The organism is Ureibacillus manganicus DSM 26584, assembly GCF_000772945.1.
GTDB classification, from domain to species: domain Bacteria; phylum Bacillota; class Bacilli; order Bacillales_A; family Planococcaceae; genus Ureibacillus; species Ureibacillus manganicus.
Genome location: NZ_JPVN01000020.1, coordinates 1 through 57671 on the forward strand (window position 1 = coordinate 1; position 57671 = coordinate 57671).

61 protein-coding genes, 1 other RNA gene and 1 other annotated feature (1 of these 63 running past the window's edge) are annotated in these 57671 nt (G+C 35.1%); of the genes, 43 read left to right on the forward strand and 19 right to left on the reverse strand.

What is annotated here, in order from left to right:
- Window positions 1-432 precede the first annotated feature (432 nt).
- From CD29_RS14685 to CD29_RS14735, 12 genes are all read left to right on the forward strand, one after another.
- Entirely contained in the window at window positions 433-1722 is a 1290-nt protein-coding gene (locus CD29_RS14685) for an arsenic transporter (RefSeq protein WP_036188454.1), read from the forward strand.
- Between the two features lie 15 nt (window positions 1723-1737).
- On the forward strand, window positions 1738-2154 hold the full coding sequence (arsC, locus tag CD29_RS14690; RefSeq protein WP_036188455.1) for an arsenate reductase (thioredoxin): 417 nt from the start codon (window positions 1738-1740) through the stop codon (window positions 2152-2154).
- Between the two features lie 83 nt (window positions 2155-2237).
- A complete protein-coding gene (locus tag CD29_RS14695; RefSeq protein ID WP_036188456.1) occupies window positions 2238-2540 on the forward strand; it encodes an ArsR/SmtB family transcription factor in 303 nt (100 codons plus the stop codon).
- A gap of 18 nt (window positions 2541-2558) precedes the next feature.
- The gene (locus tag CD29_RS14700; RefSeq protein WP_036188457.1) at window positions 2559-2768 is read left to right on the forward strand and encodes a hypothetical protein; all 210 of its coding nucleotides are present in this window, start codon (window positions 2559-2561) and stop codon (window positions 2766-2768) included.
- A gap of 63 nt (window positions 2769-2831) precedes the next feature.
- Window positions 2832-4133 carry an NAD(P)-binding domain-containing protein gene (locus CD29_RS14705; RefSeq protein ID WP_036188458.1) on the forward strand — a complete coding sequence of 434 codons (1302 nt, stop codon included), beginning with the start codon at window positions 2832-2834 and terminating at the stop codon, window positions 4131-4133.
- 24 nt (window positions 4134-4157) lie between these two features.
- Window positions 4158-4643: a GNAT family N-acetyltransferase gene (locus CD29_RS14710; RefSeq protein ID WP_036188459.1), complete on the forward strand. Its 486-nt coding sequence runs from the start codon at window positions 4158-4160 to the stop codon at window positions 4641-4643.
- Between the two features lie 87 nt (window positions 4644-4730).
- Window positions 4731-5267, forward strand: a complete 537-nt coding sequence (locus tag CD29_RS14715; RefSeq protein WP_036188461.1) for a DUF5412 family protein — start codon at window positions 4731-4733, stop codon at window positions 5265-5267.
- Between the two features lie 88 nt (window positions 5268-5355).
- Window positions 5356-5562, forward strand: a complete 207-nt coding sequence (locus CD29_RS14720; protein WP_036188463.1) for a hypothetical protein — start codon at window positions 5356-5358, stop codon at window positions 5560-5562.
- 180 nt (window positions 5563-5742) lie between these two features.
- Window positions 5743-6531: a DUF2935 domain-containing protein gene (locus CD29_RS14725; RefSeq protein WP_036188465.1), complete on the forward strand. Its 789-nt coding sequence runs from the start codon at window positions 5743-5745 to the stop codon at window positions 6529-6531.
- Window positions 6532-6793: 262 nt separating this feature from the next.
- A complete protein-coding gene (locus CD29_RS20510) occupies window positions 6794-6961 on the forward strand; it encodes a hypothetical protein (RefSeq protein WP_169716193.1) in 168 nt (55 codons plus the stop codon).
- Between the two features lie 156 nt (window positions 6962-7117).
- A complete protein-coding gene (locus CD29_RS14730) occupies window positions 7118-7318 on the forward strand; it encodes a cold-shock protein (protein ID WP_036188467.1) in 201 nt (66 codons plus the stop codon).
- A 105-nt stretch (window positions 7319-7423) separates the two neighbouring features.
- A complete protein-coding gene (locus tag CD29_RS14735) occupies window positions 7424-8788 on the forward strand; it encodes an amino acid permease (protein WP_036188469.1) in 1365 nt (454 codons plus the stop codon).
- Window positions 8789-8790: 2 nt separating this feature from the next.
- On the opposite strand, the gene CD29_RS14740 is transcribed toward CD29_RS14735, so the two are convergent.
- On the reverse strand, window positions 8791-9417 hold the full coding sequence (locus tag CD29_RS14740) for a LysE family transporter (RefSeq protein WP_036188471.1): 627 nt from the start codon (window positions 9415-9417) through the stop codon (window positions 8791-8793).
- Window positions 9418-9521: 104 nt separating this feature from the next.
- On the opposite strand from CD29_RS14740, the gene CD29_RS14745 reads away from it, so the two are divergent.
- A complete protein-coding gene (locus CD29_RS14745; RefSeq protein ID WP_036188473.1) occupies window positions 9522-9863 on the forward strand; it encodes a hypothetical protein in 342 nt (113 codons plus the stop codon).
- A 70-nt stretch (window positions 9864-9933) separates the two neighbouring features.
- Here CD29_RS14745 and ffs read toward each other — a convergent pair.
- Together ffs and CD29_RS14750 are read right to left on the reverse strand one after the other, a co-directional pair.
- Window positions 9934-10199: signal recognition particle sRNA large type (gene ffs / locus CD29_RS20045), an RNA gene on the reverse strand.
- A gap of 57 nt (window positions 10200-10256) precedes the next feature.
- A complete protein-coding gene (locus tag CD29_RS14750) occupies window positions 10257-10919 on the reverse strand; it encodes a hypothetical protein (protein WP_052124188.1) in 663 nt (220 codons plus the stop codon).
- Window positions 10920-11258: 339 nt separating this feature from the next.
- Here CD29_RS14750 and CD29_RS14755 point away from each other — a divergent pair, with 339 nt between their 5' ends.
- Window positions 11259-11717: an SRPBCC domain-containing protein gene (locus CD29_RS14755; RefSeq protein WP_036188475.1), complete on the forward strand. Its 459-nt coding sequence runs from the start codon at window positions 11259-11261 to the stop codon at window positions 11715-11717.
- Window positions 11718-11748: 31 nt separating this feature from the next.
- Here CD29_RS14755 and CD29_RS14760 read toward each other — a convergent pair whose 3' ends face one another.
- Together CD29_RS14760 and CD29_RS14765 are read right to left on the reverse strand one after the other, a co-directional pair.
- A complete protein-coding gene (locus tag CD29_RS14760; RefSeq protein ID WP_036188477.1) occupies window positions 11749-12303 on the reverse strand; it encodes a hypothetical protein in 555 nt (184 codons plus the stop codon).
- Window positions 12293-13252 (reverse strand): hypothetical protein, encoded by a 960-nt coding sequence (locus CD29_RS14765; protein ID WP_036188479.1) that lies wholly within the window; start codon window positions 13250-13252, stop codon window positions 12293-12295. The genes CD29_RS14760 and CD29_RS14765 overlap by 11 nt, the downstream gene beginning before the upstream one ends.
- 196 nt (window positions 13253-13448) lie before the next feature.
- Here CD29_RS14765 and CD29_RS14770 point away from each other — a divergent pair, with 196 nt between their 5' ends.
- Window positions 13449-13925 (forward strand): DUF4306 domain-containing protein, encoded by a 477-nt coding sequence (locus CD29_RS14770; RefSeq protein WP_036188481.1) that lies wholly within the window; start codon window positions 13449-13451, stop codon window positions 13923-13925.
- Between the two features lie 66 nt (window positions 13926-13991).
- Here CD29_RS14770 and CD29_RS14775 read toward each other — a convergent pair whose 3' ends face one another.
- The gene (locus tag CD29_RS14775; RefSeq protein ID WP_036188484.1) at window positions 13992-14750 is read right to left on the reverse strand and encodes a 3-hydroxybutyrate dehydrogenase; all 759 of its coding nucleotides are present in this window, start codon (window positions 14748-14750) and stop codon (window positions 13992-13994) included.
- An 80-nt stretch (window positions 14751-14830) separates the two neighbouring features.
- Window positions 14831-16141, reverse strand: coding sequence for a GntP family permease (locus CD29_RS14780; RefSeq protein WP_036188486.1), 1311 nt, complete (start codon window positions 16139-16141; stop codon window positions 14831-14833).
- Between the two features lie 264 nt (window positions 16142-16405).
- Between CD29_RS14780 and CD29_RS14785 the strand changes: the two genes are divergently transcribed.
- On the forward strand, window positions 16406-17320 hold the full coding sequence (locus CD29_RS14785; RefSeq protein WP_036188489.1) for a LysR family transcriptional regulator: 915 nt from the start codon (window positions 16406-16408) through the stop codon (window positions 17318-17320).
- Between the two features lie 60 nt (window positions 17321-17380).
- On the opposite strand, the gene pabB is transcribed toward CD29_RS14785, so the two are convergent.
- A complete protein-coding gene (pabB, locus tag CD29_RS14790) occupies window positions 17381-19138 on the reverse strand; it encodes an aminodeoxychorismate synthase component I (protein ID WP_036188491.1) in 1758 nt (585 codons plus the stop codon).
- Window positions 19139-19891: 753 nt separating this feature from the next.
- Window positions 19892-22987 (reverse strand): isoleucine--tRNA ligase, encoded by a 3096-nt coding sequence (ileS, locus tag CD29_RS14795; protein WP_036188494.1) that lies wholly within the window; start codon window positions 22985-22987, stop codon window positions 19892-19894.
- Between the two features lie 82 nt (window positions 22988-23069).
- Window positions 23070-23307 (reverse strand) — a binding site (T-box leader).
- Window positions 23308-23481: 174 nt separating this feature from the next.
- Between ileS and CD29_RS14800 the strand changes: the two genes are divergently transcribed.
- The 8 genes from CD29_RS14800 (at window position 23482) to CD29_RS14835 (ending at window position 29317) form a co-directional block, all read left to right on the forward strand.
- Window positions 23482-24006, forward strand: coding sequence for a GNAT family N-acetyltransferase (locus CD29_RS14800; protein ID WP_036188497.1), 525 nt, complete (start codon window positions 23482-23484; stop codon window positions 24004-24006).
- A 48-nt stretch (window positions 24007-24054) separates the two neighbouring features.
- Window positions 24055-24528, forward strand: a complete 474-nt coding sequence (locus CD29_RS14805; RefSeq protein WP_036188500.1) for a GNAT family N-acetyltransferase — start codon at window positions 24055-24057, stop codon at window positions 24526-24528.
- Between the two features lie 250 nt (window positions 24529-24778).
- Window positions 24779-26041 (forward strand): MFS transporter, encoded by a 1263-nt coding sequence (locus tag CD29_RS14810; protein WP_036188503.1) that lies wholly within the window; start codon window positions 24779-24781, stop codon window positions 26039-26041.
- Between the two features lie 101 nt (window positions 26042-26142).
- The gene (locus tag CD29_RS14815; protein ID WP_036188505.1) at window positions 26143-26910 is read left to right on the forward strand and encodes an aminoglycoside phosphotransferase family protein; all 768 of its coding nucleotides are present in this window, start codon (window positions 26143-26145) and stop codon (window positions 26908-26910) included.
- Between the two features lie 23 nt (window positions 26911-26933).
- Window positions 26934-27308 (forward strand): hypothetical protein, encoded by a 375-nt coding sequence (locus tag CD29_RS14820; RefSeq protein WP_036188507.1) that lies wholly within the window; start codon window positions 26934-26936, stop codon window positions 27306-27308.
- Between the two features lie 83 nt (window positions 27309-27391).
- The gene (locus CD29_RS14825; protein WP_036188508.1) at window positions 27392-27916 is read left to right on the forward strand and encodes a GNAT family N-acetyltransferase; all 525 of its coding nucleotides are present in this window, start codon (window positions 27392-27394) and stop codon (window positions 27914-27916) included.
- Between the two features lie 37 nt (window positions 27917-27953).
- Complete coding sequence (locus CD29_RS14830) at window positions 27954-28490, forward strand: AAA family ATPase (protein ID WP_081976281.1); 537 nt, start codon at window positions 27954-27956, stop codon at window positions 28488-28490.
- A 200-nt stretch (window positions 28491-28690) separates the two neighbouring features.
- Window positions 28691-29317, forward strand: coding sequence for an HAD hydrolase-like protein (locus CD29_RS14835; protein ID WP_036188511.1), 627 nt, complete (start codon window positions 28691-28693; stop codon window positions 29315-29317).
- Window positions 29318-29852: 535 nt separating this feature from the next.
- Here CD29_RS14835 and CD29_RS14840 read toward each other — a convergent pair.
- Window positions 29853-30215 (reverse strand): VOC family protein, encoded by a 363-nt coding sequence (locus tag CD29_RS14840; RefSeq protein ID WP_036188513.1) that lies wholly within the window; start codon window positions 30213-30215, stop codon window positions 29853-29855.
- Between the two features lie 138 nt (window positions 30216-30353).
- Here CD29_RS14840 and CD29_RS14845 point away from each other — a divergent pair, with 138 nt between their 5' ends.
- On the forward strand, window positions 30354-30749 hold the full coding sequence (locus tag CD29_RS14845; protein WP_036188516.1) for a VOC family protein: 396 nt from the start codon (window positions 30354-30356) through the stop codon (window positions 30747-30749).
- 140 nt (window positions 30750-30889) lie between these two features.
- On the forward strand, window positions 30890-31531 hold the full coding sequence (locus CD29_RS14850; RefSeq protein WP_235801850.1) for a phosphatase PAP2 family protein: 642 nt from the start codon (window positions 30890-30892) through the stop codon (window positions 31529-31531).
- A 38-nt stretch (window positions 31532-31569) separates the two neighbouring features.
- Here CD29_RS14850 and CD29_RS14855 read toward each other — a convergent pair whose 3' ends face one another.
- On the reverse strand, window positions 31570-31815 hold the full coding sequence (locus tag CD29_RS14855) for a YkuS family protein (RefSeq protein ID WP_036188521.1): 246 nt from the start codon (window positions 31813-31815) through the stop codon (window positions 31570-31572).
- Window positions 31816-32020: 205 nt separating this feature from the next.
- Here CD29_RS14855 and CD29_RS14860 point away from each other — a divergent pair, with 205 nt between their 5' ends.
- Window positions 32021-32386 carry a VOC family protein gene (locus tag CD29_RS14860; protein ID WP_036188592.1) on the forward strand — a complete coding sequence of 122 codons (366 nt, stop codon included), beginning with the start codon at window positions 32021-32023 and terminating at the stop codon, window positions 32384-32386.
- Window positions 32387-32444: 58 nt separating this feature from the next.
- On the opposite strand, the gene CD29_RS14865 is transcribed toward CD29_RS14860, so the two are convergent.
- The gene (locus CD29_RS14865) at window positions 32445-32813 is read right to left on the reverse strand and encodes a PilZ domain-containing protein (RefSeq protein ID WP_036188524.1); all 369 of its coding nucleotides are present in this window, start codon (window positions 32811-32813) and stop codon (window positions 32445-32447) included.
- Window positions 32814-32870: 57 nt separating this feature from the next.
- Window positions 32871-33878, reverse strand: a complete 1008-nt coding sequence (locus tag CD29_RS14870; RefSeq protein WP_036188527.1) for a nucleoid-associated protein — start codon at window positions 33876-33878, stop codon at window positions 32871-32873.
- Between the two features lie 212 nt (window positions 33879-34090).
- Here CD29_RS14870 and CD29_RS14875 point away from each other — a divergent pair, with 212 nt between their 5' ends.
- The 3 genes from CD29_RS14875 to CD29_RS14885 all read left to right on the forward strand — a co-directional run bounded on the left by CD29_RS14875 (window position 34091) and on the right by CD29_RS14885 (window position 37611).
- Window positions 34091-34798 carry a DNA alkylation repair protein gene (locus tag CD29_RS14875; RefSeq protein ID WP_036188529.1) on the forward strand — a complete coding sequence of 236 codons (708 nt, stop codon included), beginning with the start codon at window positions 34091-34093 and terminating at the stop codon, window positions 34796-34798.
- Between the two features lie 319 nt (window positions 34799-35117).
- Window positions 35118-37106, forward strand: coding sequence for a diguanylate cyclase domain-containing protein (locus CD29_RS19735; RefSeq protein ID WP_052124190.1), 1989 nt, complete (start codon window positions 35118-35120; stop codon window positions 37104-37106).
- Between the two features lie 148 nt (window positions 37107-37254).
- On the forward strand, window positions 37255-37611 hold the full coding sequence (locus CD29_RS14885; protein ID WP_036188532.1) for a hypothetical protein: 357 nt from the start codon (window positions 37255-37257) through the stop codon (window positions 37609-37611).
- Window positions 37612-37753: 142 nt separating this feature from the next.
- On the opposite strand, the gene CD29_RS14890 is transcribed toward CD29_RS14885, so the two are convergent.
- From CD29_RS14890 to CD29_RS14905, 4 genes are read right to left on the reverse strand one after another with little or no spacing between them, the layout of a single operon-like run.
- A complete protein-coding gene (locus tag CD29_RS14890) occupies window positions 37754-38530 on the reverse strand; it encodes an IucA/IucC family C-terminal-domain containing protein (protein ID WP_036188535.1) in 777 nt (258 codons plus the stop codon).
- Complete coding sequence (locus tag CD29_RS14895) at window positions 38508-39335, reverse strand: ABC transporter ATP-binding protein (protein WP_036188538.1); 828 nt, start codon at window positions 39333-39335, stop codon at window positions 38508-38510. Before CD29_RS14895 ends, CD29_RS14890 begins: the two co-directional genes overlap by 23 nt.
- A gap of 16 nt (window positions 39336-39351) precedes the next feature.
- Window positions 39352-40407 (reverse strand): FecCD family ABC transporter permease, encoded by a 1056-nt coding sequence (locus tag CD29_RS14900; RefSeq protein WP_036188541.1) that lies wholly within the window; start codon window positions 40405-40407, stop codon window positions 39352-39354.
- Window positions 40404-41408 (reverse strand): FecCD family ABC transporter permease, encoded by a 1005-nt coding sequence (locus CD29_RS14905; RefSeq protein WP_036188544.1) that lies wholly within the window; start codon window positions 41406-41408, stop codon window positions 40404-40406. The genes CD29_RS14900 and CD29_RS14905 overlap by 4 nt, the downstream gene beginning before the upstream one ends.
- A 155-nt stretch (window positions 41409-41563) precedes the next feature.
- Here CD29_RS14905 and CD29_RS14910 point away from each other — a divergent pair, with 155 nt between their 5' ends.
- Window positions 41564-42553, forward strand: coding sequence for an ABC transporter substrate-binding protein (locus CD29_RS14910; RefSeq protein WP_036188547.1), 990 nt, complete (start codon window positions 41564-41566; stop codon window positions 42551-42553).
- A 257-nt stretch (window positions 42554-42810) separates the two neighbouring features.
- Window positions 42811-43503 carry an AIM24 family protein gene (locus tag CD29_RS14915; RefSeq protein WP_036188550.1) on the forward strand — a complete coding sequence of 231 codons (693 nt, stop codon included), beginning with the start codon at window positions 42811-42813 and terminating at the stop codon, window positions 43501-43503.
- Window positions 43504-43547: 44 nt separating this feature from the next.
- On the opposite strand, the gene CD29_RS14920 is transcribed toward CD29_RS14915, so the two are convergent.
- Window positions 43548-45356, reverse strand: coding sequence for a S9 family peptidase (locus CD29_RS14920; protein WP_036188555.1), 1809 nt, complete (start codon window positions 45354-45356; stop codon window positions 43548-43550).
- A 197-nt stretch (window positions 45357-45553) separates the two neighbouring features.
- Between CD29_RS14920 and CD29_RS14925 the strand changes: the two genes are divergently transcribed.
- From CD29_RS14925 to CD29_RS14960, 8 genes are all read left to right on the forward strand, one after another.
- Window positions 45554-46039 (forward strand): tetratricopeptide repeat protein, encoded by a 486-nt coding sequence (locus tag CD29_RS14925; RefSeq protein WP_036188559.1) that lies wholly within the window; start codon window positions 45554-45556, stop codon window positions 46037-46039.
- 27 nt (window positions 46040-46066) lie between these two features.
- Window positions 46067-46564 (forward strand): GNAT family N-acetyltransferase, encoded by a 498-nt coding sequence (locus CD29_RS14930; RefSeq protein ID WP_036188562.1) that lies wholly within the window; start codon window positions 46067-46069, stop codon window positions 46562-46564.
- Window positions 46565-46702: 138 nt separating this feature from the next.
- The gene (locus tag CD29_RS14935) at window positions 46703-47770 is read left to right on the forward strand and encodes an alpha/beta fold hydrolase (protein WP_036188565.1); all 1068 of its coding nucleotides are present in this window, start codon (window positions 46703-46705) and stop codon (window positions 47768-47770) included.
- Window positions 47771-48074: 304 nt separating this feature from the next.
- Entirely contained in the window at window positions 48075-48287 is a 213-nt protein-coding gene (locus CD29_RS14940) for a helix-hairpin-helix domain-containing protein (RefSeq protein ID WP_036188568.1), read from the forward strand.
- A 707-nt stretch (window positions 48288-48994) separates the two neighbouring features.
- Complete coding sequence (argS, locus tag CD29_RS14945) at window positions 48995-50683, forward strand: arginine--tRNA ligase (RefSeq protein ID WP_036188570.1); 1689 nt, start codon at window positions 48995-48997, stop codon at window positions 50681-50683.
- 287 nt (window positions 50684-50970) lie between these two features.
- Complete coding sequence (locus CD29_RS14950) at window positions 50971-51426, forward strand: NUDIX hydrolase (protein WP_036188572.1); 456 nt, start codon at window positions 50971-50973, stop codon at window positions 51424-51426.
- Window positions 51423-51875 (forward strand): GNAT family N-acetyltransferase, encoded by a 453-nt coding sequence (locus tag CD29_RS14955; protein WP_036188574.1) that lies wholly within the window; start codon window positions 51423-51425, stop codon window positions 51873-51875. The genes CD29_RS14950 and CD29_RS14955 overlap by 4 nt, the downstream gene beginning before the upstream one ends.
- Window positions 51876-51943: 68 nt before the next feature.
- Window positions 51944-52708, forward strand: a complete 765-nt coding sequence (locus CD29_RS14960; RefSeq protein WP_036188576.1) for a GNAT family N-acetyltransferase — start codon at window positions 51944-51946, stop codon at window positions 52706-52708.
- 1297 nt (window positions 52709-54005) lie between these two features.
- On the opposite strand, the gene trhO is transcribed toward CD29_RS14960, so the two are convergent.
- Window positions 54006-54959: an oxygen-dependent tRNA uridine(34) hydroxylase TrhO gene (gene trhO / locus CD29_RS14965; RefSeq protein ID WP_036188578.1), complete on the reverse strand. Its 954-nt coding sequence runs from the start codon at window positions 54957-54959 to the stop codon at window positions 54006-54008.
- 275 nt (window positions 54960-55234) lie between these two features.
- On the opposite strand from trhO, the gene CD29_RS14970 reads away from it, so the two are divergent.
- From CD29_RS14970 to CD29_RS14980, 3 genes are all read left to right on the forward strand, one after another.
- A complete protein-coding gene (locus tag CD29_RS14970) occupies window positions 55235-55579 on the forward strand; it encodes a VOC family protein (RefSeq protein WP_036188580.1) in 345 nt (114 codons plus the stop codon).
- Between the two features lie 28 nt (window positions 55580-55607).
- The gene (locus CD29_RS14975) at window positions 55608-55988 is read left to right on the forward strand and encodes a VOC family protein (protein ID WP_235801851.1); all 381 of its coding nucleotides are present in this window, start codon (window positions 55608-55610) and stop codon (window positions 55986-55988) included.
- Between the two features lie 271 nt (window positions 55989-56259).
- Window positions 56260-57671, forward strand: partial view of a sensor domain-containing protein gene (locus CD29_RS14980; protein WP_081976283.1) — the 5' portion only. The gene runs 706 nt beyond the window's last position; only the first 1412 of its 2118 coding nucleotides appear in the window; the start codon lies at window positions 56260-56262; its stop codon lies off the right edge, out of view.

The window sequence follows — 57671 nt, forward strand, 5'->3', positions numbered from 1 at the left end:
ATGAATGAGAAAAAGTCTTCATAAGGCCGATGAAGACCTTTTGTGATCGAAAATGGGTGAGAAAAAGTCTTCATAAGACCGGTGAGAACCTTTTGTGATCGGAAATAAGTAAGAAAAGGTCTTCATAAAACCGATGAAGACCTTTTGTGGTGGGAAAAGAATTCAAAAAAGTCGTCATAAAACCAATGAAGACCTTTTGTTCATGAACTTGTTTGAAATGGCCTCCATAAATGTAATGAAAAACAATGAATCGAAAAGAGTTCATAATTCAATAATATTTTTATCAATAGCCTCAACCTAAAATACTTCTGAAACCCCATGTAAAAAAGATTGAAATCAGCATTAAATTAGAATACTATAATAACATTGAATATAAGTATATTGTAATATATGAATATTCAAGGAGTCTGTCATGAGGAAAGGATTATTGAAATGGCAATTTTAGCAACATTGATTTTTTTAATTACATTACTATTTGTTATTTGGCAGCCAAGAGGTTTGAATATTGGTTGGACTGCTTGTGGAGGAGCTATTCTTGCATTACTTGTTGGAGTAGTTGATTTTCAAGATGTATCCGAAGTTGTTGGGATAACTTGGAATGCAACTTTAGCGTTTGTGGCAATCATTTTAATCTCCTTAATTCTTGATCAAATAGGATTATTTGAATGGGCTGCTCTACATATGGCAAGAGCGGCAAAAGGCAACGGAGTTAAAATGTTTGTCTACGTTAGTATACTAGGAGCGATTGTATCAGCACTATTTGCCAACGATGGCGCTGCATTGATTTTAACACCGATTGTACTTGCAATGGTGAGACATTTAGATTTTAAAGAGGCGATGATTTTCCCCTTCATAATGGCTAGTGGATTTATTGCCGATACAACATCATTACCACTTGTAATTAGCAATTTGGTTAATATTGTGTCTGCTGATTTCTTTAATATTGGCTTTGCAGAGTACGCAGCACGAATGTTCCTACCTAATATATTCTCGCTAATAGCAACGATTACGGTTTTGTTAATTTATTTTAGAAAGAGTATACCAAGAAATTATGACCTTTCAAAATTAAGGAACCCAAAAGATGCAATTAAAGATATGTCGATGTTCAAATTATCGTGGCTTGTATTATCCATATTAGTCATTGGTTATTTCACAAGTGGATATTTACATATTCCAGTTTCCTTCGTAGCTGGGCTTATTGCAATATTTTTTGTACTAATGGCAAGAAGGAGTTCAGTTGTGAATACAAAAGACGTTATTAAAGGCGCACCTTGGAACATTGTCTTTTTCTCTATTGGAATGTATGTAGTTGTTTACGGATTAGGGAATGCTTGGTTAACAGGATCTCTTGCAAGTATCATTCAATTCTTTGCAGACCAAGGATTGTTTATTGCAACTATAGCGATGGGTTTTATTGCAGCAATTTTATCTTCTGTCATGAACAATATGCCAACAGTAATGATTGATGCACTAGCAATTGCAGAGACAAGCACTACTGGCGCTGTAAGAGAAGCACTCATTTATGCGAATGTAATAGGCTCGGACTTAGGGCCAAAAATTACACCGATTGGATCCCTTGCAACATTAGTATGGCTTCATGTGCTATCTCAAAAGGGTATTAAAATCTCTTGGGGAACTTATTTTAAAACGGGAATTGTATTAACGATTCCAATTCTATTTATTACATTAGTTGGTCTATATCTAACATTGCTAATTATATAAAAGGAGCTAATTCAAATGACGAAAAAAATAATTTACTTTTTATGTACAGGTAACTCGTGTAGAAGCCAAATGGCAGAAGGCTGGGCAAAGAAGTTACTTCCTGATTGGGAAGTAAAAAGTGCTGGGATTGAAGCACATGGACTAAATCCAAATGCAGTGAAAGCAATGAAAGAACTGGATATTGATATTTCAAATCAAACATCAGACATCATTGACATAGAAACGGTGAACAATGCAGATTTAGTCATTACATTATGTGGTGATGCAGCTGATAAATGTCCTGTTACTCCTCCACATGTTCGACGAGAGCATTGGGGCTTTGACGATCCTGCCAAAGCAGAAGGAACTGATGAAGAAAAGTGGACTGTTTTCCAACGTGTTCGGGATGAAATAGGTGTGCGCATTCAAAAGTTTGCTGAAATTGGTGAATAAACTTTAAAAATTAAATGGTTGCAAATTGGAAATAATAATATTAATATATAAGCATATACTTATATATAACGGGGTGACAAGGAATGGACATTCAATTTTTGGAAAAGCAGTTAAAAGCGGTATCAGATGCAAATCGTCTCACTTTACTTAGTTGTTTGAAGTCAGGTGAAACTTGTGTTTGTGACTTAGTGGATGTCATTGGCCTTTCTCAGCCAGCAGTTAGTCAACAGTTAAAAAAGCTTGAAGAAGCAGGCATAGTAACTGCTCGCAAAGTAGGAACATGGAAACACTACAGAATTGTTGAAGAACAATCACCTGCAATTAGAGCAATTATAGATCAATTAGAAACAAAATCACCAAATCAGTGTACTACATGTCAATCTTAACTATGTGGGAGAGATTTTATGCTTGTTCATCATTCAGGTAACAAAAGTAAAGAATTCTTTTACTCGTATATGAAGCTAATTTTGTTATCGAGAACTTTTTCATACGCTGAACTGCAAAACTTTGTTGAAAATCATTTCTTTAAAGGTAATTTAGAAGAATATGGTACACATACAAAAGAACAATACAAACAAGCATTACAACTAATTCAACAAGAAATAAATAGGTAGCACTATGCTACTTATTTATTTAAAAAGTATATAAGCAAATGATTATATATGGGGGTAATTAAAATGAAGATGACTTTTAATATTTTGAATCAATCTTGTTGCAAATCTGATCCTATGCTACCAATTGCAATTATAGGGGCGGGACCAGTGGGGCTTGCTGCGGCTGCACATCTCACAGCAAGAAATATACCATTTATCCTTTTAGAAAAGGGAAACGAAGTAGGTGCAAATATCAAAACTTGGGGGCATGTAAAGCTGTTTTCACCTTGGAAATATAACATGGATCAAGTTGCAAAAAATTTGCTACTACAAACAGATTGGCAATTACCGAACGAGGAAATCATTCCAACTGGCCAAGAAATGATTGATCAATACTTAAAACCATTATCTGATTTAGATAAAATTAAGCCATCTTTATATATAAATCATCAAGTCATTTCTATTAGTCGCAAATTGAACGATAAATTGAAATCCAAAAATAGAAACACGCAACCATTTATTATTTATGTTGAAAGTGATGGTAGGTTAAAAACATTTGAAGCCCGTGCAGTTCTTGATGCGACAGGTACTTGGGGTAATCCAAATCCTGCACAAGGAAATGGCGTGTGGCTTCCATTAGAAAAATCATTGAAAGAGCATATTGACTATCACATTCCTAATTGCCATGCCAATCCAACAGTCTATGCGAACAAAAAAATAGCTGTAATAGGTGGAGGACACTCTGCCATCAATTCACTATTAAATTTGGTGAAATTGAAAAAAGAAGCTCCATCAACAAAAATTACTTGGATTTTAAGAAAGGAAAACATTGAACTTGCTTATGGTGGTGAACAGAATGATGAGCTAGCTGAAAGAGGTGCACTTGGTTCCAAAATTCGCCAACTTGTTGAAGATGAAATAATTAAGGTGATCACACCTTTCTTTATTACATCAATAAACGATGGAGAAAAAATCTCTATTATAGGTACGAGTAGAAATGAAGAAATAATATTAGAAGGATTTGACCGATTAATCGTAAATACAGGTAGCAGACCAGACTTTTCGATGAATAGTGAACTTCGTTTAAGTATTGATTCTACAACTGAAAGTGTTACAGCATTAGCTCCATTAATTGACCCAAATGTCCATAGTTGTGGAACAGTTAGACCACACGGAGAGCTGGAATTACGTCAACCTGAGGAAAGTTTCTATGTAGTCGGAGCAAAAAGTTATGGTCGTGCTCCTACTTTCTTAATGGCAACAGGATACGAACAAGTTCGTTCCATCACTTCTTATTTAGCGGGTGATTTAGTAAGTGCAAAACGTGTGGAATTAAATTTACCTGAGACAGGTGTATGTAATAGTAGGATAAATGAATGTTGTTAGTAGACTTTAAGTGGGGGATTTCATATGATAGTTCGTCAGTTAATGGAAACGGATCTAGATCAGGTGCTCAAAATATATGGTGAGGGATTAGCTACAAAATGTGCAACTTTTGAAACGAATATTCCATCCAAAGAAGTATGGCATAAGAAGTATCATCCAACATTACGTTTTGCAGCGGAAATTGAGGGGAAAGTAGTTGGATGGATAACACTTTCTCAAGTATCTAGCAGAGAAGTGTATCGCGGTGTAGGTGAAATTAGTGTATATATTAGTGAATTAGCGCGGGGAAAAGGTGTAGGAACATTATTAATGGAAAAAATGATTCAAGAAAGTGAAAAAGAAGGATTTTGGACACTTGAATCATCTATATTTGCTATCAATAGTGCAAGTATTGCACTTCATGAAAAAGTAGGTTTTCGTATAGTTGGCACTCGAGAAAAAATCGCAATGCGAGATGGTAAATGGCACAATACAACAATCATGGAAAGAAGAAGTAAAGTGCTTGTTTAAACTACTAATGTGCAACCAATTCCAATAATTTCCGTCTGTAATTCGGAAGTGTCCTCAGGTAACGAAAAACTGTACGGAGGTTATTGAATGGTGAAAAGCTATAATTTATGGTCGTTCTTATTGATTCTACTTTGTTTCTTTTTTTCGGGCTATTGGATTTACTCAAATATAAACAATACTTGGCAGATCACACCTCCAGTTTACGTGCTACTTATACTAAGTATTGCTGCCTTTATCTTAGCTATATGTGGATTTAAAAATACTTATAGTGTATGGTCAGCAATTCGAAATTGGATAGCTGTAATACTTTCACTATTGGTTACACTGTTCTTATCTTTTGTCTTTTTACTTTGGATATTTTTCTCTGGACTTGGGGCTAATGAGCATATAAAAACAGTCCAGTCACCAGATGGCCATTACACGATTGATTTTTATCGTTGGGATGCAGGAGCAGCAGGTACTTTTGGGATACGTGGGGAGTTGAATGGTCCTCTTTGGTTTAAAAAACGAATTTACCTTGAAAGACGTATCGAGACTGTGGAAGTTGAATGGATTAATGATAATAAAATATCTATTAATAATCACGTCTTAGACATGGATGTAGAAGAAACATATGGGTATTAGTGTTGTTCAGATATAAAAATTGTTAAAAACCTTTTCATAGTAGGTTTACAATACTGTAATATGAATTATAATACTATTGGTGATAATGATGAAAATATCTGATAAAGAACTTGCGACTCTTTATATAAAATATAAAAAAGATAAAAAAATTTATAAACAGAGACAAAAAGAACGAGGCTCACTTGTTGATCTAAATCATTATCTTGAGGTTAAGAAAAGTTTATCGATTTTAAAAATGGAAATGAGTCATCGTGGGTTAACTAAAAAGAAAGCTAAAAAAATAAGTAAGTGCTAAAATCCTATTTCTTAACGAAGTAGGATTTTTTATTTGAGTATAAATAACGAAATTGGTTCAAATTAGGCTAAATGTATGAAATCACACGATTTTAGTCAACCATGAAAATTTTCCCAAAATAAATAGGACAAATTAGCCCCCTCATATACATGTAGAGAATACAAAATTAGGAGGGAGTTTATGATTAATCCTATTGTTGCGCGGTCGCTAAATGAAATTCAATTCTGGGCAAGAATTATGAAGGAACATTCTTTATTTTTAAAATTAGGGTTCACATATGATCAAAAGAATTTAGTTGTTGAAGCACAGCAATTTTACGATTTGTTTGAAAGGATAGAGGAAAAGCTAAGTCGATTTTCAGTAAACTCTGATTTACGTGCAGTTCAAGCATTTAATAACGAGGTATACCAAGCTGCAGTTCACATTTGGGCATTTAAAAGGAGAATATTGGACTTAACTTTACGTTGTGAAATCCTGACTAATAATTATCCGTTATTAGTGGACCATACTAGCCGAGAAGCTGCTTATTTTGCAAGAAGATTAAAGGAACTTAATGAAGGTGTATTAGCACCGAAACCTGATGATATTATTAAAGAAAATGTATTTTTCCTAAAAATCATGGCAGACCATGCTAAGTTTATTGGCCACCTGTTAGACCCTTCAGAACGGAAATTAGTAGATCAAGCAAGGGATTTTAGTCATGACTTTGACCAATTGTTATTCCAGGCACAAGATTTAGATCACATGCGACCACAATCTGAAACAAGACCACTATTAGACCAAATGTTAGATCAAAATAGAGTATCTACGAAATCTTTAAGGGACTTTAAGAAACAGGCAAGAGAGCTAATCGAGGAATGTCGTATTAAGAGTAATATTCATCCACTTCTTGCAGACCATACATTTAGAGAAGCAGAGAGATTCTTAGAAATCATTGATATGTATGAAGCGCATTTGAATGCACAATGACTAATTAAGAATAGTGGTGACTAAAAGCGTTAATTCTCATTCAATTAAGAATTAATGCTTTTTAGTGTTTAATCAGTGTTTAACAAGCCTATATTAAGAGGGAAAGTACGCGTACCACCTCATATTATAGGAAAGGTAAGGGAATTGCTGAACGTATTTGTAGCTATTGTGTAATTTCTGTAAGAGTAGCAATAATTCCATAATCCATGCGACGGATAAAAAACCACCTCTGACTCAAAATAAGGGTGATGGAGGTGATAGTATGGGTAGCAACAAACATAAAAACAACAAAACACAAAATAAAACAAAACAACAAAATCAAAACCAAAATGCAAACAGACAGCGTGCTAACCGTGAGGAGTTCGCTGAGGAAGTAAACGTTAAACGCAATAATAACAATCAAAACAACAATGACTGTGAAGATTGTTAACACGTTAGACAGTTACGCTTAGAAAGTAACATAAATTAATTACTTACCTCAGTCAGAACCCTAATAGAGAACACTTTTAAAAAAGTGTCTATTAGGGTTTTAACTTATCATTAACTGTTCATGAGTGAATTATTACAACGGAAGGGGTCATTAATAATGGAACATGGCAAGGTAAAATGGTTTAACTCAGAAAAGGGGTTCGGATTTATTGAACGTGAAGATGGCGAGGATGTATTCGTGCATTTCTCAAGTATCGGAGGTGAAGGATTCAAATCATTAGAAGAAGGGCAAAGTGTTACGTTTGAAGTAGAAGACGGACAACGTGGTCCACAAGCTAAAAACGTTCAAAAAGCATAACTTTAAATAGACCCAATTTGGGTCTATTTTTAATGCAACTCACTCTCTGTATAAACTTATATTTCACGCCAATAATAAGTAGGAAATTAAGGGAGGGAGTACTTGATGGAAATCCCAGCACGTGTTGGAGGGAAAAGTGAGAAGGGCGGGGAAGGTAAGTTAAAGTGGTGGCAACTTTCCCTAATAGGTGTAGGTTGTACGATTGGTACGGGTTATTTTCTCGGCTCAGGAATTGGAATTTTTAAAACGGGCCCTTCCTTTATCATTGCGTTCATACTAGCAGGACTAACTGCTATGATTGTCTCTGAAATTCTAGGGAAAATGTTTATTCAAGACCCTCAAGAAGGATCTTTCCGAACGTATGCTAAAAAAGCATATGGACGATGGGCAGGATTTAGTAGCGGTTGGGTCTACTGGTTTTCAGAAATGTTAATTGCAGGTAGTCAATTGACAGCTCTTTCGATACTAACTCGTTTTTGGTTTCCTTATATACCGCTATGGGTTTTAGCATCTATTTATGCAACTTTAGGAATTATCGTCGTATTAATTGGAACAAAAGGATTTGAACGAGTAGAAAACATCTTTGCTGTCATGAAAGTGGCCGCTATTTTTATGTTTATCATATTAGCGATTCTCATTCTTTTTGGAAACTTTGGCGGTAGTGTCAGTGACTTTACATTACCAAATTCAATGGATTCATTGTTTGCCAATGGAGTCATTGGTTTATGGACATCACTTATTTTTGGATTTTATGCATTTGGTGGTATAGAAATTATGGGGATATTATCAATGAGACTTCAAAATAAAAATGAAGTCATCAAATCCACTACGGTTATGTTAATAATATTAACTTCAATTTATTTAATCTCCATCTTTTTAGCATCAGGGTTTGCTGCTTTTGACCAGTTTAATGCACAAGAAAGTCCTTTTGTTATTGCACTTGCAAAATATAACTTAGCATTTTTCCCACATGTATTTATAGGCGGGATTATTATTGCTGGATTTTCCACAATGGCGGCTTCTTTATTTGCAGTTACAAGTATGTTATTGACGATGGCAGAGGACGGAGATGCACCTAAAGTCTTTGCGAAAAAAGGGAAATTAAAGGTACCTCCGTTTGCTTTAGCATTAACGATTTCAGTATTAATTCTGTCGATAATTATTTCAAGATTAGTACCAGATCGAGTATACGAATATATAACTACAGCAGCTGGTTTAATGTTAATTTATAATTGGTTTTTCATTCTTGTTTCATTCCCAAAACTTTTAAAAGCTACGAAGTTTGATCATGTGAAAAGGTTTTTAGCAATGTTTTTAATTCTACTAGCCGTTAGTGGTACGATTCTTGATGACACGAACCGAATTGGGTTTTTCGTAAGTATATTATTTATAGTTCTTGTCCTGATTGTGATTTTATTTATGCGTAAAGGGAAGAAAAAGAATCAAAACGTGTACCCTCGTGGTATTTAGTTTTAGAAAAATAATAAATTTACTGCTTGTACGCCGAAATATAAACCAAATCCGATAAGAGAAATCCCAGATACGATGGAGATAGCACCTAACATTTTTGTTTTAAGTAGTTTTCTAAAACTGCTCGCAATAGTTGCCATCGTAATGTCCCAGATAAATAAACCAACGAAGATCGCTAAGCTATATAAAATAACATGATTCATATCATACGTAGAAACCGTTTCAACGAGAACTGATCCATAAATTCCAAGCCAAAAGAGAATGGATAATGGGTTCGTAATTGAAAGTATAAATCCGTATATAAAGGATTTTTTTAACGTTCTTCCTTTAATATATTTCAAATCTACTTGTTTTTTTGCACTAATTATACTGTCGATGCCAGTATAGATAAGTACGAAGCAACCAAATGACCATAATAAGGTTTGCATAAACGGTGTTTCAAGAAATTGTGACACACCTAAATAGACAATTACCATATAGAAAGCATCGGCTAGCATTGCACCTAATCCAAGAATCCAAGCATGAAAAAACCCTCCATAGATTCCTTTAGTTAACTGTGCAGCGTTAATAGGACCAATTGGAGCTGCTAGAGAAATACCAAGAAAGACGTAACCAAAAAAAGCACTCATCATCTAAACTCCTTTAGTAACAAAAAAATCGTTTTTACCATCCTATTCAATGCTTGACCAACGTAGGACAACTTATGAAATAAAAATGATAAGGAGTCAAACTAATGCCTGTATATGTATATCAAACCTTTGAAATAAAACAAGAAAAATTTAAAGAGGCCATCGAAAATTTACAAGAGATGAAAAAATATCGTAACGAGCAATATGACCACACCGTTGAGGTATTTATTCCTATTGCTGGTCAAGACTATACGTACTCAATCCTTGCTACATATGAAAGTTTAGCCGAAATGGAAATTCAAAACAGAAAAATGTTTGACGATGACAACTACTTAAAACTTGTTGGATATTTGTTCTTAGAGCATGTTGTGCAAGGGACTATGAATACGCAAATTTATAGAGGAATCAATAAAAAAATCGCTAGTAAAGAAGATAAAGCGAATTAATAAAAAAAGACAGAACCAGGGATAAGTTGGTTTTGTCTTTTTTAGTGATATCAATTTATGTATTACAAGTCCGAGCACCTTCTTTGGCAGCAGCACATAGGCGTTACTTTTGTCGCCAACTCAAGCGAGGCTACCCCACGGCACATGAGTGAACCCACTTAATGCTGCTTCCTTCCGGATCTGACATGGTTCATGGGTACTCATTGCGCGGGACCCAGCCGTCAACGCTACGTGCAAAAGGCAAACCCTACAATACGGACAGCCTAGGAAAGGACTTCATTCTCGCTAGAGCGGATTGCAAGTTACAGGGCACCGCTACCTCCCCAACTAGCCCGGACAAGATATTACTATTATATAATATAATTTTGATAAAAACAATATTTTTTTGATATTTTATTGATTGGTAAATTGATTCTGAACTTGAAATTGCCTTGTGTTTATTAAAGCGAAAATTAAAATAAATTCTAGAGTATTCATGACAGGGACGCCCGTCAACCAGCCTGAAAGGAAACTACCTATAATCATGAAAAGTGTTCCAAGTAGTAACCAGGAAAAGTGAAAATTCTTGAGTAAAATAAAACCTACCAGAGCCAAAACAATAGTAATAAGAATTACCATGATAGGGTGTTGTGACTGAACTGCTTCGTATGTTAATATTCCGTATTCCCATTTTGGTTGAAGTCCAAGTTTTAACAAACTGGTAACTAGTTCGTAGAAAATTAAACCGATACTGATTAGGTATGCTAGTACCTTCCAAAATATCCGTTTTGCCCAAGATACGCCTAAGCAATAACAAACATTCCATGCAAAGAGGATGAGAGTAGGTGTGAAAAGAGCGTGTAACCAGTAGCGAGGAATACTTAAATTTTCTAAAAAGCTTCCTTCACCAATAAATTCACCTAATGCAATGATGAAATTATCATAAACTAGCCCCAAAATAACAATCAAAAGAACATTAGACAAATTGAATAAACCGTCATATTTACTTAATCGTATTCCCCAGATTAATATGCAAATGTAAGCGAGCCCCAGTAAGAAGTAAATAAACGTATTCATAGGACAACCTCCTCTTACTATTGTTTCCCACTATGAAATAGTTACTCTTTGTTGAGTAAGGATCATTGTGAGGAGGTTATTATTAGGAGCTTGGCGAATAAATATATCAATTTGGCGAATATATACAACATAGAATAAAGACTCTTTTTTAGTGACCGTATTTAACATACGGCATACCCAGAATTATGTGCAGTATGCACTTAATATTAAATATGTCGTATACGGATTTTGTCAGCGAAGGGAACTGATAAAGAAAGTAGCCTTTATTTTTGAAATAGATAGAAATATTAATAAACCGTACTTCACAAAATTACTAATTTTAAAATAGGGAGGATATACATGAACTACTCGACTTTTAATTATGTAACATACATTGGAACTACCCAAGATAAACTATGGGAAGCTTTAACGAGTAATGAATTTACCGAGAATTATTGGTTTGGAAGAAAAATTCAATCCGATTGGAAAATAGGTTCACCTGTTACTTTCCACGATGAAAATGACAACTTAACAGATCAAGGGGTTTTATTTAGCTATGAACGGAACCAATTTTTATCCTATACATTTCTTTGGGTAGAAGATAAAACTGAGCGTGAACAATCACCAAAAGTAACATTTACTCTACAACCAATGGAGCAGACAGTAAAGTTATCACTTAAGCATGAATACCTCCTCCCAAATGACTTTTGCGATGAAAACTCAGGTTTCCAAGGGATTAATAATGGCTGGCCTGCTATACTTAGTAATTTGAAAACTTTGTTAGAAACAGGGGAAACATTACCTGCCATCACGATATAAAAAAGAGCGAAACTGAAAGCATTATTACTTATCAGTTTCGCTCTATTTTTAATTTTCTAGCTTCATCTACAAGCATTAAAAATACACAGTGAATGATTAATGCAGCAACAAGAAATGCAAAAGAAATATAGTCATCGATTCGAAGGTTAATTGCAAAACTACTACTCAAATGAATAATAAACATAATGACAAAATAGGTAATCCCGATTGTTTTCGACCAATTGACCATTGTTTGTTTACCACATTTACTTGCAATCGCAATTATTAGTTGGAATATAAAATAAATAAGTAAAAAGTTTGCAAAGCTTATTATTGTGTAATACCAATCAATTGCTGAATAGATGAATCCAGTAGGTGGTTGGGGTGGTTGTTTTATAAACAAAGAAGGTGCTGAAATAATGACTAGAATCATTGCAAGAAATTCTGACTTTTTAGCAATTGGAAATTCCCTTACCAATAACTTAATACCTGAGTAAATAAGGTAATAGCCAATCGGATCTGCAAACACATCAACGATGACATAAACATCAATCCAAATCAGTAAAAAGCCCCAAAACAACTTCTGAAAAGCTTTGTCATTTTTCATTTGAAGAACCCCCTTGATATTCTGCGAGTATTTCATTTACATCTTGCTGTGTAAGATAGGCACGATCCTCAGTTAGAATTCTGTATTCAAATGACTTACCTTCATCCGTAGTTCCATTTATCTTTACATCAAAATCGTAGTAATTTTTATTATTTGGGTTGTAACGAATATAAAGTTTGAACCAATCGGAAGTATCTATATGAAATGGATATAAATTTTCACCTAATATATAGACCACTTCGTTATCACTGACTTCAATGTCAAACTTCTCATGATACCAGAGAGGGAGGTTGGAAGGCGCATTTGTATCATCTAGCTTAATTGTATTATTGGAATTCAGCTTTACTCTTAAAAGAACATCTCTAGAGACTTTCTCTCCAAATGGGATAGTAATGGATTCAATGTTTAACGGTTTAGTAAACATTGTATAGTATCCATCATTGTCATTCTTAATCCGAGAGTTAAATCTGGAAACAATAGAGCTTGTATCAGTGCGCTCATGGTACACTTTTACTTCACCAATATTAGTATCAATCGTTTGGCCATTTGTAAAAGTAACTTGCATTTCATTAAATGTCCAAACATCATTAGTAGAAAATTTTTGCGCACTTTCTTGTTCAGGGAGACTAAAGGTAACCCTTTGTAAATAATGATGTGTAAATTCTTGCTCATAGTTTGGACTGTAGTTTTGATTTGACCACATTTGGTGACCATGATTATTGGAAGGGTAAACCGTAACCCCATCTATCAACACGTGACTCACTTCAACTGGTTCAGATTTATTTGATAAATAATAAAATCTAAGATAGTACCCCTCCTGAGCATATGTCTCATAGTAGTGTTCTAAAAAAATAGGGTGCTCAAGTTGTTTGGATTGAAAGTATAAATAATTCCCAAACATGCTCAAAATAACTATGAAAAATGCTATCCAAATATATCGATCCTTCATAAGTAGACACTCATTTCTTCAAATTTTTGGTTAATTCCTTTGTTATAGCATATTAGAATACGTTAAGCGAAAATAGGGGGGATAATAAAAATGCTGCAAAGGTCCTAAAGGAATTAAGCAGTATTTGTTAGGAGGAACATATTTGATAAAGGTGCGTTATTCATTATAGATATTACAAAGCGAAGGAAGCGATCTTTTGTTTAAATATATTCTTCAATTTCTAATTGGCGGAGTTGTGTTATTATTTTCGACACTTGCGGCTTGGTACGAAGGAAGTGCGATTATTGAGAAGAGTTTGGAATGGAATTATTCGACTCCATTTACACACTTTTTAGGTATAGAAATAACAACAGGAAAAGAAATAGTTGTGATTGATTACTTCGTATATGCATTAAAATTCCAACCATTCTTTCCGATGTTAATGTTGTTAAGCTTGTTTTATATAATTGGAATTACGCTAGTTTTAGTTGGAAAAAAGAATATACACTTTGGCATGAAATTAGCCTTTCTATGTGGAATAGTATTCTTGTGCACAAGTACTCTGTTTTATAAATCAACAACTGATGGTGGAAGAATATTCTTTTATCTGTTGCTCACATCTTCGATTCTAACAACCCTCATTTCTGGATTCCTATACACCCAACAAAGGTATAAAGAACAAATAGTAGAATAAATTGATTGGTTAGAGAACATAAAAACGCTTGGAGAAATGAACTCCAAGCATTTTTTGAACCTATTATTAAATACCACCAGTAACTGGGATTGATTCACCAGTGATTGCAGCTGCTCCTTCAGAAGCTAAGAATACAGCAGTTTTACCAATTTCAGATGGCTCAAGTAAACGTTTGATCCATTGTTTACCTAAGATGTGGTGATTTAATGCTTCTTCTACAGAAGTACCATCTTTCTCAGCTAATACTGGTAGTTGTTTTTCAATTAGTTCAGTACGTACTGGACCTGGTTCGATACAGTTAACTGTAATACCGTTTGTAGCATTTTCTAAAGCGACTACTTTAGAGAATCCAGTTTGTCCTGCTTTAGCAGCACAGTAAGCTGATTTGTAAGCATCAGGAACACGGCCATGAGCAGATACGATGTTGATAATACGACCATAATTTTGAGCTTGCATTGATTTTAATGAGTGTTTAGTCATTAAGAATGTACCTTTTAAGATAACATCGTTTAACAGATCCCATTTTTCAACTGGGAAGTCTTCTGTTCTTGAAATGAATTGTAAACCTGCGTTGTTTACAACTACGTCTACAGAACCGCGTTCAGCGATTACAGCGTCGATTGCAGTTTTAACTGAAGTTTCATCAGTTACGTTTACTTTGTAACCTTTTGCGTTTCCTAATTTTTCAGCAGCAGCGATTGCAGCTTCTTCATTTAGGTCAAAAATAGCTACGAAGTCACCATTTGCAATGAATTCTTGTGAGATTGCATATCCAATACCTTGAGCTCCACCAGTGACAAGAACTGTACGATTAGTTGTTTTCATAATATATAACCTCCAAAAGTAATTAATGTAATTTTGATTTTATTATTATTGGAGAAGAACTCTCATCTTCTCCAATTCTTTTAATATAAGAAAATACCTAATAATAATGCAGCTATTAAAGCTAGTAGGTTTGGAACTGTCATAATGATGAATGCGTATTTGAATCCATTTTTATGAGTTAAACCTGTTAGAGCAAATAGAGATAAAACCGCACCAGAGTGTGGTAAACCTGTAAATACTGCGGATGCAATCGCTGAAATTCGGTGCATTGCATCAGGGTTAACACCCATTGCTAAGTAACTTTCCGCAAATGCTTCCATCGCAATACCAAGCCCACCTGAAGCTGATCCAGTAATTGCCCCTAATGCTGTAGAAGCAATTGTTAAACTAATTAGAGGATCACCGGGCATACCTAGAATAAAATCAGAAATAACTTTAAATCCTGGTGCTAATGTAATAACAACCCCAAATGCTACAGATGCGGATGTAAAGAAGATTGGCATAACTGATCCATTGGCACCTAAGCTTACCGCTTCTTTATGAGAAGGAATGTATTTGTGGAATAGGATTGCAGATAGAACTACAGCTGCACCTAAACCGATTAATACAATATTATCTACTTCCATCGCACTACCAACAAAAATAATGACGATTAAGACTAAAATAGGCAAAATACTTAAGAAGAAAGATGGTATCTTTTCTTTTAACTCTATTTGTTTTTCATTTTTCTCATCTACTTTGAAAACTTCTTTATTTCTGATACTTTTATTTAAAGCTCTCTTCATGTACCAAATACCAGTACCAATTGCTACAATTGTCGCGACAATCCCAATTAAAGGTGCTGCAGTTAAAGTAGTTCCTAAATAAGTTGTTGGTACAACGTTTTGAATAGATGGTGTACCTGGTAACATTGTCATAGTAAATGTTCCAATCCCTAAAAATACAGGAAGAACGATTAAATTCCATGCGATGTTTAATTGTTTAAACAGTGGTTTCGCTAATGGAATAACAACGAATAATACTACGAATAAACTAATACCACCGTAAGTTAAAATTGCACTGATTAAAAAGACTGCTACTAATACGGGAAATGGTTTATCTGTTCCTGTAATTTTTAGTACCTTTTGTGCAATTGATTGTGCTGCACCACTTTTTTCAATATACTGTGCTAATATTGCACCTAATAGGAATACTGCAAAGTAGTTTATTATAAATCCTGTAAGCCCTGTCATAAATGAGGCTTCTGTTCCAATTAAACTTGGGAAGAAGTCCATACCATTTGTTAATATAACGATAATTGAGGCTACAGGAGCGATGAAGATAATACTGAATCCTTTCATTGCCATAATTACAATGACAAAGATTGCTATAAGAATCCCTAAAGTTCCCATATCACTTGTCCTCCTGTTTTTCTAGCTGTAAATATGAATTTTTCTTGACAGAATGTGATCACATTTAGAATTATGTCATTAGTTTGTCAAAACTTATAATACTTATTTTATTATTGCTGGTATAACTTTTTAGTTATTATCCGGTTTTTTAGTAAACGCTTACATAGCGAGGGAGGGATTGTTCGTAATTTCCTAGTAAATTTCCCATGATAGGGGTAAGTATAGCGAATAATCTTCGTAATAGATGGATTGAGGAGTAAAGAAATGAGAGAAAATTTATCACTAGATTACTTACAAGCTATTGAAGAATATGGGGGTTTTTCACACGCAGCAAATGCACTTTTTGTTTCACAACCATATTTGAGTAAATATATAAAAAACTTAGAGGAGAAGATTGGAGTCGAGTTAATCAACCGTCAAGTTACACCTATAAAATTGACTTATGCAGGTGAAATGTATATTGCATATATGAAAGACATACAAAAAACTTACGAAAAAATGCAACATGAACTTGAAGCGATTTCTAATTTGAAAAAGGGCCGGTTAACAATTGGAATTAATCCCATTCTTGCTTCCCATACGTTGTACAAATTTCTTCCTCAATTTATGGACAAATATCCGGGCATTGATGTTCAACTTGAGGAAGCGCCTGCTGCTGAAATGGAGGCTCTAATCCTTCAAAATAAGATTGATATTTGTTTAAATATGCTTCCAATTTCAAATTCAGATTTAGTTTATGAAAGATTATATGAAGAAAATATTTATCTAGTAATTCCACCGGGTCATGAGTTATATGATAAGAACTATACAAAGCCGAAGCATATCCCATTTAATCCATCTCGGTTAAATAACGATAAATTTATTTTATTAAAACCAGGATTAGGCTTGCGCCGATTAACCGATCAAATTTTTGAGCACTACGATATTAAACCAAACATAATACTGGACACGAATAATATCGAAAATGCATTCAGATTAGCTAATAGCGGGTTAGGAATAACATTAATTCCTGAATGTGTTGTAACACGAGACCAACTTGTAATTAATTCAAATCTATATACGATTGGAAATCCAACTTATAAAAATAATGTTGTTATTAGTTACAAAAGAGATTCTGAACTATCTCCTGCTGCAATGGCATTTTTACAATTTACTAAAGATAAATATAAGCAATTTTAAAAAAATCAATAATCTTTCAACGATGTTTTTTCGAAGAAAGATTATTGATTTTTACTATATTTACTTTGCTAGTTGAACCGGAACCCATTTTCTTACACTGTTGATAAGCCAGATGCTTGTACATCTTTCTAAGTCGGCTAAAGTTAGTATCTTCTCTTTTACTCTGCCTTCTCTAATAAGGGCTTCACGATATGTGCCTGATAGTAATCCACTTTGGATAGGTGGTGTCCAAAGTGTACCTTCTATTTCAAGCACGACATTTCCATTTGTAAATTCCGTTAAATCTTCGTTTTCATTCCAAAGAAGAATATCGAAATAATCTTTGAATTTGTCTTGGTATTCTTCATACATTTTTCGATGCGTGGTTTTATGATAAAGAAAAAGGTTTTCTTTATTAATAGGCTTGTCAGCTAACGTTACGGTCATTGGCGACATCATCGTTTTCAACTGGTTAGCCTCGATAGTGAAGGCACCTGTTTTATTTAAAAGTAAGCGAATTTTATATTCATTGATTTTATGTTCTCGGGCAATTCCTAAAAGTGCTGATTGGACTTTTTCTATGTTAAAAGGAAAGCCGAAGTACTTAGCAGATTTAGATAAACGGTTAAGGTGTTCTTCTAATAAGAAAAACTCACCGTCTGTTAATAAGATACTTTCCAACAGTTGAAATTGTGGTACATCTCTCTCCAGAAAACTAGCTTTTGCAAGAACTTCGTGATATTCTCCATCAGCAGTAGAATCCCAAGTAATCCCACCACCAACACCATAAGTTGCTTCACCGGTTTGTTGATCGATGACTACGGTTCTAATTGGTACGTTAAACACCGCTTCACCATTAGGGGTAAAGTATCCAATGGCTCCACAGTATACTTCGCGTGGCGTGTTTTCTACTTGAGCAATAATGTCCATCGTACTGATTTTAGGAGCTCCAGTAATGGACCCACATGGGAATAGTGCTTTGAAAATATCAAAGTAACTTGTATTCTGTGAGATTTTTGCCTTAATGGTAGAAGTCATCTGGTGAACGGTAGGGTAGTGTTCAATTTCAAACAATTTTGTTACCTCTACTGATCCTAGTTCTGCAATTCTTCCTAAATCATTCCGAAGCAAATCGACAATCATTACATTTTCGGAACGATTTTTTTCAGAATGATAGAGCCAACTAGCGTTATCTTCATCCTCGGCAACGGTCTTGCCTCTTAAGACAGTACCTTTCATAGGGCGTGTTGTAATTTCATCGTCTTCTATATGGAAAAAGAGCTCTGGTGAAGCTGACAAAATACTATGTTCACCTGTATTAATATAAGCGCAATAATTTGATGATTGTGCTCTTTTTAATTTTTGAAATAATGCTAGGTCATCACCTTTGAAGGTGGACTTCAGTCGAATTGTATAATTCGTTTGGAAAGTATCGCCTTGTTCAATCGATTGTTTTATTGACTTAATAGCTGAATGGTACTCATCAATGCTAACAGTTGGTTCCCATTTATCAACATGATAAGTACCTGAGCTTGCAAGTGACTCTTTAAGAGGTTCTGAAAAAATACCAAACCATAAAAGTGGCATTGTTTGTCCTTCTCTAACTTTATAGGCAGCATCAAAGGCTGGGGCACTTTCATATGTAAGAAAACCTGCGGCATAGTATCCTTTTTGAACTGCATTTTGGATTTGCTCTATACAAGGTAAAATTTCTTCTACCTTAGTTGCCATTATTAATTGAATCGGATTTCGAAAAGTTAATGGCTGGATCTCGCCATTGGATGATGCAAATTCAAAGGAAAGAATTGCCGATAGCTCGTTTAAAGATGTATTTTCCATGTTAGTGATCCTTTCTTCAATTCGTCTAATATTCATATTTCTCTAACATATAACAAAGTGAGCAAGATGGCTATGATAATGATGATTTTCTAAATACGTTTGAAATTAATGCGAAATGTCCATGAGACGGCTTGTCTTAGATAAAAGGGCTTGAAAATACGGAAAAATGTCCATGAGACTGCTTATCATGGACAAAAAAGGGCTGAAATTACGAAAAAATGTCAATGAGACGGCTTATCATGGACAAAAATTGCTGAATTTACGGGGAAATGTCCATGAGACGGCTTATCATGGACAAAAATGGATGAAATTACGGAAAAGTGTCCATTAGACGGCTTGTCATGGACAAAAAGGGTTGAAATTATGAAAAAATGTCCATGAGACTGCTTATCATGGACAAAAAAGGCTGAAATTATAGAAAAGTGTCCATGAGACGGCTTGTCATGGACAAAAAAGGCTGAAATTACGGAAAAGTGTCCATGAGACGGCTTGTCATGGACAAATAGGCTTGAAAATACGGAAAAATGTCCATGAGACGGCATGTCGTAGACAAATAGGCTTGAAAATACGGAAAAATGTCCATGAGACGGCTTGTCATGGACAAAAAAGAGCTGAAATTACAGAAAAGTGTCCATGAGACGGCTTATCATGGACAAAAAAGGCTGAAATTATAGAAAAATGTCCATGAGACATTTCCCATGGACAATATTTTTAAGTAGAACTTAACAAGTTCCAAATTTTAACCTTTTGTCTTCAATACCCTAATGAGACGGATACCTTTTCATCCCCAAAGTAGAATTCAAATTGAGTTTGAGAACGATGTTGCTTTTCAAAAGTTATTCTGTGAACGAGTACATTTTCTTTTATCAAATCTTCATGATTTGAAATTTTACTAAGAGTTTCATCAGTAGCTGAGAAATTGATTGAAATGTATTTCTCAACAGGCAAATCTAGTTTCTTTCTATTATCTTGTATCGCTCGGATTAATTCTCTTACTTGACCTTCATCTAATAGTGAGGGAGTGAGAGTAACATCCAAAATCACTTTAAGATGATCATCGCCAGCTAATTCAAATCCTTTGACCACTTCATAATCGACAACAATATGATCTTTCTTTAACTCAACTGTTTGACCATTTACGATTAATCGTAGATGACCGTTTGTTAGTAGGGACCTTTTATCTGATTCAGTCATCTGATCTACATATTTCTTCACATCATTTACTAACTTCCCAAACTCAGCACCTGCAGTTTTAAAGTTTAACTTTAATAATGTAGATTGGTAACTAGTTAAATCATCTGTAAAGACAAGATCTTTCACATTTAACTCTTCAGTTATGATGCTTGAAAAGACGTTTAAAGATTGGTGTCCTTCATGATTCCATACAACCAGTTTCTGCAAAGGTTGTTTCACCTTCAAGTTTTTGCTATTCCGAATACTCCGACCAAGTTCCACAACTTTTAGTACGGTTTTCATATTTGATTCTAAAGTTTCTTTCAACGCAGCTTCATTCACTGTGGGGTAATCTTGTAAATGGACACTAGTTAGGTTTAGCTTAAAGTGAATATCTTCCACAACAAACGGAACAAATGGTGCCAATAAGCGAGAGACTGTTGTTAGTGTTTCAAAAAGCGTTGAAAAAGCAGCTCTTTTATCTTCTGACATGCCAGATGCCCAAAAACGAGTTCGCGATCTTCTAACATACCAATTGCTTAATTCATCAACGAATATTGCAATTTCTCTAGTGGCTTGAGTAAATTGGTAACGTTCCATATATTCATTAACTAGCTTTACTGTACTGTTTAAGCGGGAAAGGATCCATTCATCAAGGATCGATCTTTTTCCAAGGTGCTCATTTACATAAACAAAGCCATCAATTTTAGCGTACATCTCATAAAATTTATAGGTATTATCTAGAGTATCAATTAATTTTGAACGAGCATCTTGGACAATCTTTTTGGAAAAACGCTTCGGATTCCAAGGCGAACTATCTACTAGGAAAGCCCATCTAAGTGCATCTGCACCGTACTCCGAAATCAACTCAACAGGATCTAAAGCATTACCTTTACTCTTAGACATTTTCTGTCCATGTTCATCTAGGACATGCCCAAGGGATAAGACGTTCTTATAAGGTGTATTACCTGTAAAAAGGGTTGAAACTGCTAGTAAACTGTAGAAAAATCCTCTAGTTTGATCGATTCCTTCAATCACCACATCAGCAGGGAACTGAGATTTGAACTTTTCCAAATCACCAAAAGGATAGTGATACTGTGCAAAGGGCATTGAACCACTATCAAACCAAACATCAATTACTTCATGGGTTCTATTCATAACGTCATTACATTTTGGACAAGCACACTGTACTTCATCGATATAAGGTTTGTGCAACTCAATTTCATTTGAAATTTGAGTTGTCGCAACCCTCTGTAATTCCTGGATGCTGCTTGGAGCTTCCTCATGCCCACAACTAGAACAAACCCATACATTTAATGGAGTTCCCCAGTACCGATTTCTACTGATATTCCAATCCATCAGATTTTCAAGGAAATTGCCAAAACGTCCATTTTTAATATGGTCAGGATACCAATTCACGGAGGCATTGTTTTCAAGCATTTTATCCTTCAGTGCTGACATCTTTATGAACCAACTATCTGTTGCGTAATAGAGTAGGGGAGAATCGCATCTCCAACAATGAGGATAGCTATGTTCATACTTTTCTTTAAGGAAAAGCGTCCCCTGTTCAGAAAGCATCTTTATAATATCTACATCGCAATCTTTTACAAATCTTCCTGATAGGTCAGTAACTTCTGAAGTATAACGGCCTTGTTGATCCACTACATTAATAAAAGACAAACCATTCTTCTGAACAGTTTTGTAGTCATCTTCACCGTAAGCTGGAGCAATATGAACAATTCCTGTTCCGCTATCTTCCGTAACATAATCAGCAAGAACAATCTGGTGCCCTTTCTCAACAGATACATAATTAAATGGAGGGGCATAACGAACTCCATCAAATTCACGGCCATTATGTTCACTTAGGACCAATACATCTTCACCAAGAACTTTGCTCACTAAAGATTTAGCAACAATATAAACTTTGTTCCCCATCTGAACTCGAACATAAGTTAAAGCAGGATTAACTGCGAGAGCTACGTTTGCAGGTAATGTCCAAGGGGTTGTTGTCCAGCCTAAGAAATATTCATTCTCAACATCAATTCGTTTAAATTTTACGGTAGCCGATAGATCCTTTACGTCTTTGTAGCCTTGTGCTACTTCATGTGAACTTAAAGTCGTTTGGCAACTAGGGCAGTATGGAGATACGCGGTGACCTTTGTACAATAGCCCGTCTTTGTGCACCTTACTCAATATGTTCCACACACTTTCGATATAGTCATTGCTTAACGTTAAATACGGATTATCCATATCAACCCAGTAACCTAAATCTTCCGTAAATGAACGCCATTTTTTCTCATAGGTAAAAACACTCACTTTACATTTGTTTATAAAGGCTTCCACACCGTAGCGTTCAATTTCTTGTTTCCCAGAGATTCCAAGTTGCTTCTCAACACCAAGTTCAACTGGAAGTCCATGTGTATCCCAACCGGCTTTTCGCTCAACTAGATAGCCCTTCATCGTTTTGTAACGCGCTACTACATCTTTAATTGTTCGACCAAATGCATGCCCGACATGGGGAAGACCATTTGCAGTTGGGGGTCCTTCATAAAAGACGAAAGGTGTTTTTCCTGTTCTCATTTCTACAGACTTATGAAATGTGTTTTCTTCTGACCAAAATTTTCGGATACGTTTCTCACGATGAACAACGGTTTCCTTACTAACACTAGCATTCATAGATATCGCTCCTATACAAAATAATTTTGTAAAAGACATACTAGCAATGCTTATACGTTTGAACGCAAAAAACCCCGTCCCAAGAAGGGACGGGGTTAACCCGCGATACCACCCTAATTCTATTGATCCGCTCAATAGCACTTAGCAACGTACAATCATACGCGGTCCTTTTAACGGTAGACTCCCGGTCAGACTTACTTAATTTCAGCCTAACTTCTCAGAGAGGATTTTTCACGTAACTTTTGAACACTGACTTGCACCGATTGTCAGCTCTCTGGGGATCAAAACGAAACGCTACTTTTTCTCATCAACGAATTTGTATGCTTTTATTGGATTGAATATTAACATAGATAAATATAAAAGTCAAATAATTCTTACAATTGATATCCGGTGATATTCTTTTTCAAGTACGACTTAAAGAGGATTAATGCTTTATTTATAGAATTCTAAATTAGGAGATGGATTTAAGGCGGCTTATACAAAGGGGGAGTATCGTGTTTCCAATTTTAGAAACAAAGAGACTCGTATTAAGGGAAATTACGAAAGCAGATGCTGATGCGATATTTGAGTGCTTTTCAAATGAACAGATCATGAAATATTACGGAAGTGAACCATTTCAAAAAATTGAACAAGCTATAGACTTAATTGAGCTTTTCTCCAAAAACTATTTAGAGAAAAAGACAATTCGTTGGGGAATAGAACTAAAAGAGAGTAAAGAGTTCATAGGAACGGTTGGATATCACGCATGGGCACCAAAGCATCGAAAGGCCGAAATTGGGTATGAAATTCATCCTGATTTTTGGCGAAAAGGATATGCTTCTGAAGCAATTGAGAAGATCGCCGAGTATGGATTTAATGAGATGAATTTAACTAGAATTGGAGCAATTATATATCTTGAAAACCATGCATCTTATAAGCTGTTAGAAAAATTAGGTTTTCTAAGAGAAGGTGTACTGAGGAAAAATATGTATCAAAATGGTGCTCCACATGATACATACGTCTATTCATTAACAAAATAATGGATTTAACTAAATGAATACCATAAATTCGCACATTGGGAGATTAATATGAACGAACTAATTGTTAAAGAAATGAATCGCGGCTTTGCTGAAGAAATCTTAAGCTGGAAATACGAACCACCTTATGACTTATATAACAACGAATTGAGTGAGGATGCTATTCAAGAATTATTAACTAGTAATTATAAGGCGGTAGTAAATAACGATAATGATCTTATTGGGTTTTATTGTGCAGGTAATTCAGCGCAAGTTCCGGCTGGTCATCAATTTGGTGTCTACAAGGAGTCGTATCTTGATTTAGGCATAGGAATGAAACCTGCCCTAACAGGAGCGGGCAATGGCACAAAATTCTTTTCGTTTATTTTGGAACAGATTCAAAAAGATCATGAACTTCCACTTCGTTTAACTGTTGCAAAATTTAACGAGCGAGCAATTCGCCTGTATGAAAAGCTTGGGTTTGTTAGAGAGGCAGAATTCAAAAACACAACTACTGAATTTATCACAATGGTGAAAGAAAATTAGATTTATAGGTGTTTATCCAAGATGGATAAGCGCCTTTTCAATTTTTTTGAATAAACTAGATAATATTTATAGGTATTGAAGGTGTTTGGTTTGTTTGTTAAAATAAGTAAGTTTACTAGAAGAATATTAATGATAATAAATCATAAATAGTTAATGGTTTTGTTTAATTGAGCTTTGACAAATAGTGATGATGATTCATAGGTAAATAATCATTCAATATAGAAGTTCCAAACCTGAGGAGGTTAAGTAAATGAATAAACAGGAAAGTAGCTACAGATGGGTGGTTTATGGTACAGCTTTAGTAGCATATTTTTTAATTGTCACCCTCCGAACTGCACCTGGACTGATTACGGACCAATTAATGAAGGATTTTCAAGTGACCGGTGCAGTCATTGGTATTATTAGTAGCATTTCCTTTGTTGCATATGCAGCACTGCAGATTCCATCAGGTTTACTATCTGACAGATTCGGACCTAACCGTTTTTTAATTATTGGGACCTTTTTAACAGGTATTGGAAGTATTATATATAGTACGGCTGGAAACGAATACATGTTAATGTTCTCTCGATTTTTAGTAGGTATTGGCGATGCAGCGATATTTATCAATTTAGTCTTAATCATGACCCAGTGGTTTGTTGGTAAAGAGTTTGTTAAATTACTAGGTCTCGTTTCATTAGTTAGTAGCTTTGCATCATTAGCTGCAACCGTACCTTTTACAATGTGGATATCATATGCAGGATGGAGAACACCGTTCTTTAGTGTCGGAGTTATATTAGTAGTATTAACGTTTGTGCTTTATTTCGTTCTTGTCTCGAAACCTAAAAAATTATTTAAAGAAGAATTAGAGTTAGATGAACAAAAGAATACACCTCAAATTAAAGAAGGTGTTTGGAAAATTTTAAGAAGATTAAGCACAACACGTCAGGCTTGGGCTACCTTTCTTTGCCACTTTGGTCTGGTTGGAGGATATATAGGATTTATCGGTTCATGGGGTGTTCCATATGGCATACATGTTTTTGATATGACCCGTGCCGAGGCTAGTCAGTTAATTATGTATGGACTTTTTGGTGCGATATTTGGAGGTCTATTCATTAGTTGGGTATCAAGTAGAACAAATTCCATTAAAAAGCTATATACAGCTGTGCACCTCGTAGTAGTTCTCAGTTGGATTGGATTGTTTTTATCAGGTGTGAATCCTACATTTTTGCTAGTCCTTGGGTTATTCGTAGCCATTGGTTTTGGTAATGGCGCTGCTTCTTTAACCTTCGCCATTGTAAGAGAATCTTTCTCAGTAAAAGAAGTAGGGGCGGTTACTGGATTTGCGAATATGGGCGGATTTACGAGTGCCGTTTTATTGCCTGTAATTTTCGGAAGTATATTAGATTTATTCCCCCAAGATTCTATCAATTTAGGATATCATTATGGATTTATCATTCCGATTATATTTTCAACTATGGGGCTAATCGGGGTACTATTAGTTAAGGAAAGAAAAGTGGAAAAAACACTATCTTAATAGTGAAAAAGCGTTAATCCAAGAAGGATTAATGCTTTTTTTGGCGAATTTTTAAGTAACATTCCAGAAACCGTTTACAATTGAAAGTGATGTGTGAGAAAATGGAAACCAATTTACGTAACAGACTTTCTGAAATCATAGGTGAAATTAAAGAAATTTCACTACTAGAAGAACAAGGCTGTACTTCTGAAGTACGAAAAATCATAACTAAGGGCGAAACCTATCTGTTGAAAAGTTCGTTTAATGAGAGATACAGAGAATGGCTAAAACAAGAATCAGAAGTTTTAAAAAAATTAAAAAATGAGAATATCATTCCTGTTCCGAAATATTATGGTTATATAGAGGATCATGAAAGTAACCACGTGATCATGTCATTTGAAAACGGGATTTCGTTAACATCTTCACTGAAAAAAGCGAATACTATAGAAAAAAAGAAATCATTAATACAAAGTTTTGGGCAATTACTACATCAATTACACGAAACAAAGCTAATCCATGAGTTAAGCACGAGTGATGATTGGCTAGAATATCAGTTAAATAAAGCACAACAACATCTTGAAATTGGCAATGTAGATGGCACTTTGGAGCTGTTAACTAAGCTAAAAGCAACAGTGCCAAATCCAGTGAAACAAACGATGATTCACGGTGATTGTACAACAGACAATGTACTTGTTATAGATGGAATAGCTAGTATGTTTATAGATGTATCAGCTATGACGGTCGGTGATCCTCGGTATGATATTTCTTTAGCAATTAGAAAGTTTAAAGACAATGAAGAATTTATAAAGGCTTTCTATACTGGTTATACTCGTTACAAGGTAACAACTGAAGAACATAAGTTTAATGAGGGGTTATATGAATTCTTCTAATCTTGGTCCAGAGGAGGAAAGAAATGCTTTCTAGAAAATTGTACGCAGCATTCATAACATCCGTCATTGGTTTTTTTATCGCTCCGCTCCTATTTGAATTTGGTACGGGCTACAACCTTTTTATTGGATTAGCAGTCAGTTTAGTAGCAGTTCCAACACTATTTGTAGGTGGGGTTTTATCTTCACTAGCAATTGAGCATTACAGTAAAAGTGATGCATTGTTGCTTTCCTATTTTAAACATTTAGTTTGTGCACTCATATGTGTATTATTATTTACGATTGTTTCAGGCAGTCTTTTATTATCTGCTCTCGTAATTGGAATTGTATATGTAACAATTTTCTTTATAGTTGATGTGCTAACAAAATATGTAGAAGCTCGTTCAACTTTATTTAACTAGTCATTCGAGCTTTCTTAGCGTCAATCCAAATAAAGGATTGGCGCTATTTTTGTGGAATAATAAATATTGAAAGGGGGGATAAAGTGGAGTTCAAATTATTGCAAGATGAAATAGATGATTTAGTTCAGTTAATGACTATGAATAAGTGGGATTATCATGGAAGTGTACACGTACATGAAAAGTCAGTTCGAAAAAATTACAAAAAGGGATACTACCAGGATGACAGGGAGACTTTTTGGATTATTGATCAGGGGGTAAAGGTTGGTGTCCTCATTATTAATGATATAAGTGATTCAATTCCCATTTTTGATATGCGATTAGATGAGGAGTACAGAGGTAAGGGGTACGGAACAAAAACGCTGATTTGGTTAAAAGACTACCTATTTGGCGAGAAAGCTAAAATTCGCATTGAGGGTTATACGAGAGCTGACAATATTGGAATGAGAAAGTGCTTTTCAAATGCGGGTTTTGTTAAGGAAGGGTTTCTTAGAAGTGCGTGGGAGAATGATGATGGAACAGTTGCTGATCGCATAGTATATGGTGCAATTAAAGGTGATTGGGAATCTGGAATAACAACACCAATAAAGTTAAATGAAGTTCCATATTAGAGTACTTAAAAATATAAAATGTTATGGGGTTGATTCAATGATTATTTGGATTAATGGAGCCTTCGGTGCAGGGAAAACTGAAACGGCTAATGAGTTACATAGGAGAATTCCAAAGTCTTTTATTTATGATCCTGAAATACTTGGTCAAACAACACGCTGGGTTATTCCAAAAGAGATAGGGAAAGCAGATTTTCAAGATTTCGAGGTTTGGCGAGAAGGGAATTATTGTTTCCTAAAATATTTAGCACGTGAGTATGATGGTGTCTTAATTGTGCCAATGACTATCGTAAATCCACAGTATTATGACGAAATTATTGGAAGACTTAGAAATGACGGAGTTACAGTGAATCATTTTGTGCTTTCAGCTACAAAAGAAACGATAGATAATCGATTGTTGGGTCGAGGAGAAGAAATTAATTCATGGGCTTCACAACAAATTGATCGTTGTTTAAAAGGATTAAGAAATGAAAGATTCCAGCCACGAATAGAAACCGAGCAACTATCGATTTCAGAAGTAGCTGAAATGATAGCAGAAATGGTTGGTGTGGAATTACTTCCTGCAACTCATAAGTGACATATTAATATAAATTAGTAAAGCGCTGATCAGTGGAGGATTAGCGTTTTTTGAAGTTTTGATGTGGAATCCTAGCTTTGAAAGCTACTCATGCTGCAATTAATACCCATAGTTAATGGAAAGTAGAGAGAAAGTTTTGTGTTTCCTGGTTCCATTGTTTACACTAAAAAATATGAATTTAATCTTTGGAGGAACAACCTTTGAAATATATAATTTTTGACTTTGATGGAACTCTTGCTGATTCCACGGATGTATTTATTAAAGCATGGAATTTATTTGCGCCAAAATATCGGTATGACCCTATTGATATTGAGGATGTTATTGCTACAAAACATATGTCACTTTCGCAAAGAGCAAGAGAATACCATTTTCCGATGCATAAATTACCGTTAATTATGCCAAAGGTGTATCGCTATTTTAAAGAAAATGTTAAGGACGTCAAGCTGTTTGAAGGGATAAAAGAAATGCTTAATGGTTTGGCTGCTGAAGGTTACCAAATTGTTGTACTTTCATCTAACGCGAAAGAGAATATCGAACTTTTGCTTAAGCAAGAAGGGGTAGTGTCAGTTAGCGAAGTTTTAACTTCTAGTAGAATTTTTGGAAAAGATACCGTTCTAAAAAAATTTATGAGACAAAATCAAGTGACTCCGGACCAAATACTTTATGTGGGCGACGAATTACGAGATATTCAAGCGTGTAACAAAGTAAATATACCTTTTATGTGGGTAAGTTGGGGAATTGATGGTTTCGATCTTGTTGAGAAGGAAAATCCGAAATTTGTAGCCCATAAACCAGAAGAAATCTCTGAAATATTAATAGGAAAATAGAATTAGATGTTACAGGGTCGGAAGGTGTTAAATAGATGTCATCAAAAGATAAAGTGCGCTTAGGACTTAGCAAAAGTGTGGTTTTGAGTGTTTTTAATGGACAAACGGGGATCAAAATGTAGTAAAACTGTCCAATATAGGGCGGCGTATAAAGGACGGACAAATTAAAGCCAAAGCCTGATAGAAAAATCTTTAATCCCCGTTATGAAAGACATTTGGCACACATTTATATTCAGAAATGTCGTTCAAAGGCATGATGAAAGCCATTTGGCACCGATTTAAGTTTAGAAATGTCGTTCATAGGCATGATGAAAGCCATTTGGCACCGATTTAAGCCCAGAAATGTCGTTCATAGGCATGATGAAAGCCATTTGGCACCGATTTAAGCCAAGAATTGTCCTTCATAAGCATATTGAAAGCCAATCTCCACGATTTCCATCAAAAAAAGTCCTCCATTGGCATCATGAAGGACTTTTTCAACCTTAATTGCTCCAACCCCAAATAACCTTAAGTAACCTCAACACCCGCAAAAAATTTATCCTTTTAATAAAAACTCATTTCCATCTTCATCTTTGAATTGTACAAATGAGCCAAACTGCATTTCTTGGAGTTCGCCTAAAAATTCCACACCACTTGCTTTCATTTTTTCATACGTATCTTTCACGTCTTCACTCTTAAAAACAATCGAAGCCTTCATATTTTCAGAACCTTTCATCATCGCTTTTGGGTAAAGTACTAATCGGCTCTCAGCTCCTTTTGGCGCTACTTCAAGCCAAGTTGCGTTTGAACCCATTGGATGTTCAGCAACAACCTCAAACCCTACTTTTTCTGTCCAAAATGTTTTTGCCTTTTGTTGATCTTCTACATAAACTGCTACAGTTGCGATTTGTTTTATCATAAGTTTTACCTCCAATTTAATACCTCTCTAATTATAATTACATTCCGCTAAATTAGCTTATCGAATGCTTTAAAATTAAAGGAATTCATAAACCAATATAGAAAAAGAAAAGTAACACAATCATTTGGAGGGGTTGCAATGTTTTTTGAAATGACGATTCAAATTCGAGTAAATGATTTTCAAAAAGGACAAGAGTGGTATGAGACTTTATTACAAAGAAAGCCTGATTACATACCACACGAAGGTTTTATTGAATGGGAAGTGACACCGGGATGTTGGTTGCAGGTTGCTGAGGGAACACCTACAGAAGGAAGCGGTCCGATTCGCTTTGGGGTGAAAAATATCGAAATAGAACGCGAACGACTAATAAAGGAGCTACAAATTGAATCGTTCGAGGTATATTCAAAAGAAGGTGTTCCTGTAAAATGGGGGACATTCCAAGATCCATGGGGAAATTTGCTCGGGAACTATGAATACCTAGATAAAAAATTAGAAGAAGACCGTTTGACCCAACTTTTAGGAAGCAAAGAATAGAATTTCAATTATTGTCACAAAACACAAAAATAAATTCCTTAGTGCCCGAAGTATTATTTCGAGGCACTTTTTTAATATTAAGTAGAACAGAATTTATCAGAGGAATGATGTTAATGAACAACAAATTAAGGATGCTATTCATGTTTAGCTTAGGATTACTTTTATGTTTTGGATTAATAGCGCTAAATATTAGTAGGTATAAATATATAACATCAGACAGTGTTATCATATCCTTAATTCAAGGGCTTGAAGCACCTACATTAACATCAGTTATGATTTTTTTTACCGAACTAGGATCGTCTAAAATTATATATTTAATTGGTGCGTTCCTACTTATCTTTTTATTTACTGTCATAAAGAAACGTTCACAACTTATTTTAATTCCAATCGTTTTCATTGGAGCGCGGATGCTAAATCAAATTTTGAAAGCACTTTTTCATCGTGAACGTCCCGATTTAAATCGCCTCATAGAAATCGGTGGATACAGTTTTCCCAGCGGACACGCCATGAACGCAATGGCCTTTTATGGAATCGTCACCTTTGTAGTATGTAGGCACATTTCAAGTCGTTGGGGGCGAACATTAACCATACTAATTGGCAGTCTGTTAATATTAATGATTGGGATTAGCAGGGTATATCTAGGTGTTCACTACCCGAGTGACGTTATTGCAGGCTATTTTGCGAGTGGATTTTGCCTAGTAATTGTTATTTGGATATACTATCTTTTTAAAGAAATGCGGCAATCGAGAAATCGTGAAGGTAATGAAAAAATGCTGCCATAGAATTCAATCGTGAATTCTATGACAGCAATTAAAATTGATTAATTTAACAATTTTTCTACACGTTGTACTACCTCATCAGCAGATAAACCGTGAGCGTTAATAACAGATCCTTCAGTAACAATGTCGCTGATTCCCATCACGTTTTCATCTTGTCCAGTAATAACGCATGCAGCACAATTTTTTGCATCTTCTTCATTACGAAGTTGTTTTACTTCATAACCTTTAGCTTTTAATGCAGCTTCTACGTTTGATAATGATTGTTCAACACCAATGATGTTAGCCATAATTGTTCCACCTCCTATATGTAATGTGTCATATCGGTATATGAATTATTCGCTTAATTTCACTATTTTTTAATAAGATCAACTGTCAATATTACTTTCCTTTAAAGTTACGTTAGATTAGGAAGGTTTTTTGGCTTTTCATGTTGAATCTATTTTATTGGTAATGGAAATTTCATTCGACTATGAATTCACAGGAGTGGGGAAGATGATTCTAGGGGTACATCATGTTCAAATTACAATTCCTAAAGGCACAGAAGATGCGGGGAAAAGGTTCTATTGTGAAGTTTTAGGGTTGCAAGAAGTTGAAAAACCCGATTCACTAAAAGGGCGTGGGGGATTTTGGATTAATGTTGGTGACCGAGATGTACATATTGGAACTGAAGATGGTTTTGACCGACTAACGACTAAAGCTCATATTGCATATGAAGTAAAGGATATCGGTTTTTGGAGAAATCGATTGTCAGAAGAAGATATAAAAATAATCGAAGCGGTTTCAATTCCAGGTTTTGACCGATTTGAATTCAGGGATCCATTTGGCAACAGGGTAGAAATAATTCAAAGAATCGATTAAATTTTTACGATAATTTAAAGAGCCAATTACCTAAATGACTAAAGGTAATTGGCCTTAATTATTTTTTCATATTTTTAGAGTGAATTTTCAATTCACCGACTATGTTACTTTTCATCGAATCATCTATTAACAATTTAATACCATACTCTGCTGAGTTTTTCCGTTCCTTTTTCCACATAATCAATCCATTTAGCTGGAAGGGTTTATCGTTTATGTTAAAGGTAATAGAAAGAATTGGTTGTTTTAATTTAATGTCAGGAATATTTAATTCTGAAGTCATTCGAATGCCTTCAGGGCTAATGTCAACAATCTCTGCTTTACCAGATGCAGAGTTTACTTCACGTCCATTAATACTAACTATTTTAAATAGTGCCGGTACCGGTTGACCAAATGAATAACGAAATGATTCGTTTCTCTTAAATTGCAATCGTAATCCCCCCAAACTTATTGTAAACGAGGTTAACTATTTCTACTATTATAATCACTAAACTTCTTCCTGAAAATAGATTTTATAGAACTTCCGATTTGTCGTCTCGTCATAACCGATTTCAATTAATTCATTCATCTGCTCTATATTATGGACATTCACTTGAATTTCGATATTTGAATCGAGTTTAATTTTACGTTTATAACTTTTTTCCGCTTTAATAATGGCACTTTCAGAAATAACTGTTTCATAAGGTTTTACTGTATTTACGATAACATCCTTCTGAGTGGAATCCGCTTTATCAAATACTGTTTCAATATATTCATCGGCATGAAATTCTTCTTCATTTCTAAAATAATCTAATGTCTTATTTAGTAGCTCTAATTTTTCAGGATTTGAAAAGCTTTCTTCTTTTAAAATATATTTTTTTACTTCAGTTAAAGCGAGGTTTGTATTGTAATAATATTCATCCGCTACTTTAATCTTTAAAAAACGTTCTTGCCAGTATACAACATCTTCTTTTTTCTTTGTTTTAATAAAGACTAATGGAGGCTCGTCAGCTCCCATATCCACAATAACGGCCATGTTGTTTATTTTCTTAACGTTAATGCCGTCAATTCCATTTACGGTAACTTTATCTTCATCGTTTTTTACGTCCAAAAATATTTCTTTATCTTCAATTTTCACAATTGCTAAAGCTTTTTTCGTTGCACCTGTAGTCATAATACAATTTTCAAACAATCCGATAAACAGCTCACCATTTTTAATGCCAGGGTGTCCTGAAGAACTATTAAGGTGTGTTGCTATATTTTTTGATTGTTCTAAAAAACTATCTTCTTCGTCAAAGATAGAACTGATATATGTATAAACTTCATTTAAACCAAGATCGGTTTCGTGGAAAAACTCGTATTGCTGATCCCAATCTATTTTATGAAATGCTAATTGAGTAAATGCTGCCTGTAAAAGAATCTCAGGCTGTGTGAAAGCTTCGTCATTTAAAACAAGATGCTCTCCAACATGATGCATTACGTACTTTACTAATTTACTTTCACTAACATCGATCATTATTTCACCTTCATATCTGTCATTATCCGAATCTATACAATAACATATACTAATCTACTTTTTCATGTATTATTAATGGAAATATATCTAGAAATTAAAAGGGGAAGAGCCTTTTTATGATGAAATATTATTTGAAAGAAACGTCTCCGGTTTAAAACACTGTAGTAATGAATGAATAGATAATTATTTTGAGAATGAGAGGACTGAATATCATGACCTTCGATGAAATTATGCAAAAGTTAGAAGAATTAGGTTCAGAGCAAACAAAACAAATCTATGCAAATCATGGAGTAAGAGAGCCTTATTTTGGAGTTAAAATAGGGGACTTAAAGAAATTAGTCAAGTTTGTTAAAAAAGATCATGAATTAGCATTAAAATTATATGATTCTGGAAATCATGATGCAATGTATCTAGCAGGTCTTTCGGTAAACCCAAAACTTATTTCAAAGGAAATACTACAGGAATGGGCTGAAAAAGCGTATTGGTATATGGCCGCAGAATATTCCGTTGCACAAGTCGCTGGGGAGAGTGATTATGCCCTTGAACTTTCTAGAGAGTGGATGAAGTCCGGTGAAGAAATGATAGCGGTATGTGGTTGGAGTACTTACTCAAACTATATTACAATCACTCCAGATGAACGATTAGATTTAATAGAAATACGAGATTTGTTAAATCAAGTGAAAAATACCGTTCATCAAGAGCGAAATCGGGTTAGATACGTAATGAATGGCTTTGTCATATCTGTTGGTGCTTATGTGGCCGAATTAACCGAAGAAGCAAAACAGGTTGCTGAGCATATAGGAAAAGTACATGTAGATGTAGGCAATACTGCGTGTAAGGTACCTCTTGCGAATGATTATATTAAGAAGATTGAAGAAAAAAACAAAGTAGGATTAAAGAGAAAGACTTGTATATGTTAATAATTGAAATTAAGCGTTGGTCCAAAAGTGGATCAACGCTTTTTTACTTTACTAATTAAAGGAATTGCATTTGACAACACAAGTAAATAATACCTGCATGATTAATTAGTATTAATATGATATAAAGTAAATAAAATTCTAGTATTTTTAAAATAAATGTTAACTTAAATGTAACAAGTATAGTAAAAATAGTATTGATACTTTACAAAAATTGCAATAAGCTATAACAGTCTTTTTATAGAAAACTTATAAGAAATTATACGGATTAATCTATTAAAAGTATGTATGTTCAACTTATGTGATAAGGTGTGTTATTAAATTGAAGCGAATCGATAATTTCTTTAATATAAATAGTTTAAAAGGAAGATTACATTTTTGGTTTTTAAGTTTTCTTGCATTAGTCGTTCTAGCATCAGCGATTCCATTTGTCTTTTTAGAAATACATCATCAACGTGAAGAAGCAAAAGAAAACTTTGATAAAATGATGGATGTGCAGCAGTTAGTTGCTGAAACTTGGTTAAAGAATCGAAAAGCATATATTACCTCGCTTTCTCAAAGTATAGAATTGCAATCATCTAATGAAAATAAAAATGAATTACTTAAAACATTTGCACGTAATGACAATGAATTTTTAGGTATAGGTTTTGTAAACCGTGATGGAGTAACGGAGATTTATACATCTGGCTATACTGGAATAGATGTTTCGGATCGTGACTATTATCAAGAAGCCAAAAAGGGGAAAGTCTTTGTTACTGATGTAATTATTGGTAAGGTCTCTAAAAAGCCCCTTATTGTTGTCTCAGCTCCAGTATATGACCGCGAGCATCAATTCCGAGGGTTAGTCTTTGGAACGATTGAACTTAGTACAATCAGTAAAGTAATGCAACAATTCCAGGATAATGATAGGGAAACTTATTTGGTTGATGGAACTGGAATGATCATTACTAAAACCAGGCAGGGTAAAGTAGGCGAACTGCTTAAAACAAGTATCATCGAAAATGCTGTAAATGGAAGTGGGAATCACTCCTATTATGCCTCTAGTAGTGGAGAAATGGTACTAGGATCTTATCGCTGGGTTCACAATAAAAAATGGCTAATTATTGGGGAAATTAAACAAAGTACGATTCACAAACCAGTATACGAATCGTTATTAATCTTTTTTGGGATAATATTACTAATTGTAATTTTCGGTTCCGTTTTACTAATAAAAATATCCAAACAAGTTGGGGAACCTATACAAAAAGTACTAGAGAGTACAACGAAATTTGCAGAGGGTAATTGGGGTTATCGAATTGACCCTTCATCATATAAAGATGAGGTAGAAGAACTTCAAGAGTTGAGTGGAAACTTCAACCAAATGGCGGACATGATTGAATCATACATATACTCCGTTGCTAAAAGTGAAGAACAATTCCGTACGATTATGCAATATTCAAGCGATATGATTACAATTCATGATACATCCGGAAAATATTTATACGTCTCACCTGCTGGTAAAGAAATATTAGAATACGAAGATGAAGAAATATTAGGGCATGACAGTTATATATTTATTCATCCTGAAGATCGAGAGCAAATCGTAAAAGGGCATGAAGAATTATTACGTACTGGTTATGTGGTGACAACTTACCGAATTCGGAAAAAGAATAATGAGTATATTTGGTTCGAATCATCCGTTAAATATATGAAAGAACAAAATGAAGATGACTCAAGACTATTTACAGTATCCAGAAATATTACCGAAAGAAAAATGGTTGAGCAACAACTTCAAGAAGCAAATAAGTTACTTAAAGAACTATCCACGAAAGATGGATTAACAGGAATTTGGAATCGACGCAGTTTCGATGAGACTTTAGACAAAGAGTGGAAACGAGCAGAAAGAAATAATCATCCACTGTCCCTCATTATGCTAGATATCGATTTCTTTAAAGCATATAACGATACGTACGGGCACCAAGGTGGAGATGATTGTTTAAGAGAAGTAGCTAATGCCATTAAGAATTCTATCGAACATGAATCGGATATGGCATTCCGATATGGAGGCGAAGAATTCGGCATTATTCTTCCTGAGACAGACGTGATCGGTGCTAAAACCGTTGCAGAAAAAGTTAGAAGTACAATTGAAAACTTGAAAATCTCACATGTAGGTTCTAAAATACAAGACTTCGTTACCATCAGTTTAGGTACGGCAACAATTATTCCTACAAAATATAAAAATGCAGATTCTCTAGTAGAGTCTGCCGACAAAGCTTTATATCAAGCAAAACAAGAAGGTAGAAATTGTGTGAGATCGTACCAAAAAGATTGAAAGAGGAAGCGTTTATCCCCAAAAAAGGGTAGACGCTTTTTTCTATTTCTTATCGGAGAGAAGAAATTATTCTATTCAGCAAATAGTGAAACGAATTCAGGGTTCATTCGACAAATTAAATAGATGGATGTAAAGGAGGAGAACCTAAGTGAAAAACATCAAGAAGTTAACATTCGTTGGAGTTAGTGTATTTATGCTAGCTATTTTAGGGGCATGTGGAAATACGGAACAACAAAATGAAACAGAAGAATCTGCTGAGAACTTAGCCGGTGGTACAATGCTAGCAGGGGAGGAAGCTCCTGAAATTACAGGTACATTAAAAAGTATTGAGTCAAATGATGAAGTGGTCATCACTGTTAGTGGTGACGACGTAACATATCGCTTATCCGAAGAAGCAAAAACCCAATTAGAAAATAAAGAAGTCGAGTTGGGTAATGAAATTACTTTTACAACTTTCTCAATCGGTGATGCAAAAGAATCAGTTGCAGAGTTTATTGTGGAATAAAGGATTAATTTGATAAGCGTGATTTAAGGCAGTCAATATATTTATCATTGTGCTTACTACTAGAGTTTATTAACTTTAGAACTTTAAACAAACAGGACTATTTTTCTGGCACATGCTAATGAAAAATAGTCCTTACTACATTTTATTCTTTCCTACGTTTCCGCTCAATAGGACAGTTCTTGCAAAAGCTCCCTTTACTCTCAGTTAAATAGGACAAACAGCAAGTGATTCTTTTATGAGGAGTTCCATCTAATATACTTATACTATCAATTGAACTTCTAAAGTGTAAAAAGGGATTTTCAATATATTCACCAAATACATCACCTTTACCTATTGATGTCATCCAATCAAAATCATCTATGATTATATGGTGTTGATCCACATAATGATTATCTGCTAGTAAGTTTGAATACATCCAAACAATATATGTATAAAGATTTTCCCACATAATTCGTTTAGATAGCTTGGAGACTTTAGTTAAGTAACTAAATAACACATCTATATGGTTTGAAAAAATTTCAGTTAATACTTCGCGTCGCCAGTTTAGTCTGTCAGTTTCCAGTGCAGGGCTTAAATGTAATCTCTCAAATTTTATCGAGGGCAGCCAAATCGTATCCGATTCATCGAAGGTTTGAATGGATAGGTTATCTGCCGAAAAATCCATACGTTTGTTCATTACACTCATTGAATATAACGCTACTAATACTGCAAAACTATACCTTTTCACAAAGAGTGAGGCAGCTACACTTAAGTTGGCTGCCTTTGTCTTTGTTTTTACTTCTGTTAAATACAAATGAAGCTTATCTTCATTCAACAAAAGAGATACTTGAGAGGATAAATCAGAAGTGCCAGTCTTGTAAGTTAACCGATACTTTTCCTCCAACACAGACATTTCATTAGGCGTGAATGTGGATAACATCTTTTTTCACTCCATTCATTAACCTACCTTTCCCATACGGAACACACATTGGAGTTCCAAAAACCGGATCTGGAACCACTTCACATTCTAAATTAAATACACCTTTTACTAATTCACGATCTACTATGTCTTCTGGTTTTCCTTGTGCGTAAACCGCCTTATCCTTAACGGCAACGATATGGTGTGCATATCGACAGGCTAAATTTATATCATGTAGTACCATTACAACTGTACGTTTTTCTTTTTCATTTAATTCAAATAGAAGGTCTAAAACCTCAATCTGATGGGTTAAATCAAGATAAGTAGTAGGTTCATCTAATAAAATCGTATCTGTATCTTGAGCTAATGTCATGGCAATCCATGCACGCTGTCTCTGTCCGCCAGATAACGAATCAACTAACCGATTTGAAAGTTCGGCCATACCTGTTGATTGTAATGCGTGATGGACGATTGCCTCATCCTTTGAAGACCATTGTTGGAACCATTTCTGATATGGATAGCGGCCTTGCTTCACTAATTGTAATACAGTTAAACCTTCCGGTGAAACTGGGCCTTGAGGTAAAATGGCTAGCTTTTTCGCAATTTCCTTTGTTGGAAGTTTGAACATCAATTCGCCATCTAACAAAATCGAACCGCTTTGTGGTTTTAGCAATCGTGCCATTGAGCGAAGGAGAGTGGATTTACCACAACCATTACTACCAATCAACACAGTTATTTTACCGTGTGGGATGGTAAGGTTTAATTGATCTAAAATAATTTGATCCCCATAAGATAAGGTTAAATTTCTCGTTTCTAAAACATGCATAATGGTTCACTCCTAATTAAGCATTTCGTTGTCGGTACAATAAATAGATAAAGTAAGGCGCGCCTATTGCCGCAGTAAATACGCCAGCTGGAACCTCAATTGGTAAAAAGAAGGTTCTTCCGATTGTATCAGCAAGTAATACTAAAATTGCACCAATTATTGCTGATAAAGGTAATAGATTTCCAAAGGATGAACCAACTAATTTTCTAGCTATATGTGGTGCCATTAATCCAACAAAACCAATACCACCAGCAAAGGCTACAGAACTGCCGATTAATGCAGTACTAAGTAAAAGTAATCCTAAACGTTGTCTTTCAATCCTTGCTCCAACACCTAACGCGATATCTTCTCCAAGCTCTTGAATATTCAAATGACGAGTCATAATGAAAGCAATAAGAATTAAAACAATCGTTATGGGAGCTAAAATTTGAACATTGCTCCAATTAGCACCATAAACAGAACCAGTAATCCAAACATTTGCCTGAGCAGCTTGATGGATTGGGCCAATGATCATAAGTAAATTCGTTAATGCTTTTGTTAAAGCCCATAAACCAATACCTATTAACACTAAGCGGAAAGAGGATAAACCATTCTTCCACGCTAGAAGATATAGTAAAATAGCAATAATCGTTGCGCCAATAAATGCAGCAAGTGGCATCCAATGAATGCTCACAGTTAAAGCATTACTTCCATTACTAAAGATGGCTAGGAATAAAACAACTGCTACTGAAGCTCCACCAGTAATACCTATTACATCAGGTGAAGCAAGAGGATTTCGTAGAATAGCTTGCAAAATTGCACCTGCTACCGCAAGACTAATTCCTACCATAATGGAAATTAGAATGCGAGGCATTCGGAATGATTGAACAATTAATGACTCAAAACTACTACCATTGCCTAATATTATGTTGAATGCTTCCCAAGGAGAAAAAAACTGTTCTCCCATACCGGCACTAATTAAAAAAATGACACCTAGAATTAAGAGGGAGATGACATGAAACGTAAAAGCTTTACGATCAAGTAAAAAAGATATTTGATCTCGAAAAGTTCTGACTGAAGCATATTTTCTCATGCTAGTTTTCCTCCTTTACGTGCAATGTAAATAAAGAATGGTGTACCTACAAGGGCAGTCATAATACCAACTGGAACCTCTTCAGGCATTAATACATAACGTGCACCTATATCAGCCATTAAGAGAAAAATCCCTCCGACAATCCCACAGTAAGGAATAATCCACCGATAGTCATTTCCTGCAAACGACTTCACAACATGAGGAACGACAATTCCAATAAAGCCAATAGGACCCGCAATTGCTACTGATCCACCTGCTAGTAAAATAACCGCTATGCCAGTAATTAGTTTTACAAACAATGTTCTTTGGCCAAGCCCCCTGGCAACATCTTCTCCCATAGTTAAGATATTGATTTTATTTGAAATTGAAATAGCAATAATCAGTCCGATAACTAGATATGGTAGAACTGCAAGCAAAATTTCTAGTTTTCTTCCTTGGACTGATCCTGACATCCAGAATAATACTTGATCTAATGCTGTTTCATCCAATACAAGTAGACCTTGCGTTAATGAACCAAAGAGGGCAGCAATTGCAGCGCCAGCTAGGGTCATTTTAATAGGTGTCATCCCGTCTCGACCAATTGATCCTAAGAAATAAACTAAAAGACCAGCAATTGTTGCACCAAAGAAAGCAATCCAAGTTGTTGCTTGTAATGAAGAAACTGAAAATAACATAAGCGCTACAACAATTGAAAAACTCGCACCAGCATTGAAACCGAGAATATCTGGAGATGCAAGAGGATTTCTTGTTAAAGCTTGCAGTAAGGCACCAGCAACCCCAAGACTTGCACCGACAGCAGTCGCTATTAAAGCCCTCGGTAACCGTACGTCCTGGATAATAATGTGTTCATTTGAGCCATTAAAGTTAGTAAAGGCATCAATCGCTGTTTGAATCGTAATATCTGTATATCCAAGAATAATACTTAAAAAATTAAACAATATTAGTAATAGTACTCCAATAATTAGACCAAATAATTTACTTTTAACTCTATGTAGAACCATTCATCATTTTCTCCCTATAATTACAATTCTATATGTAAGGTAATGTAGCCATTAGTAATTGAAAATCATTTTCAATTAAATATTGACATAATTTATTTTATCGAATAATATTCTAAATGTAAATGATAATCATTATCAATATTAGGAGGTAAAATATGTTTACTTATTTCAAAAAACACAAACTTTTCTTATTAACAGCTTTACTGAGTGTTCTCATTCTTAGTGGCTGTGGAAATAATTCCGAAACTACGAAAGAGAGCGATACATCTGAAGGTGAAACAACACCTACAACAACAGAAGGTTACTCAATTGAACACGCAATGGGTACTACTGAATTAGAGAAAACACCAGAAAAAATTGTTATTTTAACGAATGAGGGAACAGAGGCTTTACTTGCTATAGGTGTAAAACCTGTTGGTGCTGTTCAATCTTGGACTGGTGATCCTTGGTATGACCACATTGAGAATGATATGGAAGGCGTGACAAGCGTTGGTATGGAAGGTGAACCAAGTTTAGAAACGATTGCTTCTTTAGAGCCAGATTTAATCATTGGTAATAAAATGAGACATGAAAAAATCTATGAGCAGCTAAGTGCTATTGCACCTACCGTTTTCGCTGAAGACCTTCGTGGTGATTGGAAGAAAAACTTTGAGCTTTACTCAAAAGCAGTGAACAAAGAAGAAGAAGGAAAACAAGTTATTCAAGATTTTGATAACCGAGTTACGGATTTACAAACAAAACTAGGGGAACAACTACAAAAAGAAGTGTCAATCGTTCGTTTTATGGCAGGAGATGTGAGAATATATCATAAAGATACATTCTCTGGGGTTATTTTAGACCAAATAGGTTTTGCACGTCCTGAATCTCAAAATGTGGATGATTTTGCTGAAAAGAATGTAACAAAGGAACGAATTCCTGCAATGGATGGAGATATTATTTTTTACTTCTCTTATGAAACAGGCGATGGTGAAGCGACTCAGCTAGAAGAAGAATGGGTTAACGATCCATTATTCCAAAACTTAAGTGCTGTAAAAGCTGGTAATATCCATAATGTTAGTGATGCCATTTGGAATACTGCAGGCGGAGTAATCGCTGCAAATTTAATGCTTGATGATATTGAAAAATTCTTCATTGAAAAAAATTAAGGTCATATTCTCGAATACTTAACCTGTTTGAAAATACACTAAATGCCTCATCATTTATTTGATGAGGTGTTTTTTATATTTGAATTCCTCTCTAAATCCTATTATTCATACAAGTAAAAATTAAAACATATTGATATGCTGTGGGATTATAAATGCAGGTGCTTATACTTCCAATTTAAAGAAAGTAGTTTATGAAAATCGGTTCTTTATTTATAAGCTTTTCAACGAATTAGGAAAACGAAGGGGAGGTAAGTAGGATGAATAAATACTCAATTTCAGAGTTTATTAAAAAATCCGAGCAGAAGGAAAAAGGAGAAGGGTTTTTTGAATTAGAAACTCCACGTATGCTCGAAGTGAATTTAAACGGGCAAGTTTGGGCAAAAGCAGGATCAATGGTCGCTTATGAAGGTCATATTAAGTTCGAACGTGAAGGAATATTAGAACAGGGGATTGGGGCTCTGTTTAAAAAAGCGATCTCTGGTGAAGGTGCATCCCTCATGAAAGCAAATGGCCAAGGAAAATTATATCTTGCAGATGGCGGTAAAAAAGTTATTATTCTTCACCTAAACAACGAATCTATTTCTGTAAATGGAAATGACTTACTAGCATTTACTCCGTCTATCCACCATGAAATTAAATTGATGAGAAAAGTAGCTGGAATGATGTCTGGTGGTTTATTTAATATTAGGTGTTCTGGAGTAGGCTTAGTTGCAATTACAGCCCACTACGAAGCACTTACTTTACGTGTCACACCTGGAAAACCTGTAATTACAGACCCAAATGCAACAGTAGCCTGGTCAGGTAATCTTGAGCCACAATTCCAAACAGATATTTCACTGAAAACATTCATTGGAAGAGGTAGCGGTGAATCAATCCAAATGAGATTTGAAGGCGACGGGTTTGTCATTGTACAACCTTATGAAGAAGTATATATGCAGGCACAGAGCTAAATGATAAGAGGCGCTAATCCAAAGTGGATAGCGCCTCATTTATTTTATTTTGTAGCTGTTTCTACTGATATTTGTTGTTCAAAGAATTCTAGCATTTTGCGGTAAACTAGAATCTCATTTTGTTTTTTGGAGAAGCCGTGACCTTCATCTTCTAAAACGATGTATTCAACTTCTCGGCCTTGTTCTTTTAATGCTGCAACGATTTGGTCTGATTCTTTTTGAACAACGCGTGGGTCATTGGCACCTTGAATAACGAGCATAGGTTTTGTCATGCCCTCTAAATAAGTAATAGGAGAGTCCTTTGTCAGTCTTTCTTTATCTTTTACCGGATCTCCAACCCACTGTTCCATAAATGGTTTCCAAAATTCAGGAACAGATTCGATGAAGGAGAATAAGTTACTTGGGCCAAATATGTCTACAACTGCTTTAAATTTATCTGCATGACGACCATGAAGTAGAAGTGCCATATAGCCTCCGTAACTTCCGCCAAGTAGAAGGATTTTGTCTTCCTCAGCATAGCCATTTTTAATAAGCCATTCGATACCTTCTAAATTATCTAAGCGCGGACCGTGACCCCAGTCACCTTCGACCATCTTCATAAACTTCAAGCCATAATTTGATGAACCACGGAAGTTTGGTGCAAAGATAGAGTAACCACGATTGAGCAAGAATTGAAACATTGCGCGGAACCATTTACGTTCTAGTGATTGCGGACCACCATGTGGCCAAAGAATAGTATGTCCATTTGCATTTTCTTCTTTTGCTTTAAAGAACAATGCTTCAATTTCAAGACCGTCAAAGGAAGGATACTTCACTACTTCAGGGTCTACTAAATCTTCGTCACGAACACCAGGTACACGGAAGTGGGTTAATTCTTCCCAGGTAGCGCCATTATCTTTGGAAACAAAGATATTTCTTGGTCGTGTAGATGAACGTCCTAGAAGATATAGATTTCCACTTGGCATTACAATTAACTTTTCTACGATGCTTGAAGGAACTTTGACAGTAACTAATTCACCAGTTTCTAAACTATACTTGTATAAACGATCTTCCACTCCGTAAGAACCTACGATATATAGGGCTTGGTCTTTTTTAGAGAAACTCATGCCTGAAAAATCCTCTTTTTCAAGTTGTAAAATACCTTCAAACGTTTTAGTGTTTAAGTCAAACTTTGCAAGATAAGTTAAATCCGAGTCATAGTTTGTTAGGAAATATACTTCTGAATCGGAAGTATATACACCGTCAGATACAGTATGCTGTTCTGCTGTTTCAGGTGTCATTAAAATGCTTTCACCATTAATCTGTACATAACCTAAAGAGTAAGTATTACCAAATACTTTAACGAACACAAAAGAAGTTTCATCTGGACTTACCGCTGCAATGGCAGTAGGTGCAACACTTCCTTCTAATAGTAATTGTTCATCCCCAGACTCAAGATTATATACATAGTTATTGAAATAAGTAGGATTATCTTTTGTACTATAATAATATAGTCGTTTACCATCTTCCGTTAAATGGGTATAGAAGTGGCGTTCTCCTTCTTTAGTACGTAAAGGAACTAGTTTTCCACCTTGTGGTGACAGGGCATACAGTTGGATATTTTCATCGCCATCATGATCAAAACCAGTGACAATAAATTCACCAGTTTTTGCATATGAAAGATATGAAGCAGCTTGATTGTTAAAAGTAATAGGATATGGGAACTGATTCGGTAAGTCTAAAGCCCAAAGATTGTAGTGTCCGTTAAGGTTAGTACTAATAACTAATTGTTTTTCATCGGGACTAACTGTGAAATTTTGAACATCTAACGTTTGAAAAAACTGTTCTACATCCGGTTTACTAAATTGAACCATAAGCAACTCTCCCATTCTAGTAAGATACAAATAGTTTACCACCAATATTCTTTTTTTCCTAAAAATTCCACCAATTAAATATCGTGAAACTCTGTACATATTCTATTAATCAATTCGACTAATAATGACTCAGAAAGAGGACTGTCCAATTTTTTGTTGAAATAGATACTAATTAGAGCAGGTTAGGAGTTGAAGTAATGGAAAATGAATTAAAAGAAGCTCTCGAATTAAGACGAAGAGGAAGCCATAAAGAATCGAATGAAGTGCTTATAAAACTTGTTGAACAATATCCAAATAATGCATCGATTAACTATCAATGTGCGTGGAGTTATGACTTAATGGGGGAGGAAGTTATTGCGGTTCCTTATTATGAAGATGCAATACGACTAGGGCTACCAAAAGAAGAATTAGAAGGTGCTTTTTTAGGATTGGGAAGTACATATCGAACACTAGGAGAGTATGAAAAATCCAAGAAAGTTCTTCAACAAGGCATAGAGAAGTTTCCAAACAATGGGGCGTTACAAGTGTTTTATTCAATGACTCTTTATAACTTGAACGAGCATAGTCAAGCAATGGAAATATTAATAAAAACTTTACTTGAGACGACAAAGGATCAATATATTTTAAACTATAAAAGGGCAATCGAATTTTATTCAGATAAATTGGATGAGGTGTGGAAGTAAAGAAATAAGTTGGGGGGATGTGTGTTTATGCTAGATGAGAACATCACCATTAGACCGCTAAGCATGGACGATTATGAGACTGTTTTAAAGTGGAGCAAGGATGAGGTTTTTTGCTCCGCAAATAGTTGGGAGACAAACCGAGATGCAGATGAAATCTATCAATGGTGGCTAAAATGTGTGAACGTTCTTTCAGATGATTTTATTCGTTTAGGAATCGATTGGAATAAACAGCTCATTGGGTATGTGGATTTAGCATGTATTAATAACAAATCTGCTGAGATTGGAATTGCCATTGGTGAAAGGTCTTTATGGGGGAAGGGTATTGGATTTCTTGCTGCTAAACGAATGGTAGAATATGCCTCACTAAAACTAGGTGTAACTGTTTTTAACGCAGAGACCCATGAAACAAATTTTCGTTCTAGAAGAATGTTAAAGAAATTAGGATTTAAAGAGATTAGTCGAATTGGCATGGAAGAATATTTAGGATTAAAAACTCAACTTATACAATATAAATTGAATTTATAGAGCTTTATGTTAGTAGCTATTATTCGACAGAATTAGTCATGGACTAAGGTTTTCCATATATCTATCATTAGGTTAGATATGCTTAATCTATCAAACATCTACTTTTAAAATTATGAATGGGAAGGCGGAAAGATTATTATGATCAAAAATGATTTCTATTCGCAAGAAAATGTTGGGCCTTTTGAAATTTATGATTTAGGAGATTTTGAATTAGAAGATGGTGGCATTATTCCAGATTTGAAATTGGCTTATGCTACTCACGGTGAGTTGAATAGTGCGAAGGATAACGTAATTGTTGTCCCAACTTGGTTTTCTGGGACAAGTAAAAACTATGAGTCTTATATTGGTAAAGATAGAGCATTAAATCCTGAGAAATATTTTATTATTGTTATAAATCAAATTGGTAATGGTGTTTCAAGTTCACCACACAATAGCCCGGAGCCAATAGCAATGGCTAATTTCCCTAATGTACGAATTGGTGACGATGTACGAGCGCAACATAAATTCATTACAGAAAAATTCGGTGTTGAAGAAATTGCGTTAGTTGTTGGAGGATCTATGGGCGCACAACAAACGTATGAATGGGCAGTTCGTTATCCAGATATGGTAAAACGTGCAGCACCAATTGCTGGAACTGCAAAAAATACTGTGCATGATTTCTTATTTACAAAAACTCTTATGGATGCAATTACATCAGATCCGGGATGGAACGGTGGAAATTATTCATCTCATCTAGAAGTTGCCGATGGATTGAAGCGTCATGCTGATATTTGGGCAGTGATGGGGTTAAGTACAGAATTTTATAAGCAAGAACTATGGAAGCTTTTTGGTTTAGAAACAGTGGAACAGTTTACTGAAGGATTTTTACAACCATTGTTCCAAGGTCTAGATCCGAATTCATTACTATCAATGGCTTGGAAATGGCAACGTGGTGACGTAAGTCGTTTAACAGACGGTAATCTAGAAGAAGCTTTAGGCCGCATAAAGGCAAAAGTTTTCGTTATGCCTATTGAAGGAGACATGTTCTTCCCAGTACGTGACTGTGAAGCAGAGCAAAAATTAATTCCAAACAGTGAACTGAAAGTAATTAATAGTACTCTTGGCCATTTCGGACTCTTCGGCGCGGAACCAGATTACTTTACACAAGTTGATAGTTACTTGAGTGAATTACTTGCAATTGATGTCGCAGCACCAGTTGGAGAATAAAATATAGTTTAGTAAAGTCAGCTCCTTAACAGAGAGCTGACTTTTTCTGTTTGTACGAGATTTTCAAAGAAGGCCGATGTCGCTTGGATATTCGAATAAAAGCGTAAGTTGCTCATAATGAGGTAGAAGTCGCTCATAAAGAGTCATAAGTCGCTCGTAAAATCGAGCGAAAGCAGAAGTTGCTCATAAACCGAAAAAAGTTGCTCATAAAGAGCTGAAAATCGAACATAAACACCAAAAAGTAGCTCATAAGTTTTCGCTTATGTTAGACTCAGATTAATAAGAAACTAAGAGGAGCATTGGTATGGACAAGCAACAAACACCACCAGAGAGCGAATTACCATGGATGAGTAAGCCTGCTAATCGATCACTTAATCACGCAGGATATTTTAAACTAGAACAGTTTACTGAAGTAACCGAAAAGGAAATTTTGAATATCCACGGAGTCGGACCAAAAGCAATTCGAATGTTAAAAGAAGTTCTTCAAGAAAGAGGCCTATCTTTTAAACAGGATTAGAGATTTCCGGTAAGTACAAAATAAAGATGCTTGAAATTTGGAAATGAATGGTTATAATTGATTGAAATACAATATAAACAATCGATGACAAAGAGAGTAGTTATTTGTAAAGGGATAGCGAGTCAGGGATAGTGAGAGCCTGGTACAGAACAAGTAATGAACCGCACTTTGTAGATACTTTCCTGAAAATAGTAGGGAGGGTCGGGGTGAACCTCGTTATCAAAAAGAGTGGTTATAACTTCATTCTGCAGATGTTTTTCTTACTTAAAAAGATTACGACAGGTACAGAAACCTCGCACATCTATAAGTGGTAAGATGAATGAAGTTAAAGCCTCCGGCGAATACCACAGATTTTCAAAGGCTTAATAGCTGAACTTAGACTAAGAGCGCCACTTATCGCTGAAAACGCAACGTCCTGTTGCATCAGCGATATGACCTACATCGTGTAGGCCTCTGTGGCAACGTCTAAGTGACCAACATCCTGCTCCTGCGGTGCGGTAGCTCCTCGTCGCAAAAGGGATTTTGTTGGCCTAAGCTTAGATAAAATCTTGGCGCACGTCTTTTCAGCTGTGACGAAAGCTTGCGACAGTCACAAATTCGCCGAGGCGTACTTGATTAACAATTAGAGTGGTACCGCGGGAAAATTCAACTCCCGTCTCTTTTCTTTTGAAAAGAGGCGGGAGTTTTTATATTTTGGAGGGATAAAAATGGACTATAAAAAGGATTTCGTTGAAATTTTATTTTCGCAGCTACAAGACAATTTAGACGTACAGAAGTTAGAAAACATGATTGAAATTCCTAAATTTGAAAATCAAGGTGATCTCTCATTTCCTTGTTTCGAATTAGCTAAGATCTTTAAAAAATCTCCACAGCAAATTGCGATAGAACTTGCTAAGAAAATAAAATTACCAAAGCATTTTCAGCATGTTGAAGCCGTCAGTGGCTACGTAAATATATTTTTAAATAAGCAGATTGCATCAACGACTGTCATTAATGAGATTCTTACTAAAAAAGAATACTACGGAGAGATAAAAAACGGAAACAAGAAGATAATTACGATTGATTTTTCTTCTCCAAATATCGCAAAACCTTTTTCAATGGGCCATTTACGTTCAACGGTCATAGGGAATTCTCTTGCGCTCATTTCTGAGAAGTCTGGTTATCAAGTAGTTAGAATTAATCATTTAGGTGATTGGGGAACTCAATTTGGAAAACTAATTGTTGCCTACAAATTGTGGGGTGAAAAACAAAAGGTTATAGAAAACCCGATAAAAGAGCTTTTAAAATTGTACGTTAAGTTCCATGAAGAGGCAGAGCAAGATGAGCAACTAAATGATCAAGCAAGACATTGCTTTAAAATGTTAGAGGATGGCAATGAAGGAGCTTTAGAATTATGGAATTGGTTTAAAGAAGAATCGCTAAAAGAGTTTAATAAAATCTATCAACTATTAGGCATTAACTTTGATTCATTCAATGGAGAAGCCTTTTATAACGATAAGATGGTTCAAGTAGTTCAATTGCTAGAGGAAAAGAATTTATTAAAAGAATCTGATGGTGCAAAAATTGTAGAAATGGAAGGTGGCTTACCTCCTTGCTTAATAATGAAAAAGGATGGAACAACGCTCTATGCAACTCGGGATCTCGCAGCAGCGATTTACCGTCATGACACGTACCAATTCGAAAAGTCATTCTATGTTGTGGGTAATGAACAATCCCTACACTTTAAACAGATTTTTACTGTCTTAAAAAAGCTAGGCTACGAATGGCATCATGGTCTGACACATGTTCCCTTTGGCATGATGTTAAAAGACGGCAAAAAAATGTCTACTCGTAAAGGAAAAGTAGTTTTATTAGAAGAAGTTTTAAGTGAGGCGATTAACCTTGCCAAGGAAAATATTGAAGAAAAAAATCCTCAGCTTGCAGCAAAAGAAGAAGTTGCTCGTCAAGTGGGCACAGGGGCAGTAATTTTTCATGATTTAAAAAATTATCGTTTAAATGACATTGAATTTTCTCTTGAAGACATGTTGCGATTTGAAGGTGAAACTGGTCCATATGTTCAATATACCCATGCAAGAGCTTCATCTATTTTAAGAAAAGGTGGATACGAGGAAAGCCTTGATTTACTCACATTCTATGATGAGGAAGCATGGCCAATTATAACAAAACTAAAGGCATTTCCGGATGTTATTAAACGAGCATTTGAAGAATCGGATCCCTCTCAAATTGCTAAATATGTTTTAGAACTTTCCAAAGCATTTAATAAATACTATGGAAATGTACGAATTCTTGATGACTTAGAACAAAAACAAGCAAGATTATCTCTTGTTTATTGTGTTCAGATAACTTTAAAAGAGGGGTTAAGACTTTTAGGCATACAAGCACCTGAAGAAATGTAGATACGTATTTTAAAAATAATATAAGGGCATTTTCTCCAAGAAGGAGAAGTGCCTTTCTTATTGAATTAGTAGAATGTGAGGTTAGTAGACTTAAATAGGGCAGGGTAAAAGAAGCTGTTTTGTCATAAGTACATTCAAAAACGATACCATCGAAAATGTAACTGTAAGTGAAGATAAAAGAGAAGTAACAGTAGTTGAAGATGTATCCATAGTTGAGTGGAAATTAAAATTTTTGATTTTATAGAATCATAGTCAAGAGATAAAGGGTATTTATTGGGGAGAAAAGTATGAATTACATAATGAATTTAAGAAAAATTGTCGGTAGCCGTCCGCTAATCATGGTTGGGGCATGTGTCATTGTATTAACTAAAAGCAAACAGATTTTGTTACAGCTTAGAAAAGACAACAACTGTTGGGGGTTAGCTGGAGGTTCTTTAGAGCTAGGAGAAACATTGGAGGAAGCGGCGAAGAGAGAATTGTATGAGGAGATGGGTTTAATCGCAAATAAATTAGAACTCTTTAATATCTACTCTGGTGAAAAATTTTATTACAAATACCCGCATGGTGATGAAGTGTACAACGTAGTTGCAGCATACATTTGTGACAACTATGAAGGCGAGTTAAGAATAGATGAAGCGGAATCTCAAGCTATATCATTTTTTGATCTTAGTAATCTTCCTCCAAACATTAGCCCACCAGATTTACCGATCATAAATGAATTTATTAATAGGAGTAACTTATGATTATTAGAGAACTAAACGAGCAAGAGAAGCCTCCAATGGATTTATTATTACTTGCTGATCCTTCTATAAAAATAGTTGAAGGATATTTGGAAAGAGGAGACTGTTTTATTGCCGAAATGGATAGTGAAATTATTGGAGTTTATGTACTTCTCCCAACTAGACCTGAAACTGTTGAAATCGTTAACGTTGCTGTTGCTGAAGATTATCAGGGGAAGGGTTTAGGAAAACTGTTGGTATTGGACGCCATACAGAGGACACGGACAGGTGGCTATAAAACAATCGAAATCGGTACTGGTAATTCAAGCATTTCACAGTTAGCCCTCTATCAAAAATGCGGTTTTAGAATCACAAGTGTGGACCGTGATTTTTTTATAAAACATTATTCGGATGAAATCTATGAAAACGGTATTCAGTGCATAGATATGATTCGATTATCAAAAGACTTATAGAGTGTTAGAGACGTAAAAATTTGGTTGGTTGCTCTTGGACGGACTAAATATATTTGGGGGGAAAGGAAATGGGGCCAGTTGAACTATTAGAAATAAATCAAAATAATTTAGCTGAGGAAGGCTGTTATTGTCTCCGAAGTAAATCAAATTCAAAGGGCTATACCGACAAAAATAAATGGCTTATGGGAAGATTTAATGAGGGTCTTAAATATATAAAAATCATGGAAGATGATAAGCAAGCAGGCTTTATTGAATATACTCCAATCGAATATTCTACAAGAGTTGTCTATGGAGATGAGTATTTAGTCATTCATTGTTTGTGGGTAGGGATTACAGGGAAAGGATATGCTTCAACGCTAATACAAAAATGTATTGAAGATGCTAAGGAGCAAAATAAAGCTGGAGTGGTGGTCGTTACGAATTCTACTACCTCATGGACGCCAAGTAAGGATGTCTTTTTGAAAAACGGTTTTATAGAAGTTGACCAAACACCACTTGGGTTTGAATTACTCGTTTATAAATTTGGAGAATCATCTAATCCATATTTTCCAAAAGATTGGGATGATCGACTTCAAAAATATAATGAATTAACAATTATTCAAATGCCCCAATGTCCATATGTAGAAGTTGCTACAGATAATGTGGTACAAGCAGCCAGCAAATTAGGTATTCAGTCAAACATTATTGTCCTAAAAGATAGAGAAGAACTGTTAAGATTATCACCCACGCCTTATGGAATCTACAGTGTTGTCTATAAAGGACAATTAGTTTCTTTTCATAGACTAACTATTCATTCTGCAACTAAGCGATTAAAAGAGTTAATGAAGGTGTAATTAAATAAGGCAATTAACATGAATGTGCTTTTTGATTTGAAGATACAGAGAAAATTACCAGTGAAGAGCTGTCAGTGCCCGTTTGGACCCAGAAGAAAATTTAAAAGGTAACAGAGAAGCGTTGTCAGTGCTATTTGCGGCCAGAAGTAACCTCAAAAGGTAACAGAGAAGCATTGTCAGTGCCCATTTGGATCAGAAAAAAACGCAAAAGGTAACAGAGAAGCGTTATCAGTGCCGTTTGGGGCAAGAAGAAACCTCAAAGGGTAACAGAGAAGCCCTCTCAGTGCCCATTTGGATCAGGAAAAACCGCAAAAGGTAACAGAGAAGCCCTCTCAGTGCCCATTTGGATCAGAAAAAACCGCAAAAGGTAACAGAGAAGGGATGTCAGAGACCTTTTGGATTTAGAATTCGAGCAGGAGGAAACAGAGTGGCGCCGTCAGTGACTTTTTGAATTATGAATTAGAGTAAAGGGTAACAGAGAAGGGATGTCAGAGACCTTTTGGACTAAGAATTAAAGCAAAAGGTAACATAGAAGCGTTCTATGTGCCCTTAAGGATGAAATGCTCGATCAAAAGGTAACATAAAAGCGTTCTATGTGCCCTTAAGGATGAAATGCTCGATCAAAAGGTAACATAGAAGCGTTCTATGTGCCCTTAAGGATGAAATGCTCGATCAAAAGGTAACATAGAAGCGTTCTATGTGCCCTTAAGGATGAAATGCTCGATCAAAAGGTAACATAGAAGCGTTCTATGTGCCCTTAAGGATGAAATGCTCGATCAAAAGGTAACATAGAAGCGTTCTATGTGCCCTTAAGGATGAAATGCTCGATCAAAAGGTAACATAGAAGCGTTCTATGTGCCCTTAAGGATGAAATGCTCGATCAAAAGGTAACATAGAAGCGTTCTATGTGCCCTTAAGGATGAAATGCTCGATCAAAAGGTAACATAGAAGCGTTCTATGTGCCCTTAAGGATGAAATGCTCGATCAAAAGGTAACATAGAAGCGTTCTATGTGCCCTTAAGGATGAAATGCTCAATCAAAAGGTAACATAGAAGTGCACTATGTGCTCTTAAGGATGAAATGCTCGATCAAAAGGTAACATAGAAGCGTTCTATGTGCCCTTCTGGATCGAAAACTCCATTAAAAGGAACATAGAAACACTAAATGTACCCTTATAGATAGAAAGCTCCAGCAAAAGGTCACGTAGAAGGAAAAGCGTACCAAATTGAAACGGAAATTCAAACAAAAGGTAACAAAAAAAGGCACTCCTGACTAAGGAGTGCCTGAAACGTATCATTTATACAAGTTGTGCTTCTAGTTTCGCAACTACTTCAGCAACATATTCTTCTGATAAGTTATGTTTTGCAACATAGCGATTACGTGGGTCTTTTGTGCATTCGATTGTGCAACCACCAAGGTGTTTTGCTTCGTTCTCCTCTGATGCAAGAATTTGCTTATTGCATTCAGGGCTTGCACAATTAACATAACGTTCACACGGTGTACCATCGTAATGATCACGACCAACAACAACGTGTTCTACTTGGTTAATAGGAACAGTTAATCTTTCATCAAATACGTACATTTGACCATCCCAAAGCTGACCTTTGGCAACTGGGTCTTTACTATACGTAGCAATACCACCGTGTAATTGACCAACTTCTTCACCAATACCTTCACGCATTAACCATCCTGAGAATTTCTCACAACGAATCCCGCCTGTGCAGTATGTTAAAACGCGTTTCCCTTCGAACAACTCTTTGTTGTCAATAATCCATTGTGGAGTATCGCGGAATGTCTCAACCTCTGGACGAATCGCACCACGGAAGTGACCGACATCATATTCATAAGTGTTACGTACATCTAGTACTACAGTATCTTCGCGTTGCATTTCCTCAAAGAATTCTTGTGGGGAAAGGTAACGGCCAGTGATTTCATGCGGATTAATATCTTCTGGTAAGCTTAAGTTAACAAGCTCTGGACGATGGCGGCAGTGCATTTTTTTAAATGCATGACCTTCTGCTTCATCAATTTTGAAGACGATGCCTTCAAATAATGGATGATTTTTCATATGTTCCATGTAAGCATTCGTATCTTCAACAGTACCTGAAACAGTACCATTGATACCTTCATGCGCAACAAGGATACGGCCTTTTAAGTTAATAGATTTACAAAACTCTAAATGTTCTGCTGCAAAAGCGGCAGGATCTTCGACTTTTGTATAAAAATAATACAATAAAACTCGATAATTCATATTCTCTCCACCTATCAATTATATTTGCAGGATATACCTGATCGTGGAACTTCTAACATAATGGTAGAAATTCATATCACTATTTCAATAAAACATTAAAACAGCAACCTAAAAATAATATCATAAATTTATCATAATGTGAATCGGTCATATGTCTGAACTATGTCCAAAGTTCATTCATTTTATAACATTTCAACCAGATGGAAAAACTTAAAGGATTCTATGCAAGAACCTCGAATAAAAAATTTAAGAGCTATAAAGAAAGGATGTTATACATGGCAAAAATTATTGGCTTTGATATGAGCAGCCAAGAACCCGAAAAAGCCATTGAGTTTTATAACAATGTATTTGGATGGAAAATATCAGAACCAAACTATGAATACTGGTCAGTAGATTGTGGAACTGAATCAGAGATAAAAGGGGGAATTAGCAGAGGACCAGCTGATTTTCCGCATGGTACTCGCATTCAAATTGAAGTAGATTCCATTGATGAAGTAATTGTGCAATGTTGTAACAATGGAGCTAAAGTTTTACGTGAGAAAATGGAGTTTGAAAAGTTTTTTCTTGCCTATTTAGTAGACCCAGTAGGAATTGGATTTGGCCTTGTTGAACATAAGTAAATAAATCTTTTTATTGGGGGAATCAAAATTGCAAAAAACAGTGCCAATTTATAACCAAATGAATGGTGTTTTTATTCACGTTACAAATTTAAACGTATCAGCAAAGTGGTACTGCGATTTACTAGGGATAGAAGTCGATCTAGAAAAAGTCAAATCGCCAGTTTTTAATGTACCAGTTACAGGTACAACTTCACTCACTTTAGACGACCACTCCTTTGACCCAACCTTCCAACATTACATTAGTCCAAATCCTATATTTAATTTCTATACTACTAATATTGAAGAAGCCTATGGGTACGTTTTGGAAAAGGGAATTAAAATTGTAAGAGAAATTGAAAGAGTTGGAAACACTGCCTGGTTTAATATAAAAGATCCAGATGGTAATGTTGTGATGGTTTGTAACTGTTAATTTTACAGGAAGTTAATTCAATAATAGTATTGCACTGCCGGAAATTAGTCACAATTCCGGCAGTTTTTATTCCTCTTTTGAATTAAAATGTAATGAGTTATTGTATAGAGAGATAAAGTACATAATGAGTTAAATCATAAAAAATAGGTCGATGAAACCAGATAATTGTATACAAAATTTATTTTAGATATTATTTAATGATACGAATCTGAATTTACATAACTTAAATTTTTCTTTGAGTACTCGTTATATAAAAAGGAGTAATAACTTTATGAATAATAATTACATCAATGATGATGTCGATCATATACCTGTAAGAGTGCAACAAAAATTAGAAAAACTCCAACAACTAGAATATGTTATAAATCAATCAAGCATAGTTGTCGTGTCTAACACAGAAGGCAACATTATATACGTAAATGATCTTGCATGTGAGATAAGCAATTACAGTAGAGAAGAACTAATTGGACAACAACATGCAATATTATATTCAAATGAGTTTCAAACAAACAAGCAAGATGACATAATACAGACTTTGAAAAAAGGTCAAATTTGGAAAGGTGAAATGTTAAACGAGAAGAAAGATGGCTCGCCTTACTGGGTTTATGCCACAGTTGTACCGATTTTAAATGATCAACAAAAAACAATAGAGTATTATTCAATTAGTACTGAAATCACAGAAGAAAAAGAATTTGCTGAAGATGCAAAACGTACTAATGAAAATTACCGGCTCATTGCTGAAAATACAAGCAGCCTAGTAACACTTATTGATAAAGATGGATTATTTCAATATGTGTCACCAACTTTTAATAGTGTATTGAATTATGACACCAATAAAATTATGACAGAAAACTTTTTTACACTAATTCATCCTGACGATTTTGATATTGTAGAACAGGACGTCCAAACCTATTGTAAAAAGAGAAAAGAATCACTTTTAATGGATTTCCGTATACGAGATGAGTCTGGAGAGTATATTGATGTGGAAGCAACAATTCGAATAATCAATAATTCTACTTATTCTTCAAACGATTTATATTTAATTGTTATGAAAGATATTCGAAATAGAAAAGCAGTGGAAAAAACAATTTATCATTTAGCTTATCATGATTCACTAACGAATTTTCCAAATCGTCGTTCTTTTATGAGTAAACTGAGCGATGAAATGATGAGTCGAACAAAGTCAAAAGACAAACTTGCCGTTCTATTTATTGATTTAGACAACTTTAAAAATGTTAATGATCAATGGGGACATGATGTTGGTGACCTTGTATTAAAACAAACAGCATCAATAATTCAATCATCAATACATCCAAAAGACGTTGCTGCAAGACTCGGTGGAGATGAGTTTATAGTATTGGTGAAAAATGTACAGAGCGAGGAAGATGTAATAACTTTAGTGAAAAAGTTATTAGGGAAATTCCGTTCACCGATCGTTGTCAACGGTATAGAGCACTCGATTACATGTAGTATCGGGATAGCAATTTATCCTGACCATGGAACAACAACAGATGAGCTCATCAAAAATGCAGACGATGCCCTTTATATGGTTAAGGGAAAAGGTAAGAACAATTTTACGATCTTTGACGAGACCATTGAACATCAATCATTTGAACGTAGGCTGTTAGAAAATGCTCTAAGACAAGCGATTATAGATAACCAATTCTATCTTGAATATCAACC

Bases quoted from the DNA above. Each gene is read 5' to 3' on its own strand.
- CD29_RS14685 (WP_036188454.1), top strand. From the start codon at position 433: ATGGCAATTTTAGCAACATTGATTTTTTTAATTACATTACTATTTGTT.
- arsC (WP_036188455.1), top strand. From the start codon at position 1,738: ATGACGAAAAAAATAATTTACTTTTTATGTACAGGTAACTCGTGTAGA.
- CD29_RS14695 (WP_036188456.1), top strand. From the start codon at position 2,238: ATGGACATTCAATTTTTGGAAAAGCAGTTAAAAGCGGTATCAGATGCA.
- CD29_RS14700 (WP_036188457.1), top strand. From the start codon at position 2,559: ATGCTTGTTCATCATTCAGGTAACAAAAGTAAAGAATTCTTTTACTCG.
- CD29_RS14705 (WP_036188458.1), top strand. From the start codon at position 2,832: ATGAAGATGACTTTTAATATTTTGAATCAATCTTGTTGCAAATCTGAT.
- CD29_RS14710 (WP_036188459.1), top strand. From the start codon at position 4,158: ATGATAGTTCGTCAGTTAATGGAAACGGATCTAGATCAGGTGCTCAAA.
- CD29_RS14715 (WP_036188461.1), top strand. From the start codon at position 4,731: ATGGTGAAAAGCTATAATTTATGGTCGTTCTTATTGATTCTACTTTGT.
- CD29_RS14720 (WP_036188463.1), top strand. From the start codon at position 5,356: ATGAAAATATCTGATAAAGAACTTGCGACTCTTTATATAAAATATAAA.
- CD29_RS14725 (WP_036188465.1), top strand. From the start codon at position 5,743: ATGATTAATCCTATTGTTGCGCGGTCGCTAAATGAAATTCAATTCTGG.
- CD29_RS20510 (WP_169716193.1), top strand. From the start codon at position 6,794: ATGGGTAGCAACAAACATAAAAACAACAAAACACAAAATAAAACAAAA.
- CD29_RS14730 (WP_036188467.1), top strand. From the start codon at position 7,118: ATGGAACATGGCAAGGTAAAATGGTTTAACTCAGAAAAGGGGTTCGGA.
- CD29_RS14735 (WP_036188469.1), top strand. From the start codon at position 7,424: ATGGAAATCCCAGCACGTGTTGGAGGGAAAAGTGAGAAGGGCGGGGAA.
- CD29_RS14740 (WP_036188471.1), bottom strand. From the start codon at position 9,417: ATGAGTGCTTTTTTTGGTTACGTCTTTCTTGGTATTTCTCTAGCAGCT.
- CD29_RS14745 (WP_036188473.1), top strand. From the start codon at position 9,522: ATGCCTGTATATGTATATCAAACCTTTGAAATAAAACAAGAAAAATTT.
- CD29_RS14750 (WP_052124188.1), bottom strand. From the start codon at position 10,919: ATGAATACGTTTATTTACTTCTTACTGGGGCTCGCTTACATTTGCATA.
- CD29_RS14755 (WP_036188475.1), top strand. From the start codon at position 11,259: ATGAACTACTCGACTTTTAATTATGTAACATACATTGGAACTACCCAA.
- CD29_RS14760 (WP_036188477.1), bottom strand. From the start codon at position 12,303: ATGAAAAATGACAAAGCTTTTCAGAAGTTGTTTTGGGGCTTTTTACTG.
- CD29_RS14765 (WP_036188479.1), bottom strand. From the start codon at position 13,252: ATGAAGGATCGATATATTTGGATAGCATTTTTCATAGTTATTTTGAGC.
- CD29_RS14775 (WP_036188484.1), bottom strand. From the start codon at position 14,750: ATGAAAACAACTAATCGTACAGTTCTTGTCACTGGTGGAGCTCAAGGT.
- CD29_RS14780 (WP_036188486.1), bottom strand. From the start codon at position 16,141: ATGGGAACTTTAGGGATTCTTATAGCAATCTTTGTCATTGTAATTATG.
- CD29_RS14785 (WP_036188489.1), top strand. From the start codon at position 16,406: ATGAGAGAAAATTTATCACTAGATTACTTACAAGCTATTGAAGAATAT.
- pabB (WP_036188491.1), bottom strand. From the start codon at position 19,138: ATGGAAAATACATCTTTAAACGAGCTATCGGCAATTCTTTCCTTTGAA.
- ileS (WP_036188494.1), bottom strand. From the start codon at position 22,987: ATGAATGCTAGTGTTAGTAAGGAAACCGTTGTTCATCGTGAGAAACGT.
- CD29_RS14805 (WP_036188500.1), top strand. From the start codon at position 24,055: ATGAACGAACTAATTGTTAAAGAAATGAATCGCGGCTTTGCTGAAGAA.
- CD29_RS14810 (WP_036188503.1), top strand. From the start codon at position 24,779: ATGAATAAACAGGAAAGTAGCTACAGATGGGTGGTTTATGGTACAGCT.
- CD29_RS14815 (WP_036188505.1), top strand. From the start codon at position 26,143: ATGGAAACCAATTTACGTAACAGACTTTCTGAAATCATAGGTGAAATT.
- CD29_RS14820 (WP_036188507.1), top strand. From the start codon at position 26,934: ATGCTTTCTAGAAAATTGTACGCAGCATTCATAACATCCGTCATTGGT.
- CD29_RS14830 (WP_081976281.1), top strand. From the start codon at position 27,954: ATGATTATTTGGATTAATGGAGCCTTCGGTGCAGGGAAAACTGAAACG.
- CD29_RS14840 (WP_036188513.1), bottom strand. From the start codon at position 30,215: ATGATAAAACAAATCGCAACTGTAGCAGTTTATGTAGAAGATCAACAA.
- CD29_RS14845 (WP_036188516.1), top strand. From the start codon at position 30,354: ATGTTTTTTGAAATGACGATTCAAATTCGAGTAAATGATTTTCAAAAA.
- CD29_RS14850 (WP_235801850.1), top strand. From the start codon at position 30,890: ATGTTTAGCTTAGGATTACTTTTATGTTTTGGATTAATAGCGCTAAAT.
- CD29_RS14855 (WP_036188521.1), bottom strand. From the start codon at position 31,815: ATGGCTAACATCATTGGTGTTGAACAATCATTATCAAACGTAGAAGCT.
- CD29_RS14860 (WP_036188592.1), top strand. From the start codon at position 32,021: ATGATTCTAGGGGTACATCATGTTCAAATTACAATTCCTAAAGGCACA.
- CD29_RS14870 (WP_036188527.1), bottom strand. From the start codon at position 33,878: ATGATCGATGTTAGTGAAAGTAAATTAGTAAAGTACGTAATGCATCAT.
- CD29_RS14875 (WP_036188529.1), top strand. From the start codon at position 34,091: ATGACCTTCGATGAAATTATGCAAAAGTTAGAAGAATTAGGTTCAGAG.
- CD29_RS14890 (WP_036188535.1), bottom strand. From the start codon at position 38,530: ATGTTATCCACATTCACGCCTAATGAAATGTCTGTGTTGGAGGAAAAG.
- CD29_RS14895 (WP_036188538.1), bottom strand. From the start codon at position 39,335: ATGCATGTTTTAGAAACGAGAAATTTAACCTTATCTTATGGGGATCAA.
- CD29_RS14900 (WP_036188541.1), bottom strand. From the start codon at position 40,407: ATGAGAAAATATGCTTCAGTCAGAACTTTTCGAGATCAAATATCTTTT.
- CD29_RS14905 (WP_036188544.1), bottom strand. From the start codon at position 41,408: ATGGTTCTACATAGAGTTAAAAGTAAATTATTTGGTCTAATTATTGGA.
- CD29_RS14910 (WP_036188547.1), top strand. From the start codon at position 41,564: ATGTTTACTTATTTCAAAAAACACAAACTTTTCTTATTAACAGCTTTA.
- CD29_RS14915 (WP_036188550.1), top strand. From the start codon at position 42,811: ATGAATAAATACTCAATTTCAGAGTTTATTAAAAAATCCGAGCAGAAG.
- CD29_RS14920 (WP_036188555.1), bottom strand. From the start codon at position 45,356: ATGGTTCAATTTAGTAAACCGGATGTAGAACAGTTTTTTCAAACGTTA.
- CD29_RS14925 (WP_036188559.1), top strand. From the start codon at position 45,554: ATGGAAAATGAATTAAAAGAAGCTCTCGAATTAAGACGAAGAGGAAGC.
- CD29_RS14930 (WP_036188562.1), top strand. From the start codon at position 46,067: ATGCTAGATGAGAACATCACCATTAGACCGCTAAGCATGGACGATTAT.
- CD29_RS14935 (WP_036188565.1), top strand. From the start codon at position 46,703: ATGATCAAAAATGATTTCTATTCGCAAGAAAATGTTGGGCCTTTTGAA.
- CD29_RS14940 (WP_036188568.1), top strand. From the start codon at position 48,075: ATGGACAAGCAACAAACACCACCAGAGAGCGAATTACCATGGATGAGT.
- argS (WP_036188570.1), top strand. From the start codon at position 48,995: ATGGACTATAAAAAGGATTTCGTTGAAATTTTATTTTCGCAGCTACAA.
- CD29_RS14950 (WP_036188572.1), top strand. From the start codon at position 50,971: ATGAATTACATAATGAATTTAAGAAAAATTGTCGGTAGCCGTCCGCTA.
- CD29_RS14955 (WP_036188574.1), top strand. From the start codon at position 51,423: ATGATTATTAGAGAACTAAACGAGCAAGAGAAGCCTCCAATGGATTTA.
- CD29_RS14960 (WP_036188576.1), top strand. From the start codon at position 51,944: ATGGGGCCAGTTGAACTATTAGAAATAAATCAAAATAATTTAGCTGAG.
- trhO (WP_036188578.1), bottom strand. From the start codon at position 54,959: ATGAATTATCGAGTTTTATTGTATTATTTTTATACAAAAGTCGAAGAT.
- CD29_RS14970 (WP_036188580.1), top strand. From the start codon at position 55,235: ATGGCAAAAATTATTGGCTTTGATATGAGCAGCCAAGAACCCGAAAAA.